Source organism: Streptomyces sp. NPDC058685, from assembly GCF_042714725.1.
Taxonomy (GTDB): domain Bacteria; phylum Actinomycetota; class Actinomycetes; order Streptomycetales; family Streptomycetaceae; genus Streptomyces.
On record NZ_JBHXSL010000025.1, the window covers coordinates 1 to 56,658 of the forward strand.

Here is a 56,658-nt window from a genome sequence, read left to right on the forward strand (position 1 = left end):
CCCCGGGTCCCCGGGGCGGGGCAGCGCCGTTTGCGCGTCCCGCGGCGGGGGTGCGGTAGGCCCGCCGGCCGGCCGGGCGCGGTGCCGCGGGGGGCCGGCCGCTGCGCGCCGGGGCTGCTACCGCTTCGCGGGAGGTCGCTGCTGGGCTGCCCGCGTGCCCCGCCCGATGCCGTGACCGGCCCTTGCCGCGCGGAACGCCGCCGGGGCCTTCGGACACCCGTGCATCCCCCTGTAGTGGGGCTCCCCGCTGTCGTGCCGTACCGAAGAAGGACCGCCCGCCGCCGTAAGGCAGGCCACCGCCGCTCTCGCACCGTCCGGCTCCCCGCTGTCGTGCCCTGCCGTAGGACGGACCGCCCGCTGTCACGCTGGAAACCGCGCCGGCGCCTCCGAGGGGTCGCCGCCGTGCCGCCCGGCCGCCCCGCCGCGACACCGCGTCCGCGCCCCTCCTCGGCCCTCCGCCCCACCGGGGCGTACGCCGCCCGCGCAAGGGGCCGTAACGTTGCCTGACGTGACCTCACTCGCCACCGGGTTCGCCCGCACCCAGCGCTGGCTCCGCGAGCACCCTCTGGCGTTCGACGGAGCGCTGGCCGCCGCGGTGCTGGTGTGCATGGTCGTCGGCTCGTTCGCCGACCCGAACGGGGAGCACGGGCCGAAGTTCGGCGGCCGCACCCCCGAGGTGCGCAGCGTGGTGCTCATGGTGCTGGTCTCCGCCGCACTGGTCTTCCGCCGCCGCAACTCCATGGGCGTCCTGATCTTCACCGCCGCGGTGTCCGTCGTCGAACTCGTCCTCGGGGACCCCGCGGCCCCCGTCGCGATGAGCGCCGTGATCGCCCTCTACACCGTCGCGTCCCGCACCGACCGCCCCACGACCTGGCGGGTCGGCCTGCTCACCATGGGGGTGCTCACCGGCTCGGCCATGCTGTTCGGCTCGACGCCCTGGTACACGCAGGAGAACGTCGGCATCTTCGCCTGGACCGGCATGGCGGCCGCCGCCGGTGACGCCGTGCGCAGCCGCCGCGCCTTCGTCGACGCCATACGGGAACGGGCCGAGCGCGCCGAGCGGACGCGCGAGGAGGAGGCCCGCCGCCGGGTCGCCGAGGAGCGGCTGCGGATCGCGCGCGACCTCCACGACGTGGTCGCGCACCACATCGCCCTGGTCAATGTGCAGGCCGGTGTCGCGGCGCATGTCATGGACAAGCGCCCCGACCAGGCCAGGGAAGCGCTCGCGCATGTGCGCGAGGCCAGCCGCTCGGCCCTCAACGAGCTGCGCGCCACCGTCGGCCTGCTGCGCCAGTCCGGCGACCCGGAGGCGCCCACCGAGCCCGCGCCGGGGCTCGATGTGCTGGACGAGCTGGTCACCACCTTCCGGCAGGCGGGCCTCCCGGTCGAGGTCGCCCGCGCCGACGACGGCGACCGGGCACCCGCGGCCGTCGACCTCGCCGCGTACCGGATCATCCAGGAGGCGCTGACCAATGTGCAGAAGCACGCGGGCCCGGACGCCAAGGCCGAGGTGAGCGTCATCCGTGTCGGCCCGACGCTGGAGGTCACGGTGCTGGACAACGGCAACGAGCCCGGCGGCCGCACGGACGGCGGCGGCCACGGTCTGCTCGGCATGCGCGAGCGGGTCACCGCACTCGGCGGTGCGCTCAGCGCGGGCCCCCGCTACGGCGGCGGATTCCGTGTCCAGGCGATACTGCCCTTCAAGGCCCGCACGGGGGAGGACACATGACGATCAGGGTGCTGCTGGCCGACGACCAGACCCTGCTGCGCAGCGCGTTCCGGGTGCTCGTGGACTCCGAGCCCGACATGCTGGTCGTCGGGGAGGCCGCCGACGGCGCCGAGGCGGTCACGCTCGCCCGGTCGGAGAAGGCCGATGTCGTCCTGATGGACATCCGGATGCCCGGCACGGACGGTCTCGCGGCGACCCGCATGATCAGCGCGGACCCGGGCCTGTCGCACGTACGGGTCGTCATGCTGACCACCTTCGAGGTGGACGAGTACGTCGTGCAGTCGCTGCGGGCCGGCGCCTCCGGCTTCCTCGGCAAGGGCGCCGAACCGGACGAACTGCTCAATGCCATCCGAATCGCCGCGGCCGGTGAGGCACTGCTCTCGCCCGTCGCGACCAAGGGCCTGATCGCCAAGTTCCTGGCGCAGGGCGGCCCTTCGGACGACGGCCCGGAGTCCGAGGCGTACTCGGAGCGGCTCACGGCCCTCACCGTGCGGGAGCGCGAGGTCCTCGTCCTGGTCGGCGGTGGCCACTCCAACGACGAGATCGCCACCCGTCTCGCCGTCAGCCCGCTGACCGTGAAAACGCACGTGAACCGGGCCATGGCCAAGCTCGGCGCCCGCGACCGCGCCCAGCTCGTCGTCATCGCCTACGAATCGGGCCTGGTCCGTCCAAGGGTGGAGTGAAGCGGATCGTCCGCGTACTCCAGCTGCGGTATGCGCGAGATAAGGAACGGGACCTGGGGCCTACGGGTGTGCCCTCCCGGATGGCTGATCGTATAAACGGGCAGTCGACCGTGCCCGCGAAGTCCTCCTGCCACGCACGCCACAGAAGAGAGACCCCATGTCCTGGCTGTCGAGATTCAGCCTGTCGCAACGGGCCCTGATCGGTCTGATGTCGATCGTCGCAATCGTCTTCGGGGCGATCGCCATCCCGCAGCTCAAGCAGCAGCTGCTGCCCTCCATCGAACTGCCGATGGTGTCGGTGCTCGCTCCGTACCAGGGCGCGTCCCCCGATGTGGTCGAGAAGCAGGTCGTCGAACCGCTCGAGAGCTCCATCAAGGCCGTCGACGGCATCAAGGGGATCACGTCCACGGCGAGCGAGGGCAACGCCGTGATCATGGCCAGCTTCGAGTACGGGGACGGCACCAAGCAGCTCGTCGCCGACGTCCAGCAGGCCGTGAACCGGGCGCGCACCCAGCTCCCGGACGATGTCGACCCGCAGGTCGTCGCCGGCTCCACGGACGACATCCCGACCGTCGTGCTCGCCGTCACCTCGCAGAAGGACCAGCAGGCACTCGCCGACCAGCTGGAGCGGACGGTCGTCCCGGCGATCGAGGACATCGAGGGCGTCGGCCAGGTCTCCATCGACGGCGTCCAGGACCTCCAGGTCTCCGTCACGCCCGACGACCGCAAGCTCGCGGCCGCGGGCCTCAACACGATGAGCCTCTCCGAGGCGCTCAAGGCGGGCGGAGCCACCCTGCCGGCCGGGTCGTTCAACGAGGACGGCAAGAGCCTCACGGTCCAGGCAGGCGGCGGTTACACCACGCTGAAGCAGATCGAGGACCTGCGGATCGCCCCGGCGCCGCCCGCCAAGGGCAAGCCGGTGCGCCTCGGCGACATCGCCACGGTGAAGCAGACCCCGGCCACGGCCGTCTCGCTGACCCGGACGAACGGCAAGCCCAGCCTCGCCGTCCTCGCCACGATGGACAACGACGGCAGCGCCGTCGCCATCTCCGACGCGGTCCAGGAGAAGCTGCCCGAGCTGCGCAAGGACCTCGGCAGCGGCGCCGAGCTCACGGTCGTCTCCGACCAGGGCCCCGCCGTCTCCAAGTCGATCTCGGGTCTGACCACCGAGGGCGCGCTCGGCCTCGTCTTCGCGGTCATCGTGATCCTGGTCTTCCTCGCCTCGCTGCGCTCGACCCTGGTCACCGCGGTGTCCATCCCGCTCTCGGTCGTCCTGGCGCTGATCGTGCTGTGGACCCGTGACCTGTCGCTGAACATGCTCACCCTCGGCGCGCTGACCATCGCGATCGGCCGCGTCGTCGACGACTCGATCGTGGTCCTGGAGAACATCAAGCGGCATCTCGGCTACGGCGAGGAGCGGCAGGCCGCGATCATCACGGCCGTCAAGGAGGTCGCCGGCGCGGTCACCTCCTCCACGCTGACCACCGTCGCCGTCTTCCTGCCGATCGGACTCGTCGGCGGCATGGTCGGCGAGCTGTTCGGCTCGTTCAGCCTCACCATCACGGCGGCCCTGCTCGCCTCCCTCCTGGTCTCCCTGACCGTCGTCCCCGTCCTGTCGTTCTGGTTCCTGCGCGCGCCGAAGGCCGTCCGGGGCATGGACCCGGACGAGGCGCGCCGGGTGGCCGAGGAGAAGGAGGAGCGCAGCCCGCTCCAGCGGATGTACGTGCCCGTGCTGCGCTTCGCGACCCGTCGCCGCATCACCAGCATCGTGCTCGCGGTCGTCATCCTCTTCGGCACCTTCGGCATGGCCGGGCTGCTCAAGACCAACTTCTTCGACCAGGGTGAGCAGGAGGTCATGTCGATCAAGCAGGAGCTGCCGGTCGGCACCGGCCTGGACGCGGCCGACGCGTCGGCGAAGAAGGTCGAGAAGGTCCTCGACGGCCTGGACGATATCAAGAACTACCAGGTCACCGTCGGTTCCTCCGGCTTCATGGCGGCCTTCGGCGGCGGCACGGGCGCCAACCAGGCCTCCTACCAGCTGACGCTCAAGGACGCGGCCTCGTACGAGAAGACCCGCGACCGCATCGACGCCGAGCTCGCGAAGCTGGACGGCATCGGTGACACCACGATCGCGGCGGGCGACGGCTTCGGCAGCCAGGACCTGAGCGTCGTGGTGAAGGCGGCCGACGCGGACGTCCTGAAGAAGGCATCCGAGGCGGTACGCAAGGAGGTCGCCGGACTCGACGACGTCACCGACGTCCAGAGCGACCTGGCGCAGAGCATCCCCCGTATCTCGGTGAAGGCCAACGGGAAGGCCGCGGACGCGGGCTTCAACGAGACCACGCTGGGTCTGGCCGTCGGCCAGGCGGTGCGCGGCACCGTCTCCGGCAAGGCGATCCTCGACGACACCGAGCGCGATGTCGTGATCACCTCGGCCAAGCCGGCCACCACCGTGGCGCAGCTGAAGAACCTGCCCCTCGGCGGGGTGAAGCTCGGGCAGATCGCGGACGTCCGCGTGGTGCCCGGACCGGTCTCCATGACCCGTATCGACGGGGCCAGGGCCGCGACGATCAGCGCGAAGCCGACCGGTGACAACACCGGTGCGGTGAGCGCCTCGCTCCAGAGCAAGCTGAACTCGCTGGACCTGCCGGAGGGCGCCACCGCCTCCATCGGCGGTGTGTCGGAGGACCAGGACGAGGCCTTCGCCGCGCTGGGCCTGGCGATGCTGGCCGCGATCGCGATCGTCTTCATGCTGCTGGTCGCCACCTTCCGGTCGCTGATCCAGCCACTGATCCTGCTGGTGTCCATCCCGTTCGCGGCGACCGGCGCGATCGGCCTGCTGATCCTGACCGGCACCCCGATGGGTGTCCCGGCGATGATCGGCATGCTGATGCTCATCGGCATCGTGGTCACCAACGCGATCGTGCTGATCGACCTGATCAACCAGTACCGGGCCCAGGGCCTGGGAGTGGTGGAGGCGGTCATCGAGGGTGGCAGGCACCGACTGCGCCCGATCCTGATGACCGCTCTGGCGACGATCTTCGCCCTGCTCCCGATGGCCCTCGGCATCACGGGCGAGGGCGGCTTCATCGCCAAGCCGCTCGCGGTCGTGGTGATCGGCGGCCTGGTCACCTCCACGCTGCTGACCCTGCTGCTCGTGCCGACGCTGTACGCGATGGTCGAGCTGCGCAAGGAGCGTCGCGCGGCGAAGAAGGCGGCGAAGCGCCTGAGGAAGTCGGGAGGGGAGCCCGCTCCCGGCGCCGAGGACGCCAAGGACGCCAAGGACGCCAAGGGCTCTGACGAGCCGGCTCCGGCGAACGCGTAGCACCTCACCACGGCCACCCGGTCCGGGCCCTCGCGGGGCCCGGGCCGGGTGGTTCGTTTGCGGGGGTCATGTCGGGTCGCGGTCGAGGTCGGGGCCGCGGCAGAGGTCGGCGGCAGGCGCGGGTGAGGGACGCGAGCGGGCCGGCCGTCACCCTCTCAGCGACTTGGGCAGCACGACGCACGGCCGGCCGTGCGCGACGTCCGGCCGGCGGTCGCACTCCTGCCAGCCGCGCGACTCCCAGAACCGCAGCGCCGGCTCGTTGGACTCCAGCACGGCCAGCCGCAGGCCCTCGCGGCCGTCGTCGGAGAACCGCTGCTCCGCCATGTCCGCGAGCGCGCCGCCGACGCCCCGGCGGTGCAGGTCCCCGTGGATCATCAGCAGGCCGATCCACGGCAGACCGTCCACCGGATGGCGGTCGAGCAGGCAGAGCATCCCGTTGAGCCGGCCCCGCGGGTCGCGGGCGAGCAGGATCTCGGCGCCCTCGGCAGCGGTCTCCGCCCGCAGATCGGCCTCGACCCGGCCTGCGGGGATGTTCCCGGCGTCGTACTCGCCGGCCGCCCTCCAGTACTCCGGGTTGCTCGCGTAGAGATCCACCACCTCGGTGATCTCCCGTGGCGAGAACCGCATGGGGGAAAGGAAGAGCGTGGACATGCGGGTCAGGGTATACAGACGCCACGATGGTCCTGCCGGCCTGCTGCCAGGCGCTGCGGACATGACCTAGGAGCTCCGCATGACGACGTATGTGCTCATCCCCGGTGCCGACGGCCGCGCCTGGTACTGGCACCGGGTCGTGCCGATGCTGCGCGAGCGGGGGCACGACGCCGTCGCCGTGGATCTGCCGAGCGGCCTCGACGCCGGTCTCGCCGAGCATGTCACCGCCGTCGTGAACGCGATCGGCGACCGTGACACCGGCGACGACGGGCCGGTCCTGGTCGCCCAGTCCCTCGCCGCCGTCATCGCACCCCTGGTCTGCGAGCGCATCCCCGTCCAGCAGCTCATCCTGGTCAACCCGATGATCCCGACCCCCGGTGAGACCGCGGGGGAGTGGTGGGACAACACCGGCCGGGACGAGGCCGCCCGTGCCTTCGCGGCGGAGGAGGGGCGCGACCCGGACGCCGGCTTCGACCTGATCGTCGACTTCTTCCACGACGTGCCCCAGGACGCCACCGACGAGGCGATGTCGGGCGAGGCGTCCGGCCCCTCGGAGGCGCTGTTCGCCGAACCCTGGCCGCTGCGGGCCTGGCCGGACGTCCCCACCCGCATCCTCCAGGGCCGCGACGACCGGTTCTTCCCGCTCGGGTTCCAGCTGCGGATCGCCGCGGAGCGCCTGCCGGGCGTACCCGTCGAGGACCTGCCGGGCGGCCACCTCGTCGCGCTGAGCCGCCCGGTGGAGCTGACCGAGCTGATCTGCAACGGCACGGAGGCGCCCCGGTCGCGGTGACCGGGGCGCCTCCTTCCCCCTCGGCGGCCGTCCTGCGGCAGGCCCACACCGAAGCCCGCGCCGCTCACGGCAGCGCGGAGTCCGCTCCGCCTACGGCAGCGCGAGCATCCGCTCCAGCGCCAGCTTCGCGAAGCTCTCCGTCTCCTTGTCGACCTGGATCCGGTTGACCAGATTGCCCTCGGCCAGCGACTCCAGCGTCCAGACCAGGTGCGGAAGGTCGATGCGGTTCATCGTCGAGCAGAAGCAGACCGTCTTGTCGAGGAAGACGATCTCCTTGTCAGGGTGCGCGTTCGCGACCCGGCGGACCAGGTTGAGCTCGGTGCCGATGGCCCACTTGGAACCGGCCGGAGCCGCCTCCAGCGTCTTGATGATGTACTCCGTCGAACCGACGTAGTCAGCGGCCGCCACGACCTCGTGCTTGCACTCGGGGTGCACCAGGACGTTGACGCCGGGTATCCGCGCGCGGACGTCCTCGACGGAGTCCAGCGAGAAGCGGCCGTGCACGGAGCAGTGCCCGCGCCACAGGATCATCTTGGCGTCCCGCAGCTGCTCGGCGGTCAGCCCGCCGTTCGGCTTGTGCGGGTTGTAGAGGACGCAGTCCTCCAGCGACATCCCCATGTCCCGTACGGCGGTGTTGCGGCCGAGGTGCTGGTCGGGGAGGAACAGCACCTTCTCCCCCTGCTCGAACGCCCAGTCCAGCGCCCGCTTGGCGTTGGACGAGGTGCAGATCGTGCCGCCGTGCTTGCCGGTGAAGGCCTTGATGTCCGCGGAGGAGTTCATGTACGAGACGGGCACGACCTGCTCGGCGATGCCGGCCTCGGTCAGCACGTCCCAGCACTCCGCGACCTGCTCCGCCGTCGCCATGTCGGCCATCGAGCAGCCGGCGGCCAGGTCGGGCAGGACGACCATCTGGTCGTCGGTGGTCAGGATGTCCGCGGACTCGGCCATGAAGTGCACACCGCAGAAGACGATGTACTCGGCCTCCGGCCGAGCCGCCGCGTCCTTGGCCAGCTTGAAGGAGTCGCCGGTGACGTCGGCGAACTGGATGACCTCGTCACGCTGGTAGTGGTGGCCGAGGACGAAGACCTTCTCGCCGAGCTTCTCCTTGGCCGCGCGGGCGCGCTCCACCAGGTCCGGGTCGGACGGGGAGGGCAGGTCACCCGGGCACTCCACACCGCGTTCGCTCCGGGGGTCGGCCTCTCGGCCGAGCAGCAGCAGGGCGAGCGGCGTCGGCTGGACGTCGAGCTCCGTACGGGCTTGGGCGGTGGTCACGACACGCACCCTTTCTTCTTGGGCGTTGAGCGCGGCGATGGCCGCTCCAGTGGAGCCTGGGGCTGGCACCGGAAGACCTTCTCGTCTGTTTGACGCTATCTATCATAACTGCTTCACGTCACTTTGACGATGCCGATAGCGTCGATGTGACGCACCCCCTCGCCCCGGACCCGTGCCCGCCCGCGCGCCGGTGTGCGAGCATGAAAGAGCAAGACACGTCCATCGGTCCGGAATGAATCCGCGGCCACGCCGGTTGCAATCGTCGGCAAGCAGTCTCCGTACTTCCCCTGCCTCGGCGGGGAGACCCCATCCCGGGAGTGATGAAGCAGATGTCCGTATCGGACGAGACCACCACCGTGAACGACGGCATCCTCCTTTCCGACGCCGCCGCGGCCAAGGTCAAGGCCCTGCTCGACCAGGAAGGCCGGGAGGACCTGGCGCTGCGCGTCGCGGTTCAGCCCGGTGGCTGCTCCGGCCTGCGGTACCAGCTGTTCTTCGACGAGCGTGCGCTCGACGGCGATGTCGTCAAGGACTTCGGCGGCGTCAAGGTCGTCACCGACCGGATGAGCGCCCCGTACCTGGGCGGCGCCTCGATCGACTTCGTCGACACCATCGAGAAGCAGGGCTTCACGATCGACAACCCGAACGCGACCGGCTCCTGCGCCTGCGGCGACTCCTTCAGCTAGGACCGGCGCGGCCCTGGGCGTGAGCCCTGGGAGCCAGGCCCGCTGAGCCATGCGAAAGGCGGCGACCCAGCCGGGTCGCCGCCTTCGTCATGCCCGCCCTGCCACGCTCACCACGTCCGCGAGGACGCGTGTCCGCGCCGGGGCGCTCACCGCCCCTGGAGCGGCACCGCCTTGCCCGTGTCCGCGTCCAGGACCTTCCGGTCGCCCAGTGGCTTGTCCAGCGTGACCTTCTCCGTCAGCTCCTTGGCGATCGCGATGCAGACCCGGTCCGGATTCGGCTTGGACTCGGTGATCCGCACCGTGACCTCGCCGCCCTTCTCGGCGGCTGTCGCCGCGTAGTCGCTGCACACCCCGCCCCAGAAGGTGACCGTCAGCGTCCGTCCGTCCACGGCGTACGACTGGACCCGGCGCTCGGACTGCGGAGCCGGTGTCTTCGGCGGCGCGGTCGGCTCGATGTCCTGCTGAGGCGGCTTCGCCGACGACGGCGGTGTGGCGGGCTTCAGATACTTCGGTGCCACCGCCGGCTGGGCGATCGTGAACGTCCTTGTGCCGCCGGCCGGTTCGACCGCGAACAGCCACGAAGGGACCAGCGCCTGCTGCCCGTCCACGTACTGCGCGGCCAGTCCGAACACCGCCTTGCCGATCGCCAGTTGCTGCGGCGCGGCAGGCTTCGCGCTCTTCGGCTCGCACGGGGCCGCCGGCTTCTGCTCACCCTCCACCGGTGCCGGAGTCGCGCACCCGCCGATACCGACCGTGCCGTCGCCGCGGGCGTCCTTGTTCAGCTGCTTCAGCGCGTCGTCGGCGGAGAGCACCGGGTAGGAGGCGCTCTTGGCAGGCTTCTTCAACTGCCCACCGCCGCCCACGACCTGGCCGTCCGCGCCGATCTGCACGCCCGTCGTCCAGCCGTAGGTGGGCAGTCCGCCGACCTTCGGGTCGGCGTTCACCACCCGGACCGCACCCATCAACTGGCGTGCGTCCAGGGCGGCATCGCTCTGACCGAGCGCCGCGAGGACGGGCCCGGCGGCCTTCTTCGCGGCCGCCTCGCTCACCGGCTTGCCGGCGGGGGTGGTCGCTCCCGTGCCGGCGTCGCCGCCGGACGGACAGGTCTTGCCCTTCAGGCAGTTGTCTCCGCGCGGCGCGGTGCCGAAGGCGGAGAAGGTCCAGGTGCCCGGCGCCTGCTTGTTGACCTCCAGCATCGCGCCGGAGCCGTCCTTGTCCGCGCCGATCTTCCAGGCCGGCCCGACGAGCCGGGGCGTGCCCGGGATGCCGAGCGCCTTCGCCAGCCGGGTCACCTCGTCGGCGGTGACCGCACCCCGCGCCCGGTGCACGGCCGCTTCGTCCGGGCCGTCCGGGAGCTTGCCCTCGGCCCGGTAGACGGTGCCGCCCGTGGGGTCGGGCTCACCCGGGGCGATTCCGGGGCCGGAGTCCCGGGGGGTGTCCAGCGAGAGCAACGGCGGTTTCGCGTCATTGCCGGACGCGCCGCTTCTGGCGTCCGCGCCGTCGTCGCCGCTGCCGAAGCCGGCCGTCGCGAAGTACGCACTGCCGCCACCCGCGATCAGTACCGCCGCCGCCACCGAGGCGACAGCGAGCGGGGAACGCCGGCGGCGTGAGCTGTCGTGAGTGTTCTCCGTGCTGCTCACCGCATCGCTCCTTGTCGTGTGTCCCCGGGATACGGGGGCACCGATGAGACGGAGCGGGGGCGCGCACGGTTCCCCGGAGCGCCCGGAGTTGACTCACACGCCCTCGACGGGCCGTGCGGTGAGTGCTCCGGACTCAGTCGCCGTATTCGGACATGGCGTCCAGGAGCCGCGCCGAGGACGCGGGTACCACGACACCATGGATACGTGACGGTGACACCGGAGCGGCCGCCTTGGCGGCCGGCACCACCCAGTGCGGAGCCATCCGTGCGCAGTCGCCGCGCAGCTGGGCCAGGGAGATCTCGGACTCGAGCGGCGCGCGGGAGGCGATGGACTTTGTCATATCCGCACCGTACGCATCGAGAGGTCCGCGAAAAAAGACCTACTATCGGGTAGTTTCTGCCCTTCAGCCCCGGCCTGACAACCGGTAGCGTGAAGCGTCATCCGCCCCCGCCCCTGGAGCGCATCGCCGTGCGAATCGCAGTCACCGGTTCCATCGCCACCGATCACCTCATGACCTTCCCCGGCCGTTTCGCGGACCAACTCGTCGCGGAGCAGCTGCACACGGTCTCCCTCTCCTTCCTGGTCGACAACCTCGATGTGCGCAGGGGCGGTGTCGGCGCGAACATCTGCTTCGGCATGGGCCAGCTGGGCACCAGGCCGATCCTGGTCGGAGCGGCCGGATCGGACTTCGACGAGTACCGCGCCTGGCTCGACCGCCATGGCGTGGACACCGGGTCCGTCAGGATCTCCGAGGTCCTGCACACCGCACGCTTCGTCTGCACCACCGATGCCGACCACAACCAGATCGGCTCCTTCTACACCGGCGCCATGAGCGAGGCCCGCCAGATCGAGCTGAAGTCGGTCGCGGACCGGGTCGGCGGCCTGGACCTGGTCCTGATCGGCGCGGACGACCCGGAGGCCATGCTCCGGCACACCGAGGAGTGCCGCTCGCGGCAGATCCCCTTCGCGGCCGACTTCTCGCAGCAGATCGCCCGGATGAACGGTGACGAGATCCGGATACTGCTCGACGGCGCCACCTACCTCTTCTCCAACGAGTACGAGAAGGGACTCATCGAGTCCAAGACCGGCTGGACCGACGAGGAGATCCTCGGCCGCGTCGGCCACCGGGTCACCACCCTCGGCGCGAACGGGGTGCGCATCGAGCGCGCCGGCCACGAGCCGATCGAGGTCGGCTGCGCCGAGGAGGAGGCCAAGGTCGACCCGACGGGCGTGGGCGACGCCTTCCGCGCGGGATTCCTCTCGGGCCTGACCTGGGGCGTGGGCCTGGAGCGCGCGGCGCAGGTCGGCTGCATGCTCGCGACGCTGGTGATCGAGACGCTGGGCACGCAGGAGTACACGCTGCGGCGGGCGCACTTCATGGACCGCTTCACCAAGGCGTACGGCCACGAGGCGGCGGCCGAGGTCCGCGGCCACCTGGGCTGAACCACCCCCCCGTACGTCAGTACGTCGAGCTCCCCCCGGACGGCGGTCCGGGGGGAGCGCCGTTTTTCCGGAACACCGGTTTCCGGAGCGCCCGCCGAAACAGGACCGCCCCGGCCCGGTCCGCTCGCCCGTCGGAACCCGGCCCCCACGCCGGCCCGGTCCGCTCGCCCGTCGGAACCCGGCCCCCACGCCGGCCCGGTCCGCTCGCCCGTCGGAACCCGGCCCCCACGCCGGCCCGGTCCGCTCGCCCGGCCCTCTCGCCGCCCTGGTCCGCTCGCCCGGCCCCCGCCCCGGCCCGGTCCGCTCGCCCGTCGGAACCCGCACCGCCCCGGCCCGGTCCGCTCGCCCGTCGGAACCCGCGCCGCCGCGCCCGAACGGCGAAGCCCGGGCAGAGCTCCGGCTCCCGCCCGGCCCCGGCCGCCGCCGAAGCGCCGCTACACCAGCCGCCGCACCACGTACGCCGCCCCGCGTTCCGCCGCTTCCTCGCCCACGTACTCCTGGTCCCGCATCACACACCACGCCGGGATGTCCAGGCGCGCGGCCTCGTCGTCCGACAGCACCGTCACCGTGCCGCCCAGGGGTACGTCGCCGATCACCTTCGCCAGCTCGATCACCGGGATCGGGCACCGCTTCCCGAGCGCGTCCACCACGAGGGACGCCCCCTTCCCGGTGCTCTCCGCGGCGGTCGGCGCGCCGAGCCGTTCCCGTACCGCCGACACCACCGACGGCAGCACCTCCAGAAACCGGTCCACGTCCTCCCCGGTCGTGCCGAGCGGCAGCGAGACCCGCACATTGCCCTCGCTCAGCACCCCCATCGCCCGCAGCACATGGCTCGGCGTCAGGGTGCTCGATGTGCACGAGGACCCCGAGGAGACCGAGAAGCCCTCCCGGTCCAGCTCGTGCAGCAGAGTCTCCCCGTCGACATAGAGACAGGAGAAGGTGACGAGGTGGGGCAGCCGGTGCACGGGATCGCCCACCACCTCGACATCCGGGACCAGTTCCGGCACCCGGGCGCGGATACGGTCCACCAGGGCCCGCAGCCGTACCGCCTCCTCCGCCGCCTCGGCGCGTACCGCCCGCAGCGAGGCGGCAGCCGCGACGATCGCGGGGAGGTTCTCGAAGCCCGCGGACCGGCCCGACTCCCGCTCGTCGGCGGGCTCCTGGGGAGCGAACCGGACGCCCTTGCGCACGACGAGCAGCCCGGCCCCCGCGGGACCACCCCACTTGTGCGCGCTGGCGGCGAGCAGCGACCAGTCCCCGTCGACCGGCCCCCACGCGAGCGACTGGGCGGCGTCCACCAGCAGCGGCACCCCGGCGGCCCGGCACACCTCGGCGACCCGGTCCACCGGCTGTTCCGTGCCCACCTCGTGGTTGGCGGACTGCAGACAGGCCAGCGCGGTGTCCTCGCGGAGCGCCGCCGCGTACGCCGCGGCGTCCACTCGGCCCGCCCGGTCCACCGGCACCTCGGTCGCCGTGTCGCCGGCCGCGTGCAGAACGGAGGAGTGCTCCACCGACGAGACCACCACATGCCGTCCGACACGCCGACGGCCCGCGAGCGCCCCGGAAACCCCGAGGTGAACCGCGCGCGTCCCCGAAGGAGTGAACACGAGCTCGTCCGGGCGGCACCCCACGGCCTCTGCCGCGGCCTCCCGCGCCGCGTCCAGCAGCAGTCTGGCCCGCCGCCCCTCGCGGTACAGCCGCGAGGGATCGGCCCACCCCTCGTCCAGGGAGGCCTGCAGGGCCTGGCGGGCAACCGGGTGCAGGGGGGCGGAGGAAGCGGCATCGAAGTAGGGCACGTCGCCACGCTAACCCCAGGCCCCGGAAGGAGCGTCAGATGGCCGCCGGAGGCAGGCATTCCGGACTCTTTCCATCCCTTCGGGGTGTCGGACGGCGCGTTGGGCACCCTCCCCGCGCGACCCCAAATAGCGTCCAGTAGGGTTTGGTCCGCATAAACATCCAAACCCCTGCCCGCGTCAGGGCCGGCGACCGACCAGCGAGACGGCCGCGGCATGCCGCGCGGGCCGAGACTCTCGGGAAGGCGCTACGTGAGTCCCAACGGCTCCGACCTCCCCCACGCCCTGGGGGGCGCGGGCGGTACCCCCATGTCGCGGCGCCCGATGCGGCGGAAGCTGACGCAGCTGCTGACTGCGGGCCTGATCCTGGCAACCGCCACCGGTTGCACATACAAGGATTTCCCCCGCCTTGGTATGCCCACCCCGGTCACGGAGGAGGCGCCGCGGATCCTGTCCCTCTGGCAGGGCTCGTGGGCGGCAGCGCTCGCCACGGGCGTCCTGGTGTGGGGCCTGATCGTGTGGAGTGTCATCTTCCACCGGCGCAGCCGCACCAAGGTGGAGGTTCCTCCGCAGACCCGGTACAACATGCCCATCGAGGCCCTGTACACGGTCGTTCCGCTCATCATCGTCTCGGTGCTCTTCTACTTCACCGCGCGTGATGAGTCCAAGCTTCTCTCCCTGGCCGACAAGCCGGCCCACACGGTCAACGTGGTCGGGTACCAGTGGAGCTGGGGCTTCAACTACATCGAGAACGTCCCGGGCTCCGAAGGCGACGCGAAGACGTCCGAGGACCTGCAGGCCATCCCCGACAGGTTCCGCGACGACTTCCCGGCCAACGCCGGCGGTGTCTACGACGCCGGTATCCCCGGTACGCGGAACCCGCAGACCGGCAACCCGGGTCCGACGCTGTGGCTGCCCATGGGCGAGAAGGTCCGGTTCGTCCTGACCTCTCGTGACGTGATCCACTCCTTCTGGGTGGTTCCCTTCCTGATGAAGCAGGACGTCATCCCCGGCCACACCAACTCCTTCGAGGTGACTCCGACCCAGGAGGGCACCTTCATGGGCAAGTGCGCCGAGCTCTGCGGCGTCGACCACTCCCGGATGCTCTTCAACGTCAAGGTGGTCTCTCCGGAGCGCTACCAGCAGCACCTGAAGGAGCTGGCGGAGAAGGGGCAGACCGGCTACATCCCGTCGGGCATTGAGCAGACGGACCCGGCCAGGAATGCGGAGAAGAACCAACTGTGAGCATCCTCAACGAACCCCAGGGTGCCGCCGCAGCAGCTGACGACTCGTACGAGAACGAGCTGCCGGTACGGCGCAAGCAGCCCGGCAATGTGGTGGTGAAGTGGCTGACCACCACCGACCACAAGACCATCGGCACGCTCTACCTGGTCACGTCGTTCGTCTTCTTCTGCATCGGCGGAGTGATGGCGCTCTTCATGCGCGCCGAGCTGGCCCGGCCGGGCACGCAGATCATGTCGAACGAGCAGTTCAACCAGGCGTTCACGATGCACGGCACGATCATGCTGCTGATGTTCGCGACGCCGCTGTTCGCCGGCTTCGCGAACTGGATCATGCCGTTGCAGATCGGCGCGCCCGACGTGGCGTTCCCGCGGCTGAACATGTTCGCGTACTGGCTGTACCTCTTCGGCTCGATCATCGCCGTCGCGGGCTTCATCACGCCGAACGGTGCGGCCGACTTCGGCTGGTTCGCCTACTCCCCGCTGTCGGACGCCGTCCGCTCGCCGGGTATCGGCGCCGACATGTGGATCATGGGTCTGGCCTTCTCCGGCTTCGGCACGATCCTCGGCTCGGTCAACTTCATCACCACGATCATCTGCATGCGCGCACCCGGCATGACGATGTTCCGGATGCCGATCTTCACCTGGAACGTGCTGCTGACCGGTGTGCTGGTCCTGCTCGCCTTCCCGGTGCTCGCCGCCGCGCTCTTCGCGCTGGAGGCGGACCGCAAGTTCGGCGCCCATGTCTTCGACGCGGCCAACGGCGGCGCGCTCCTGTGGCAACACCTCTTCTGGTTCTTCGGCCATCCAGAGGTGTACATCATCGCCCTGCCGTTCTTCGGGATCGTCTCCGAAGTGATCCCGGTCTTCAGCCGCAAGCCGATGTTCGGCTACATCGGTCTGATCGGTGCGACGATCGCGATCGCCGGTCTGTCGGTGACGGTCTGGGCGCACCACATGTACGTGACAGGCGGGGTACTCCTACCGTTCTTCTCGTTCATGACGTTCCTGATCGCGGTGCCCACCGGTGTGAAGTTCTTCAACTGGATCGGCACGATGTGGAAGGGCTCACTGTCCTTCGAGACGCCGATGCTGTGGACGATCGGCTTCCTGGTCACCTTCACCTTCGGTGGTCTGACCGGCGTCATCCTGGCCTCGCCGCCGATGGACTTCCACGTCTCCGACTCGTACTTCGTCGTGGCGCACTTCCACTACGTCGTCTTCGGCACCGTGGTGTTCGCGATGTTCGCCGGCTTCCACTTCTGGTGGCCGAAGTTCACCGGCAAGATGCTGGACGAGCGGCTCGGCAAGATGACCTTCTGGACGCTGTTCATCGGCTTCCACGGCACCTTCCTGGTGCAGCACTGGCTGGGCGCCGAGGGCATGCCGCGGCGGTACGCGGACTACCTCGCCGCCGACGGCTTCACCGCGCTGAACACCATCTCCACGATCAGCTCGTTCGTCCTGGGCCTCTCGGTCCTGCCGTTCTTCTACAACGTGTGGAAGACAGCGAAGTACGGCAAGAAGGTCGAGGTCGACGACCCGTGGGGCTACGGCCGTTCACTCGAATGGGCCACGTCCTGCCCGCCGCCCCGGCACAACTTCATCACCCTGCCGCGGATCCGTTCCGAATCCCCGGCCTTCGACCTCCACCACCCTGAGGTCGCGGCTCTCGAGACCCTCGAGAACGCCGGCCAGAAGGACACCAAGATGTTCGGCGGCAAGGAGGTCGGGAAGTGAAGATCCAGGGCAAGATGTTCCTGTGGCTGAGCTTCTTCATCCTCGCCGTCGCCATCCTGTACGGCGTGTGGTCGAAGGATCCGGCCGGTACGACCGCGCTCTTCCTGGCCTTCGGTCTGAGCATCATGATCGGCTTCTACCTGGCCTTCACGGCCCGGCGGGTCGACGCGATGGCGCAGGACAACAAGGAGGCCGACGTCGCGGACGAGGCCGGCGAGGTGGGGTTCTTCTCCCCGCACAGCTGGCAGCCGCTCTCGCTGGCCGTCGGTGGCGCGCTCGCCTTCCTCGCCGTCGCGATGGGCTGGTGGCTGCTGTACTTCTCAGCGCCGCTGATCCTCGTCGGACTCTTCGGCTGGGTGTTCGAGTACTACCGCGGTGAGAGCCAGAACCAGTAACACCGCGTCAGCAACGCACGGGCGGACCCGGATCCCCTTCACTCGCGAGGGGGACCCGGGTCCGCCCATTTGCAGCCTCTCGGCGCGCCGCTACCGACTGATGTTCATAACGTGTGCTTATGAGTCAGACGCCTCGGTTTCGCACCATTCTGAGCTGCACCTTGCTGGTCGTGTCCCTCGGGGCGGTAGCGACCGCGTGCGGCGAACCCGACACCCACCCGCTCTCCGCCACACCGTTCGACGCGGCGGAGCAGATATCCTTCAACACGCCCCACTCCAGTGGGAAGAAGGTCGACCCCGACAAGCCCCTCGAAGTCACCACCAAGGGTGACAGCGGCCGCATCACCGATGTGACCGTCATCGACAGTTCGGGGCACTTCCTCGCCGGCGAACTCTCCGCGGACGGCAGCCGCTGGCGCTCCACCGCCCCGCTCTCGGCCGGTGCGAAGTACACCGTCAAGGTCTCCACGGAGGACTCCGACGGCTCACCCGGCAGCCGCACCCTCACCTTCGAGACCGCCCCGGCCAAGCGCCTCCTGACGGTCGCGTTCGGCCCGAAGGCGGGCACGTACGGCGTCGGTCAGCCCATCACGGCCGACCTCAGCCTCCCCGTCAAGGACAAGGCCGCCCGGCAAGTCGTCGAACGTGCGCTCAAGGTCGACTCCCAGCCCTCGGTGGAGGGCGCCTGGCACTGGGTCGACGGCAAGAAGCTGCACTTCCGCCCGAAGGAGTACTGGCCCTCCGGAGCGACCGTGAGCGCCTCCAGCAACCTCCAGGGCGTCAAGGTCTCCAACAAGCTCTACGGAGGCTCCTCGAAGGGCCTGAAGCTCACCATCGGCGACCGGATCGAGGCCATCACCGACGCGGCCTCGCACCAGATGACGGTCCTGCGCAACGGAGAAGTGATCAACACCATTCCGGTGACCACGGGCAAGCCCGGCTTCTCCACCCGCAACGGCATCAAGGTCGTGCTCGCCAAGGAGTACTTCGTCCGGATGCGCGGCACCAGCATCGGCATCGCCGAGGGCAGTTCGGAGTCGTACGACCTGCCTGTGTACTACGCCACACGCGTCACCTGGAGCGGTGAGTACGTGCACGCCGCCCCGTGGTCCGTCGGATCGCAGGGCGCCGCGAACGTCAGCCACGGCTGCACGGGCATGTCGACCAGCAATGCCCAGTGGTTCTTCAATACCGTCCGCGAGGGCGACGTGGTGAAGGTCGTCAACAGTGCCGGAAACGAGATGGACCCGTTCGGCAACGGTTTCGGCGACTGGAACCTGGACTGGGACAAGTGGCGCACGGGCAGCGCCCTGGTGGCCGGTGGTGGCACCGGGGCCGTCACGAACCCCGTCGACACGGCACGACTGCGTCCCCAGGTCTGACCGGCACGCGGCAGGCTCGTCAGGCCTCCACGGCCAGCCTGCCGCGCAGCAGGGCCGCCAGTGCGTCCGCGAACTCCACCGGGTCCACCGGAAGGGTCACAGCGGCCTCCGCGCGGCTCCAGGTGGCCAGCCAGGCGTCCTGCGGGCGGCCGATCAGCAGCAGCACGGGCGGGCAGTCGAAGATCTCGTCCTTGATCTGCCGGCACACGCCCATACCGCCCGCGGGAACCGTCTCGCCGTCCAGCACGCAGACATCGACGCCGCCCTGGTCCAGCTGCTTCAGCACGGCGGGCAGCGTGGCGCACTCGATGAACTCGACCGGCGGAACGTCGGCCGCGGGCCTGCGTCCGGTCGCCAGCCGCACCTGCTCGCGGGTGTTGGCGTCGTCGCTGTAGACCAGCACGGTGGCGGTCGGCTGCATTCTTCCTCCGATTCGACGGCGGCTCGGCTCAGGAACCGATGGGCCGGATGCTACTCGTTCCCACACCCGGTCAACAGCCGTTCGGACACCGCTTCGATGGGCCGTTCGGGCTGGACGGGAGCCACTGACACACCGAACGGCACCCCCCGGAGTGAGGGCGGGATAAGCGACCGACATAATGTCGGTCGTGGCGACAGCAACGACAGTAGAAACCGGGCACGCGCACCCGTCGGTCAATCGACCGAACCTCACCAGCGTCGGAACCATCATCTGGCTGAGTTCCGAGCTGATGTTCTTCGCGGCCCTCTTCGCGATGTACTTCACCCTGCGATCGGTGACGGGGGCCGAGTTCTGGTCGGAGAAGGCTTCGACCCTGAACTTCCCGTTCTCGGCGACCAACACCACGATCCTGGTGCTCTCCTCCCTCACCTGTCAGCTCGGCGTCTTTGCCGCCGAGCGCGGTGACGTGAAGAAGCTCCGCTCCTGGTTCGTGATCACGTTCGTGATGGGTGCGATCTTCATCGGCGGCCAGGTGTTCGAGTACACCGAGCTGGTCAAGCACGAGGGCCTCTCGCTCTCGTCGGACCCGTACGGCTCGGTGTTCTACCTGACCACCGGCTTCCACGGTCTGCACGTGACGGGCGGACTCATTGCCTTCCTGCTGGTTCTCGGCAGAACGTACGCAGCCAGGAGGTTCACCCACGAGCAGGCAACCGCCGCCATCGTCGTGTCCTACTACTGGCACTTCGTCGATGTCGTCTGGATCGGCCTCTTCGCCACGATCTACATGATCAAGTAAACGGCGCAGGCACACGCTGCCTGAAGCAGACACAGTCCAGAAGCATCGACGCAGAAGATCCTGACACCGGGGTAATCCGTGAAAAAGCTCTCCGCACGACGACGCCATCCGCTGGCGGCGGTCGTCGTCCTACTCCTCGCGCTGGCGGCAACTGGGGGGCTGTACGCCGCGTTCGCACCCGCGGACAAGGCGCAGGCCGATGAAACCGCCCAGTCCCTCGCCATCGAGGAGGGCAAGAAGCTCTACACCGTCGGCTGCGCCAGCTGCCACGGTACCGGCGGTCAGGGCACCTCTGACGGCCCGAGCCTGGTCGGCGTGGGCTCCGCAGCCGTCGACTTCCAGGTCGGCACCGGCCGTATGCCGGCCCAGCAGCCGGGCGCCCAGGTGCCGAAGAAGAAGGTCATCTACTCGCAGGCCGAGATCGACCAGCTGGCGGCGTACATCGCCTCGCTCGGCGCCGGTCCGATCACGCCGACCGAGAAGCAGTACAACCCCGCTGGTGCCGATATCGCCAAGGGTGGCGACCTGTTCCGCACCAACTGCGCCCAGTGCCACAACTTCACGGGTGAGGGCGGTGCGCTGACCAACGGCAAGTACGCCCCGAGCCTGGAAGGCGTGAGCCCGAAGCACATCTACGAGGCCATGCAGACCGGCCCGCAGAACATGCCCTCCTTCCCCGACACCACGATGCCGGAGCAGGAGAAGCGGGACATCATCGCTTACATCAAGAGTGTGAACGGCGAGGAGTCCGAGAGCCCCGGCGGCCTCAACCTGGGTGGCCTCGGCCCCGTCAGTGAGGGACTGTTCGGCTGGATCTTCGGTCTGGGTGCGCTGATCGCAGTCGCCATCTGGGTCGCGGCCCACACCGCTAAGGCCAAGAAGTCATGAGTAGCCAAGAGAATCCAGAAGAGAACCTGCCCGCAGAGCAGGCCGCCGCGCACGGCGCGGGACATGAGGGCACCACCGTCGTCAAGCACGACGCGGACCCCTTCGCCGACCCCGGACTGCCGGCCCACAAGCCGCGTATCCAGGACATCGACGAGAGGGCCGCCAAGCGCTCCGAGCGCACGGTCGCCTTCCTGTTCCTGCTGTCGATGCTGGCAACGGTCGCGTTCATCGCGTCGTTCGTCATCTTCCCGGTCACCGAGATCGTCTACATCTGGCCGCTCGGCCACATCAGCGCGCTGAACTTCGCGCTGGGCATGACGCTCGGTGTCGCCCTCTTCTGCATCGGCGCGGGCGCGGTCCACTGGGCCCGCACCCTGATGTCGGACGTGGAGATGGTCGACGAGCGGCACCCCGTCGCCGCGACGCCCGAGGTCCGCGCCAAGGTCATGGCCGACTTCGCGGCGGGCGCCAAGGAGTCCGCGATCGGCCGGCGCAAGCTCATCCGCAACACGATGTTCGGTGCGCTGACGCTGCTGCCGCTCTCCGGTGTGGTGCTGCTGCGCGACCTGGGTCCGCTGCCCGAGAAGAAGCTGCGCTCGACGCTGTGGGCCAAGGGCAAGCAGCTCATCAACATGAACACCAATGAGCCGCTGCGTCCCGAGGACGTCGCCGTCGGTTCGCTGACCTTCGCCATGCCCGAGGGCCTGGAGGAGGACAGCCACGATTTCCAGAAGGAGATCGCGAAGGCGGCCCTGATGATCGTCCGCATCCAGCCGGAGGACATCAAGGACAAGCGCGAGCTCGAGTGGTCGCACGAGGGCATCGTGGCCTTCTCGAAGATCTGCACGCACGTCGGCTGCCCGATCAGCCTGTACGAGCAGCAGACGCACCACGTGCTCTGCCCGTGCCACCAGTCCACCTTCGACCTCGCCGACGGCGCCCGCGTCATCTTCGGTCCCGCCGGTCACGCCCTTCCGCAGCTGCGGATCGGCGTGAACGCCGAGGGCCACCTCGAGGCGCTCGGCGACTTCGACGAGCCTGTCGGTCCTGCCTTCTGGGAGCGCGGATGAGTACCAAAGCAGAGTCCAAGCGCAAGGCGCCGGCCGGCGAGAAGGTTGCCGACTGGGCGGACGGCCGGCTGGGGATCTACTCCCTGGCCAAGGCCAACATGCGCAAGATCTTCCCGGACCACTGGTCCTTCATGCTCGGTGAGATCTGCCTCTACAGCTTCATCATCATCATCCTCACGGGTGTGTATCTGACGCTGTTCTTCCACCCGTCGATGAACGAGGTGGAGTACCACGGCAGCTACATCCCGATGCAGGGTGTGCGGATGTCGGAGGCGTACGCCTCGACCCTGGACATCAGCTTCGACGTCCGCGGCGGTCTGCTGATCCGGCAGATCCACCACTGGGCGGCGCTGGTGTTCCTCGCCGGCATGCTGGTGCACATGATGCGCGTCTTCTTCACGGGCGCGTTCCGCAAGCCGCGCGAAGTCAACTGGATGTTCGGCTTCCTGCTGTTCGTCCTCGGCATGTTCACCGGCTTCACCGGTTACTCGCTGCCGGACGACCTGTTGTCGGGTACCGGTGTGCGGTTCATGCAGGGAGCGGTCCTGTCCGTGCCGGTCGTCGGCACGTACCTGTCGATGTTCCTGTTCGGCGGGGAGTTCCCCGGCGGCGACTTCGTGGCCAGGTTCTACTCGGTCCACATCCTGCTGCTGCCGGGCATCATGCTCGGTCTGCTGGTGGGCCACCTGATCCTGGTCTTCTACCACAAGCACACGCAGTTCGCGGGCCCCGGCCGGACGAACAACAACGTCGTGGGCATGCCGCTGCTGCCGGTCTACATGGCCAAGGCCGGAGGCTTCTTCTTCCTGGTCTTCGGTGTCATCTCGGTGATGGCCGCGGTCGCCTCGATCAACCCGATCTGGGCGCTCGGTCCCTACCGGCCGGACCAGGTCTCCACCGGCGCGCAGCCCGACTGGTACATGGGCTTCTCCGAGGGTCTGATCCGTGTGATGCCGGGCTGGGAGATCAACGCCTGGGGCCACACACTCGTCCTGGGTGTGTTCATCCCGCTGGTGATCTTCCCGCTGGTGCTGGTCGCGATCGCGGTCTACCCGTTCATCGAGTCCTGGGTCACCGGGGACAAGCGCGAGCACCACATCCTGGACCGCCCGCGCAACGCCCCGACCCGTACGGCCTTCGGTGTGGCGTGGCTGACCCTCTACTTCGTGCTGCTGATCGGTGGCGGCAACGACCTGTGGGCGACCCACTTCCATCTGTCGATCAACTCGATCACCTGGTTCGTCCGGATCTTCTTCTTCGCCGGACCGGTCATCGCCTTCATCGTCACGAAGCGGATCTGTCTGGGGCTTCAGCGCCGCGACCGGGACAAGGTGCTGCACGGACGCGAGTCCGGCATCATCAAGCGCCTGCCGCACGGTGAGTTCGTCGAGGTCCACGAGCCGCTCAGCCAGGGCGACCTGCACGCGCTCACCGCGCACGAGCAGTACAAGCCCGAGGAGCTCGGCCCGGAGACGGACGAGAACGGGGTCCGCCGCAAGGTCACCCCGGCCCAGCGGATGCGGGTCAAGCTCAGCAAGTCCTACTACGGCGAGGAAAGCCAGATCCCCAAGCCGACGCCCGAGGAGTTCAGGGAGATCAGCAGCGGCCACGGCCACCACTGACCGCCTGAAGCGAGTGCATTGCCGCCACAGCGCCGAAGACACCTCCCGGCAGTAGCAGGTGAAGGGCCCCGTCCAATCGTCGGACGGGGCCCTTCGCCGTCTCCGGGGCTGGATAGGGTGGACGCATTCCCCTTATCGGCTGTGGACCCAGGAGTGGACCATGAACGTTGTGACCCCGGTCGGCGGCGACAGCGTGGCGGCTCACTCCTGGCCGAGTGTGCTGAACGCTCTGCTCGACAACCGCGACCAGAGCGCCGACGCCACCGCCTGGGCGATGGACCGCATCCTCAGCGGTGAGGCGACGAACGCCCAGATCGCCGGGTTCGCGGTCGCGCTGCGGGCGAAGGGCGAGACGGTCGAGGAGATCTCCGGCCTGGTGCGCACGATGTACGCGCACGCGAACCTGATCGAGGTGCCCGGCCGCAGCGTCGACATCGTCGGCACGGGCGGCGACGGGGCCAAGACGGTGAACATCTCCACGATGTCGGCCATCGTCGTGGCCGGCACCGGAGCCAAGGTCGTCAAGCACGGAAACCGCGCGGCCTCGTCCGCGAGCGGCGCGTCCGACGTCCTGGAGAAGCTCGGCGTCAATCTCCAGCTCACCCCGCAGCGGGTGGCCGAGGTCGCGGAGGAGGCGGGCATCACCTTCTGCTTCGCGGTGAAGTTCCACCCCGCGCTGCGGCATGTGGCCGCGGCGCGCAAGGAACTGGGCATCCGCACCACGTTCAACTTCCTCGGCCCGCTGACCAATCCGGCGCAGGTCAGGGCGCAGGCCACCGGCGTCGCGGACGCGCGGATGGCGCCCATCATGGCCGGGGTGCTCGCCGAGCGCGGCTCGTCGGCGCTGGTCTTCCGCGGCGACGACGGCCTGGACGAACTGACGACGACCGCCACCTCACGGGTGTGGGTGGTCCGCGACGGTGAGGTGCGCGAGGAGGCGTTCGACCCGCGGGACATCGGCATCGACCTGGTGCCGGTGGAGGCGCTGCGCGGGGCCGACGCCTCGTACAACGCCGACGTGGCGAGACGGCTCCTCGGCGGGGAGACCGGGCCGGTGCGGGACGCCGTTCTGCTGAACTCGGCGGCCGCCCTGGTGGCGCTGGACCCGACGGACGGCACGCTGAACGAACAGCTGGCGGCCGGGGTCGCTCGGGCCGCCCAGGCCATCGACTCGGGCGCGGCGAACGACGCGCTCCAGCGCTGGGTGGCCGCCACCAACGACCAGGGCTGATCCGGCGGGGGCCGGCAGCACCGATCGATGCGTCGTGCGAGGGCGCGGTCCGGATGGTGGACCGCGCTCTTGCGGTGTCCGCGTCGTGTGGCAGGATGCTCTCCAAGGTCATGAGTGACAGCGATTACGGCCCCGGCCCGCTGTCCGGCAACCCTCCGTCCGTGGCGGGGTGCCCCGGGTGAAGACCAGGCCGCAGGCAGCGAGGTCTGTGGCAAGCGCGGACCCCTGCACACCCTGGGGTCCTGGTCCTCAAGGGAGCAGTCTCGTGAGCAAGCGAATGCGATAGGGCGTACAGCCCCTTCTTCAGCACACCCTCCGCACGGCGTCCGCCGTGTGTCGAGGTCCCCGCACCGCCGGGTTCTTGAAGCCGATTTCGCCTTTCCTGCCGGGAGATACCGCCATGTCCGCACGCCTGAACACCGCCACCGCTCCTGCCGTCACCGCCCCCTCCTCGGACGTGGCTCTCGCCGCTGCCGGGTCCGACCCCTGCTGTGCCGAGCCGCTGCCGGTCCTCGGCCGCGACGTGACCGTGCCGCTCGTGACCGGCGGTGAGGTCACCTACGCGGCCCTCGACTACGCGGCCAGCGCACCGGCTCTTCAGCGCGTGTGGGACGACGTGGCCGCGTACGCCCCCTACTACGGCAGCGTCCACCGCGGCGCCGGCTACCTCTCGCAGCTGTCCACCGACCTCTTCGAGAACAGCCGCGTCACGGTCGCCGACTTCCTCGGCTGCCGCGAGGGCGACCAGGTCGTCTTCACCCGGTCCACCACCGACTCGCTGAACCTGCTGGCGTCCGCGCTGCCGGCGGACTGCCGGGTCTTCGTCTTCGAGACCGAGCACCACGCCTCGCTGCTGCCCTGGGGCGATGCCCGGGTGACGTATCTGAACGCGCCGCGCACCCACGCCGAGGCGGTGCGGACGCTGGAGGAGGCGCTCGCCGGCCGCGACCCCATCGGCCCGGCGCTGGTCTGCGTGACCGGAGCGTCCAATGTGACGGGTGAACTGTGGCCCGTGAAGGAGCTCACGGAAGTGGCGCACGCCCACGGGGCGCGGATCGTTCTGGACGCGGCGCAGCTCGCCCCGCACCACGCCGTCTCGGTGCGTGACCTCGACGTCGACTGGGTGGCCTTCTCCGGGCACAAGCTGTACGCGCCGTTCGGCTCGGGCGTGCTCGCGGGCAGGGCGGACTGGCTGCAGACCGCGGAGCCGTACCTCGCCGGCGGCGGTGCGTCCCGCAAGGTGGCACGGCGTGCCGACGGCGGCGTGGACGTCGAGTGGCACACGGAGGCCGCGCGCCACGAGGCCGGCTCGCCCAACGTCATCGGCGTCTACTCCATCGCCTCGGCCTGCAAGGCGCTCACCGAGGCCGGCTTCGACAACCTCGTCGCCCGTGAGCAGCACCTGGTCGACAGGGTTCTGGAAGGCCTGGCCACGGTGCCGGAGGTCAAGGTGCTGTCGCTGTTCGGCGACGAATCCCCCTCGCCTTCCGCTGCGGGGACCCCGACACGGGTGGGCGTCATCTCCTTCGTGGTGGAGGGCTGGAACAGCTCGCACTTCGCTGCCGCCCTGTCGGCGGAGTACGGCATCGGCGTACGCGACGGACTGTTCTGCGCCCACCCGCTGGTCCGCACCTTGCTCGGCAGCGCCCCGCAGGACCCGGGGGAGTGCGGTGCCCCGGAGGCGCAGCCGGGCGAGGCGTCGCTCAATGCCATCCGGGTGAGCTTCGGCGCCGGGACGCCCGACGAGCACGTGGAGCGCTTCGTCGGCGCGGTGACGGAGCTGGTGCGCGAGGGTGCGAAGTGGCAGTACCGCACGGAGGACGGCCGCTGCGTGCCCGCCGTCTGATGGACCGTGCGAGAAGCCCGCGCCGGAAGGCGCGGGCTTCTTCATGCGTGGGGGCCGGGGCCCGTCCCCGGTCGCCTGGACCGACGGGCTCTAGGAGTCCAGACCGATCGCGAACGCCGCCTCCAGGTCGTGCTGCGAGTACGTACGGAACGCGACGTGCGTGTCCGTGCCCTCGACACCCTGGATCTTGCTGATGCGGCCGGGGATCACGTCCGCCAGGTCGTCGTGCTTCGCCACGCGGACCATGGCGATCAGATCGTAGGTGCCCGTGACGGAGAAGACCTCGCTGACGCTGTCCAGCGCCGCGATGGACTCGGCGATCTCGGGAATGCGGTCCACGCTGGTCTTGATGAGCACGATCGCAGTGATCACGGCTGGCTTTCTCCCTCGGTGGCCGCTGCTGGGGCCTTCACTCTAGCCGGACGCCGGAACCGCCCCCAGGCGTAGAGGAAGCCGGTGCCGAACCCCACCACGTGCGCCAGGTAGGCGACCCCCGGCCCGCCCTTGCCGGCCCCCGATGCCGCGAGCCACTGGAGGACGAACCAGAAGATCAGCACGATCCACGCGGGGAACCGCAGCGGCAGGAAGAAGAGGAAAGGGAAGAGACTGGTGACCCGGGCCTTCGGGAAGAGGAGAAGGAAGGCGCCGAGCACCCCCGAGATCGCCCCGGACGCTCCCACCAGGGTCTGCTCGGACTCGGCGTTGGCCGCCGCGTAGGCGAGCAGGGCGAAGGCGCCGGTGCCCAGGTAGAACAGGGCGAACTCCAGCGGCCCCATGCGCTCCTCCACCATCGCGCCGAAGACGTAGAGGAAGAGCATGTTGCCGAGCAGGTGCAGCCAGTTCCCGTGCACGAAGAGCGCGGTGAACGGGGTGAGCAGCGTGTCCGGGGAGCCGGTCATCAGCTGGGCCGGGATCACGCCCCATCGCTCGAAGTACACGCTCTGCGCCGCCAGCAACGCGTCACCCGTGCCGTACGACGGGTTCAGCCCCGAGACCGGGCTGATGAGGAAGACCGCGCAGCAGACGGCGATCAGGCCGTACGTCACCGAGGGCCCGGTCACCGCGCCCTGTACCGCCCTGCGCCAACCGATCATGGACAGAGCATGGCGTAGCGGGCCGGAACGGTACAGAGTGCCTCGCCGTGCCGCGGGGTACCCGCGAGGCCGTAGGGTTACAGGGAGTACATCCGCAGTTCGACGGCGCACCGCGGCACCCGCATCCGCACGACGAAACGAGGACGGAACGATGACGACGGTTCCCTCGCCGACGGACCAGACCCGCTGGCGCTGCACGCTCTGCGGGAACCTCACCCGCTTCGACGTGACGCGCTCGTCGAAGGTCGTGGAGTACGTCCATCTGGACCTGGCCGGAGAGCCGACCGTCGAAGAGCGTGACGTGGTCAGTGAGACCATCGAGTCGGTGCGCTGCCGCTGGTGCAACGCGGTGGACAAGATCGAACTGGTGGACAGGCCGGGCGCCGCCTCCTGAGGGAGTGGCTCGAACGGGTAGTGGGGTGACGGATCGTGGAGCAGCCTGACAGCGGCGCCGAACCGGCCGGTGCGGCCGGTGACGCCGCAGAGGCGCTCGACCGGCCGTTGCCGGAAGGTGTGCGGCGCCGGGTCGTGGCGCTGGTCTCGGACGCCTTCGGCGGCCTCACCGTCGCGGAACTGCCCGCCCAACTGCGGCAGTACGCCCGTTTCACCCCCTCCCGGCGGGCCAAGTTCGCCGGCAACGCGATGGCCGCCGCCCTGGAGAGCGACCCCGTCTTCCGGCAGCGCATCGCCGAACGGCTCACCCAGGCGCAGCCCGAACTGTGCGGGGCGCTGACGGCGGGATCGCCGCCCGCGGCGGCCGATCCACTCGACGTGGCGGCCGCCGCCTACGTTCTGCGGCCCACCGGATGGGTGAAACTCGTCGCCGCCGCCGGCGAGGAGGCGCAGCGCGCCGACGCCGAGCGTGCGGACGAGGCCGGCCGGCGCGAACTGGAGCGGCTGCGCGAGGAACTGGTCGAGGCGCGCGGTCTGACCAAGAGCGAGACCGAACGGCTGCGCACCGAGCTGGAGACGGTCCGCAAGGAATCCGAATCGCTTCGCCGCAAGCTGCGCAGCGCTCAGAGCGACGTGAAGCGCGGTGAGGCAGCGCTGCGCCGCGTGAACGCCGAGATCGACACCATCAGGTCCGAGGCCGCGGCCCAGGTCTCGGCTGCCGAGAGCGAGAGCAGGCGCCTCAAGGCCCGTCTCGGCGAGGCGGAGGCGGCGGTCGAGGCCGGACGCCGTGCCGCCCGCGAGGGGCGCTCCGTCGAGGACATGCGGCTGCGGCTGCTGCTGGACACCGTGCTGGAGTCCGCGCAGGGGCTGCGCCGCGAACTGGCCCTGCCGCCCGCGTCCGTGCATCCCGCGGACACGGTCGACGCGGTCGAGCCCGGACGGATGTCGCCCAAGGACATCGCGGCCCGGGCCCTGTCGGAGACCGACCCCGCGCTGCTCGACCAACTGCTCGCGCTGCCGCAGGCGCATCTCGTCGTCGACGGCTACAACGTCACCAAGACCGGCTATCCGACGATGCCGCTGGAGAAGCAGCGGCTGCGGCTGCTCGGCGGACTCTCCATGCTCGCGGCGCAGACCGGGGCCGAGATCACCTGTGTCTTCGACGGAGCCGAGCTGGCCGCCCCGGTGCTGCTGGCACCGCCGCGAGGCGTGCGGGTGCTGTTCTCCAAGCCCGGTGTGACGGCCGACGAGCTGATCCGCCAGCTGGTGCGCGCGGAGCCGCCCGGCCGGCCCGTCGTGGTGGTCTCCACCGACCGGGAGGTCGCCGACGGTGTGGCGAAGGCGGGGGCCAGACCGGTCGCGTCCGTTTTGCTGCTGAAGCGGCTTTCGCGCGTCTGAGCAACTCGCGTACCCATTGCGCCGATTCGCTCCAGTCTCGGTGGAACGTTGCGTCAAGTGGCAATCACAACGCGTGTGATGTGAGTAAAGAATGCTCACCGCGCCAAACATTTTTCCCGACAGGATTTGAAGTGATCACAAGAAGGTCACTAAGGTCAGGCCTCGAACCTTCGCGCGGTTGATCACCCATCCGGGGTGACAGCGAAGGAACCGCCACTTCTGTGCACTTCAGCTTTTTCCGGGGGAGCTGTGTGCGTGGAGCCGGGGTTGACCCCCCCCACTGCCCGGTAGGCGGCTGAGGAAGAAGGAGCTCGCCCGCGTGGCGTCCCACCGTCGTCCCAAGCAGCCGAGCCGCACCCGCGTGACCGTGCTCACCGCGACCGCGGCAGCGGCCGTCGCCCTCACTTCCCAGGCCGCCCAGGCTGATCCGAAGCCGAGCAAGAGCGACGTCAAGGAAAAGGTCGACAAGCTCTACGAGGAGGCCGAGAAGGCCACCGAGAAGTACAACGGCGCCAAGGAGCAGCAGGACAAGCTCCAGAAGCAGGTCGACGCCATCCAGGACAAGGTCGCCCGCGGTCAGGACGAGCTCAACACCCTGCGGGACGGCCTCGGTTCGGTGGCCAGCGCCCAGTACCGCTCCGGCGGCATCGACCCGGCCGTGCAGCTCTTCCTCTCCTCCGACCCGGACAGCTACCTCGACAAGGCCTCCGCGCTGGACCAGCTCGGCGCCAAGCAGACCGAGGCGCTCACCGAGATCCAGACCAAGCAGCGCACCCTCGCGCAGCAGCGCAAGGAAGCCCAGAGCAAGCTCGGCGACCTGGCGGACACCCGCAAGCAGCTCGGCACGAAGAAGAAGGAAGTCCAGTCCAAGCTCGCGTCCGCGCAGAAGCTGCTGAACTCCCTGAGCGCGCAGGAGCGTGCCTCCCTCGCCGCCGACGAGACCCGCGCCGACCGCGCGAGCGAGCGTGTGAACCTCGGTGCCGCGGTGCCCGCCTCGCAGCGCGCGTCCGCCGCGTTCGCCGCCGCCCAGAGCAAGATCGGTACGCCGTACGTCTACGGCGCCTCCGGCCCCAACTCCTTCGACTGCTCCGGCCTCACCTCCTGGGCGTTCGCCCAGGCCGGTGTCGGCATACCGCGCACCTCGCAGTCGCAGGCCAACGCCGGCACCCGTATCTACTCCCAGAGCGCCCTCAAGCAGGGCGACCTGGTGATCTTCTACGGCGACCTGCACCACGTCGGCTTCTACGCGGGCAACGGCCAGGTGCTGCACGCGCCGCGCAGCGGAGCCAATGTGCGCTACGAGTCCATCAACAACATGCCCTTCCAGTTCGGCGTGCGCATCTGACGCCCAATCGGGCGATTTCCCGCACCTCCTGCTGACGCTGCGCCCCGCCGGTGACCTGTGGTCTCCGGCGGGGCGTCACTGTCTGTGCACGATACGGTCGTTGGCCGCCGCGTGATCGCCCGGCTACTGTCTGCCGCGCACCATCCCTCGTGCACCTCGTCCAGCGGAAGGGAGCGCGGTTCGTGGCGTCCCATCGACGGCCCTCACAGCCCGGTCTCACTCACAGCGCCCGGGTCACCGTTCTGTCCGCCGCGGCGGCAACGGCCGCTGCGGCGCTCGGGGCCGCACCTGCGGCCGTCGCCGATCCCGGCGACGGGCCGGACTCCTCGCGCGCCACGGTCGACCGGCTCTTCGAGGAGGCCGAGAAGGCCACCGAGCAGTTCAACAAGGCCGGTGAGAAGGCCGACCGGCTGCGCGAGGACGTGAGCCACGCGCAGGACAGCGTCGCCCGGGGCCAGGAGCGCATCAACCGGATGCGTGGCGCGCTCGGTTCGGTCGCGGGGGCGCAGTACCGCTCCGGCGGCATGGACCCGGCGCTCGAACTGCTCCTCTCCGGGAACCCCGACACCTATCTGGAGAAGGCCGCGACGCTGGACCGCATCAGCGAGCGTCAGGCCACCGCCCTGCGGGATCTCCAGCAGGCCCAGCGAAGACTCGGCCAGGAGCGTGCGGAAGCCGCTCGCGACCTCGTCGAACTGGAGCGCAGCCAGGCGGCCGTCGCTCGTCACAAGCGCACCGTCGAACGCAAGCTGGGAGAGGCCCGGCGCCTGCTCAACTCGCTGTCCTCCGAGGACCGCGCCGACTTCGACCGCGCCTCCCGCTCGGGACGCGGCACACTGCCCGAGCTCTCTGGCCTCGCCCCCTCCTCGGCCCGGGCCGCCGCCGCGGTGATGGCCGCCCGCAACGCGGTGGGCCGCCCGTACGTCTGGGGCGCCAACGGGCCCTCGGGATTCGACTGTTCGGGGCTCACCCAGTGGTCGTACGCCCAGGCCGGCGTCGGACTGCCGCGCACCTCGCAGGCGCAGCGCTACGCCGGCCGACAGGTCTCGCTCTCCGAGGCCCGTCCCGGGGACCTGGTGGCGTACCGCAGCGACGCCAGCCACATCGCGATGTACATGGGCAACGGGCAGGTGGTGCACGCGCCCTATCCCGGCGCCCCGGTGCGCTACGACCCGGTCGGTATGATGCCCGTCTCGTCGGTGACGCGCGTCTGAACCACGGTCGGCCGTCGGGGCTCCGGTCCAGCACCCGACCCCCCGGTCCGGTGTCCGACCCCCCGGTCCGGTGTCCGACCCCCGGTCCGGTGTCCTGGGCCGCTCCGGCGGTGGCAGCTCCGAGGGCCGGCAGGGTCCGTATCCGGGCACAGGCCGCGTCCTGACCCGTCCGCTTCCGCTCCGCGTTCCGTACGATCGACAGGGTGGCAGGTCACGGGCGCATCGGGCGCCGGGCGATACGAATGGCGGCGGGGCTCGGCCTCGCCGTCGCTCTGTCGGCCTCCGGTTGCGCTGATCCGGGGGCGTCCGACAGCACGGTCCACGAGATCCGGCGCACCCTCGACGGCCGCGCCGCCGCCGTCCTCGGGCACGACGAGAACGCCTATCTCGGTGCGCTGGCCTCCGACGCGAGCGCCCTGCGGGCCGACGAGCTCCGGCAGTTCCGCAACATGGCGGACATCCCCTTCGAGTCTTGGGAGTACCGGCTGGGGGACGTGCGCCGCGACGGCTCCACCGCGGTCGCCGACGCCGAACTCCGCTACCGCATCGCCGGATACGACACCGCGCCCGTCACCGCCGCCCGCACCTTCGAGTTCGTCCGGCGCGACGGCCGCTGGTATCTGAAGGCCGACCGTCCCGCCGGGAAGAGCGCCCAGCAGCTCTGGCAGCAGGGCGACGTCCGTGTCGTACGCGGCAGCCGCAGCCTGGTGCTCGCCGTCGACCGGGACACCGTCCGGCAGAAGGCGCTCGCGGCGACCGCCGACCGTGCGGTGCCGGCCGTCGCGGGAGCCTGGCCGTCCCCCTGGGCCCGGCGCGTCGTCGTCCTCGTGCCGTCCTCGCTGGAGGCCATGGGCGAGCTCCTGGGCGCCCCCGCGGCCGGATACCGCGGCATCGCGGCCGTCACCACGGGCGAGACCGGGTCCTCCGGCAAGGCCCCCGCGGACCGGGTGATCGTCAACCCCGAGGCGTACGGAGTGCTCGGCGACTTCGGGCAGAGCGTCGTGCTCACCCACGAGACGACGCACGTGGCGACGCGCGCGTACACCTCGCAGGCCACTCCGATGTGGCTCTCCGAGGGCTTCGCCGACTGGGTCGCCTACCGCGGCACCGCCCGCACGGACGGACAGACCGCGCCCGAACTCCGGCGGGCGGTCCTCGGCGGCGAGACCCCGGCAGCCCTGCCGGACGACAAGGACTTCGCCTTCGGCGGGGACGCGGATGCGCTGGCGCGGGCGTACGAGGGCGGCTGGATGGCGTGCGAGCTGATCGCCGAGAGATGGGGCGAGACGAAGCTGACCGCCTTCTACCGGGCGGTGGGGAAGCAGAAGCATCGGGCGAGCGCGGTCGAGAAGGCGATGCGGGACGTGCTGGGGACCTCGCCCGAGGAGTTCACGGTGACGTGGCGGGGGTATCTGCGGGAGCGCCTGGGCTGACGACGGGCCCCCGCGGCCGGCTCAGGAGGAGAGCACTCCCGGGCTGACGACGGGCCCCGCGGCCGGCTCAGGAGGAGAGCAGCTCCTTGTCGGGCGCGGGTCGCAGCGGCAGGCTTCCCCGGCTGCCGGGCTCGTGGACCGTGTGCCGCCACAGCCGTACGCAGGCGGTCACGGTCGCCGCGACCAGCAGACCGTTGCGCACCGCCAGCAGCAGCACGCCCAGCGGGTCGCTCTCCACCACGTGCGCGAAGTAGACCGGGAACTCCAGCACCGTCATCGCGCACGCGGCCAGCACCAGCCATGCGGGCAGGGCCATGCGGCAGGCCCGGAGGGTCAGGCAGACCGCCGCCAGCCCCACCAGCCAGATCATGTACTGCGGGCTGATCACCCGGCTGGTGGTGGTGAACAGCAGCACGGCCGCGAACGCGGCGTCGCACACGGTGGAGGGGCCGAACTCCCGTGCCCGCAGCCGCCACAGCACCAGCCAGCCGAGCGCCCCGACGCCGAGGACCATCGCGAGCGTGGACACGAGCGGGACCCAGGGGCCGAGGAACTCCACGGACCCGTAGTTCAGCGCCACCCTGCCGTCCCAGCCGATGTGCCGCGCCCCGTGGAAGACGAGCGCACCCAGCGACTCGATCTCGGTGCCCCGGTCGCGCTGGGAGGTGAGAAAGCCCAGGGCGCCGGGCATGGCGGCGACGAAGAGCAGAGTGAGGCCGGTCGCGACGACCGCCGCGGCGGCCCAGGCACGACGGGTCGCACGGCCCCGCGGCAGCCCCAGCAGCAGCAGGACCGGCCAGACCTTGAGCATGGCGCCCAGTCCCGCGAGCACCCCGAGCATGCGGGGCCGGCGGGCTCCCGCGACGAGCGCGGCCACGGCGACGGCGGTGACCATCAGGTCGTAGCGCGCGTAGGCCGTCGGTCCGAGGAGCGCCACTCCGCCGATCCACATCCAGGCACCCCGCCGGGTCGCGCCCGGCCGTACTCCGGCGTGGAGCAGCAGGGCGAGGACGAATGCGTCGCAGAGGGCGGCGAGGACGAAGAAGGCGGAGGCATAGCCGAGGAGGGGCACCACGGCGGGGGAGAGGATCGCGAGCGCCGCGGCGGGCGGGTACTGCCAGGTGACGTCGCCCGGCGGGAAGGTGCCGGTGCTGAGCGTCTCGTACCAGCCCTGGTAGATCACCGAGACGTCGGTGGTGACGTCGGGGCCGGGGAACGTGACCACTTTGAAGACGCACAGCAGCAGCGCCGTCCTGGTGAGGATCCACACCGTGAGGGGGAGCCGGGTGCACACCGTGAGGGGGAGCCGGGTGCACACCGTGAGGGGGAGCCGGGTGCCGGCCGCGTCCGCCATGAGCATCTCGTCCCTGTTCGTACGGAAATGAGAGATGTTCATGATGCCGGGCGGGACCGTGCCGGAGCGACGAGGCAGGGCCGTTCGGTACTGTCGGCGGACGATGCACAAGACCTTGATCGTGACCAACGACTTCCCGCCCCGGCCCGGCGGTATCCAGGCATTCCTGCACAACATGGCGCTGCGGCTGGACCCCGAACAGCTGGTCGTCTACGCCTCCACCTGGAAGCGCGGGCAGGAGGGCGCGGAGGCGACCGCGGCCTTCGACGCGGAGCAGCCCTTCACCGTCGTGCGGGACCGTACGACCATGCTGCTGCCGACCCCGAGGGTCACCCGGCGGGCGGTCGGGCTCCTGCGGGAGCACGGCTGCGAGTCCGTGTGGTTCGGGGCGGCGGCGCCGCTCGGGCTGATGGGTCCCGCCCTGCGCAGGGCAGGCGCGAAGCGGCTGGTGGCCACCACGCACGGTCACGAGGCCGGCTGGGCCCAGCTCCCCGCGTCCCGGCAACTGCTGCGGCGGATCGGTGAGGGCACCGACACCCTCACATATCTGGGCGAGTACACGCGCTCACGCATCGCCGCCGCGCTCACGCCCGAGGCGGCGGGCCGCATGGTCCAACTGCCGCCGGGCGTCGACGAGAAGACCTTCCATTCGGGCTCCGGCGGCGAAGCGGTCCGCGAACGGCTCGGGCTCACCGACCGGCCCGTGGTCGTCTGTGTCTCCCGGCTGGTGCCCCGCAAGGGCCAGGACACCCTGATCCTGGCGATGCCCGCGATCCTGTCGAAGGTGCCGGACGCGGTGCTGCTGATCGTGGGAGGCGGCCCGTACGAGAAGGACCTGCGCAAGCTCGCGCAGGACACCGGGGTCGCGGGATCGGTCCGCTTCACCGGCGCGGTGCCCTGGGCCGAACTGCCCGCCCACTACGGCGCGGGCGACGTCTTCGCGATGCCGTGCCGTACCCGCCGGGGCGGACTGGACGTCGAGGGCCTCGGCATCGTGTACCTGGAGGCGTCGGCGACGGGCCTGCCGGTGGTGGCGGGCCACTCCGGCGGCGCGCCGGACGCGGTACTCGACGGCGAAACCGGCTGGGTGGTCCGCGGCGGCTCGGCGGAGGACGCGGCCGACCGGATCGTGGCACTGCTGGAGGACCCGGAACTGCGGACGCGCATGGGAGAGCGGGGCAGGCAGTGGGTCGAGGAGAAGTGGCGCTGGGACCTGCTGGCGGAGAAGCTCAGAACGCTGCTGTGAGCGGGGTGAGTCGGCGGGGCGTGTCCGCGGTGACGCGATGCCCGGCCGGGGGCTTCTTTGCCGACGCGGCGCCCGGCAGAACTCGTACCCACTGACGCGACGTCCCCGCAGGCCACGGCCTGCGGGGACGGAAGTTCGGCTGTCCGGGCTGCCGGATCGCCCGGGGTCGGGGGCTTCCGCCCCCGTACCGCCTCAGCCGCGGTAGATCGCCTCGATCTCGTCCGCGAAGTCCTTCGCCACCACATTCCGCTTCAGCTTCAGCGACGGCGTGATGTGGCCCGCCTCCTCCGTGAACTGGGCGTTCAGGATGCGGAACTTGCGTACCGACTCCGCCTTGGAGACCGCCGCGTTGCCCTCGTCCACCGCCTGCTGGATCTCCGCCAGCAGTTCCGCGTCGTCGCGCAGCGAGGCGGCCGTCGAGCCCGCCGGCTTGCCGTGGTCCGAGACCCAGCGGCCCAGGAACTCCTCGTCGATCGTGACCAGCGCGCCCACGAAGGGACGGCCGTCGCCGACCACCATGCACTCCGCGACCAGCGCGTGCGCGCGGATGCGGTCCTCGATCACCGCGGGAGCGACGTTCTTGCCGCCGGCGGTGACCAGGATCTCCTTCTTGCGGCCGGTGATCGCGAGGTAGCCGTCCTCGTCGAGCGTGCCGATGTCACCCGTGTGGAACCAGCCGTCGGCCAGCGCCTCCGCCGTCGCCGACTCGTTCTGCCAGTAGCCCTGGAAGAGATGCTCGCCGTGCAGCAGCACCTCGCCGTCGTCCGCGATCCGCACCACCGAGCCCGGCAGCGGCTGTCCGACCGTGCCGATCTTCTGCCGGTCCCACGGGTTGAACGCCGTCGCCGCGCACGACTCGGTGAGGCCGTAGCCCTCCAGCACGGTGAAGCCGATGCCGCGGAAGAAGTGCCCGAGCCGCTCGCCGAGGGGGGCGCCCCCGGAGACCGCGTACTCGCCGCGGCCGCCCAGCACCGCCCGCAGCTTGCTGAAGACGAGCCGGTCGAAGACCTTGTGCTTGAACTTCAGCCCGATCGACGGGCCTTCGGAGGTGCCGAGCGCACGGCTGTAGGAGATCGCCGTCTGCGCCGCCTTGTCGAAGATCTTGCCCTTGCCGTCGGCCTGGGCCTTCGCGCGGGCCGAGTTGTAGACCTTCTCGAAGACGCGCGGCACACCGAGGATGAGCGTCGGCCGGAAGGAGGCCAGCTCGTCGGTGAGGTTCTTGATGTCCGGGACGCAGCCGAGCTTGATCGGTGCCATCACGGCCGCGACCTCGACCATGCGCCCGAAGACGTGCGCGGCGGGGAGGAACAGCAGCACGGAGCTCTCGCCCGTGCGGAACAGCGGCTTGAGGCGCTCCACGAGGTTGCCGCACTCGGCGAAGAAGCTGCGGTGGGTGAGCACACAGCCCTTCGGGCGGCCGGTGGTGCCCGAGGTGTAGACGATCGTCGCGGGGTCGTCCGCCTTGGCGCGCGCGCTGCTCGCGTCGACGGCCTCGTCGGAGATCCCGGCGCCCTCGGCGATCAGCGCGTCGACCGCGCCGGCCTCGATCTGCCAGACGTCGCGCAGGCCCGGCAGCCGGTCCCGTACGGACTCGACGGCGGCCGCGTGGGCCTCGCCCTCGACGATCACCGCGACCGCGCCCGAGTCACCGAGGATCCACTGGACCTGCTCGGCCGAACTCGTCTCGTACACCGGCACGGTGACCGCGCCCGCGCTCCAGATGGCGAAGTCCATCTGCACCCACTCGTAGCGGGTGCGGGACATCAGGGCGACCCGGTCGCCGGGCCGGACGCCCGCGGCGATCAGGCCCTTGGCGGCGGCGCGCACCTCGTGGAGGAACTGACGGGCGGTGACGTCCGCCCAGGCTCCCGCCACCTTTCTGCCCATCACCGCGACATCCGGATGCTGAGAGGCATTGCGGCGGATCAGATCCGTCAGGTTGCCGTCCGAAGGGACCTCGTACAGGGCCGGAAGGCTGAACTCGCGCAAGACTGCTGCTCCTCATCGGGCGCCGGCGCCACGGCTCTGTGTGATGCACCGGCTGCGGTCCAAGATCGGGCAGGTGCTCATGGGGGGTGAGCACGACTGGACTGCCCGGACGTTACCCACCAGTACTCGGTTCCGGATAGGGGGTCCCGGCCAGATGTTCCCTGCGTCACACGTGTATGGCAGTGCTTCGCGCAGAGTATTCCACCCCCGCCGGCGGTCGGAAGAAGGGCTGGTCCCGCCCCCTCTACCCAGCCACGGCGGCGGCGTCCTAGGGTGATCGGCATGCGAGGCATGCGAGTCAATGTGGTCAGTGACGTGCACGGCAATGCTGCGGATCTCGCCACCGCGGGTGACGGCGCAGATGCCCTGATCTGCCTCGGCGACCTCGTCCTCTTCCTCGACTACGCCGACCACTCGCGCGGCATCTTCCCGGACCTCTTCGGCGCCGAGAACGCCCACCGGCTCGTCGAACTGCGCACGGCCCGGCGCTTCGACGAGGCCCGTGACCTGGGGCGAAGCCTGTGGGCGGAGCTCGCCACCGACCGCGAGAGCGCCATCGAGTCGGCCGTACGACGCCAGTACGCCGAGCTGTTCGCCGCCTTTCCCCACCCGACGTACGCCACCTACGGCAATGTCGATATGCCGACCCTCTGGCCGGAGTACGCGCACCCGGGCGTCTCCGTCCTGGACGGCGAACGCGTCGAGATCGGTGGCCTCGTCTTCGGGTTCGTCGGCGGCGGACTGCGCACGCCCATGCGCACGCCCTACGAGATCTCCGACGAGGAGTACGCGGCGAAGGTCGAGGCGCTCGGCGAGGTCGACGTCCTGTGCTCGCACATTCCGCCCGAGGTCCCCGAGCTGACCTACGACACGGTCGCCCGCCGCTTCGAGCGCGGCAGCCGCGCTCTGCTGGACGCGATCCACCGCACCCGGCCGCGCTACTCGCTGTTCGGTCACGTGCATCAGCCCCTCGTCCGGCGGATGCGCGTCGGCGCGACCGAGTGCGTGAACGTCGGGCACTTCGCCTCGACGGGCCGTCCCTGGACGCTGGAGTGGTGAGCACGGGCCGTGAAGTGCCCGGTGCGGCCCCGGAGGAGCGAGCGCGGTGCACGGGCTGCTGAGCACGGCCCCGGAAGACCGGGTACCGGCCGGCGATCGGTGAGCCGGGCCCTGGGATTCCCACCTGCCGAGGCGCGATAGCCTGCACACCACACCACCCCCGGTCCGTACCCGCACTCCGAGGAGCCGCAGCGATGGCGGAACACACCAGCTCGAGCATCACGATCGAGGCGGCGCCGGCCGATGTGATGGGGGTGATCTCGGACTTCGCCCGCTATCCCGAGTGGACCGGCGAGGTGAAGGAGGCGGAAGTCCTCGCCACCGACGGCAAGGGCCGCGCCGAGCAGGTCCGTCTGGTGCTGGACGCCGGTGCGATCAAGGACGACCACACGCTCGCGTACACCTGGAACGGCGACAACCAGGTCAGCTGGACGCTGGTGAAGTCCCAGATGCTGCGCGCCATCGACGGCTCGTACACGCTCGCCCCCGTCGGCGGCGGCGACCGCACCGAGGTCACCTACCAGCTGACCGTCGACGTCAAGATCCCCATGCTCGGCATGATCAAGCGCAAGGCCGAGAAGGTCATCATCGACCGCGCCCTGGCCGGTCTGAAGAAGCGCGTCGAGAGCGGACGCAAGGCCTGATGCGCACGGTCCTCGTCACCGGCCTCGGCGGCGCGGGCCGTACGACCGTCGCCGCGGCGACCGCCCACGCGGCGGCGAAGCGCGGCGAGCGCGTGCTCTTCCTCTCCACCGGCCCCGGCGACGTGCTCGGCACCCCGGTCACCGGCAGCCCCGATGCGCCCGAGAAGATCACGGACGGCCTCTGGGCTGCCCGTGTCGACACCGGCGCCGACTTCCGGGCGGAATTCCTCTCGCTCCAGGAGCGCAGCGCCTCCGCGCTCGACCTGCTCGGCGCCGCACGGCTCGAAGAGGCGGAGCTCACCGAACTCCCCGGCAGCGAGCAGTTCGCCCTCCTGCGGGCGCTGACCGTCGCCGCCTCCGGCGACTGGGACACGGCCGTCGTCGACCTGCCGCCGCTGCGCGAGACGATCGCGCTGCTCGCCCTGCCCGAGCAGCTGCGCCGCTATCTGCGCCGGCTGCTGCCGCAGGAACGCCAGGCCGCCCGCGCCCTGCGCCCGGTCCTCGCCCAGCTCGCGGGTGTCCCGATGCCCGCTCAGTGGCTGTACGCGACAGCCGCGCGCTGGGACGCCGAACTGGCCCTCGTCCAGAGCGTGATCGAGTCCGGTGAGACCGCTCTGCGCGTGGTCGCCGAACCGGGACCCGCGGCCGCCACCGCCCTGCGGACCGCCCGCAGCGGACTCGCCCTGCACGGTCTGCGGGTCGAGGCCCTGCTGGCCAACCGCGTCCTGCCCCGGCACTCCGCCGACACCTGGCTCGCCTCCCTCGCGGCCCAGCAGGAGAAGTGCCTGCACGAGTGGTCCGAGGACTGGCTGCCCGGCACAGCGCTCCTCGAAGTTCCCCATGTGGGCCGCGACCCCCGCGGCCTCGACGACCTCGCCCTGCTGGGCGACCTCTGGCTGCCGGGCGGCGACGGACCGCGGGACGGCGACGGCGCGGACCGCGGCAGCCCACGGCAGCGGATCGAGGACCGCCGTGCCGACGACGGCATCCTCGTCTGGACCCTGGAGTTGCCGGGCGCCGTCAAGGGAGACGTCGGCCTGGTCCGCCGCGGGGACGAACTGCTGCTCACGGTCGGACCGTTCCGCAGGATCCTGCCGCTGCCGTCCGCCCTGCGCCGCTGCACCGTGGCGGGCGCGGCCCTCGCGGACGGTGCGCTGAGGGTCCGCTTCGCGCCGGACCCGCAGCTGTGGCCGCTCGGGCACTGAACGGGCCACGGCCGTTCGGGTACCGTCGAGCGTACGAGAGCCCACATCCGGTCAGCCGGTTCATGCCCTGTGCAGGAGTACGCCATGAGTGATGCCACCGAGCGTCCCGCAGTCGATGCCGACGCCGACGCCTGGGCCGACGCGTGTGCGGAGGACCTCGAGGCGGAGAAGGCCCGCCGTCGCGCCCAGTACGGTCAGCCCACCGGGTCCGCCTCCGAGGAACTGCGCCGCCTCCTGGACGTCGTCGCCGACAAGGTGGCCGGGTTCCAGAGCTCGCTGCCCGGCATGGCCGCGCAGAGCGCCGTGCAGCAGCTGGTCGACCAGGCGAAGGCCGCGGTCGAGCCGGTGATCGAGCGCAACCCCCAGATCTTCGACCACCTGGCCGCCGCCGGCGGTGAGCTGCTGGCCGCCTACCGGTCCGCGGTCGAGGGTCACGAACGGCGCTGGACCCAGGATCCGCGCACCCCCAAGGACGCCGAGGACCCGCGTGACGACGGGCCCGGACCGAGCGAGCACATCGACCTGGACTGACCGGTCGGGCGCCCGCCCTCGGGTACGGTTGCCGTAGCGGGGCTCGACCGAAAACTGAGGGACACATGGGACTCACCATCGGCGTCGACATCGGCGGCACCAAGATCGCGGCGGGCGTGGTCGACGAAGAGGGCACCATTCTCGAGACGCACAAGGTGCCCACCCCGTCGACCCCCGAAGGCATCGTCGACGCGATCTCCTCCGCCGTCGCCGGAGCCGGCAAGGGGCACGACATCGAGGCCGTCGGCATCGGCGCCGCCGGATACGTCGACGACAAGCGAGCCACGGTCCTCTTCGCGCCCAACATCCACTGGCGGCACGAGCCGCTGAAGGACAAGGTCGAGCAGCGCGTCGGCATGCCCGTGGTCGTCGAGAACGACGCGAACGCCGCGGCCTGGGGCGAGTACCGCTTCGGCGCCGGCCAGGGCCACGAGGACGTCATCTGCATCACCCTCGGCACCGGTCTCGGCGGCGGCATCATCATCGGCAACAAGCTGCGCCGCGGACGCTTCGGTGTGGCCGCGGAATTCGGGCACATCAGGGTGGTGCCGGACGGTCTGCTGTGCGGCTGCGGCAGCCAGGGCTGCTGGGAGCAGTACGCCTCCGGCCGTGCGCTCGTCCGGTACGCCAAGCAGCGTGCCAACGCCACACCGGAGAACGCGGAGATCCTCCTCGGCCTCGGCGACGGCACCATCGACGGCATCGAGGGCAAGCACATCAGCGCCGCCGCACGGCAGGGTGACGCCGTCGCGGTCGACTCCTTCCGCGAACTGGCCCGTTGGGCGGGCGCCGGCCTGGCCGACCTGGCCTCGCTGTTCGACCCCTCGGCGTTCATCGTCGGCGGTGGCGTCTCGGACGAGGGTGAGCTGGTCCTGGACCCGATCCGCAAGTCGTTCCGCCGCTGGCTCATCGGCGGCCAGTGGCGTCCGCACGCCCAGGTCCTCGCCGCCCAACTGGGCGGAAAGGCCGGCCTGGTGGGCGCGGCGGACCTGGCCCGACAGGGCTAGAACCGCCCCTTCCGCACCGCTGCTGATCGCGGGACGGGCCGGAGCGTCCGGCCGGTCCCGCGACAGCCGCGCACAGCTCGCGGCGGAGCCCGGGAACACCCCCCGCACCGTCGTATCGTGCTGGCATGGCGATCACCGCACTGCCCAACTCCCGCACCGAACCCGACGGGTCGGCCGTGATCCGGGTGCTCAGCTACAACATCCGCTCCCTGCGGGACGACGAGGAAGCGCTCGCCCGGGTGATCCGGGCGTGCGAACCCGACCTCGTGTTCGTCCAGGAGGCGCCGCGCTTCTTCCGCTGGCGCAAGCACGCCGCGCGGCTCGCGGCCAAGACCGATCTCGTGGTGCTCGGCGGCGGCGCGACCGCCGCGGGCCCGCTGCTGATGTGCTCACTGCGCGCGACCGTGGAGCGCACGGAGGACGTGCTGCTTCCGCTGACGCCCGGACTGCACCGGCGCGGTTTCGCCACCGCGGTCGTACGGTTCGCCGGCGCCCGCGTCGGTCTGCTCAGCTGCCATCTGAGCCTGCAGACGGACGAGCGGCTGGCCCAGACCGGGATGCTGCTGGAGCGGCTCGCCGCCATGGACGTGCCGTACACGATCACGGCCGGTGACATCAACGAGCGGCCCACCGGGCGGAGCTTCACCCGGCTCGCCCGCGAGCTCCAGGACGCCTGGGCGGTCGCACCCTGGGGCGGTGAGTACACCTCGACACCGGACCGTCCGCACCAGCGGATCGACGCGATCTTCGCCAGTGCGGGGATCGAGGTGCTGGGCTGCGGTGTGCCGCTGGACCTGCCGGGAGTCACCACGGCCGACCTGAGCGCGGCCACCGATCATCTGCCGGTGCTGGCCGCGCTCAGAATCCCGACGGCGGGTCCCGCCTGACGGACGGGACGGGCCTCGCGATCCGCGACGGCCCCGTACCGCTCAGACCACCGCTCCGCGGCCCGGGTCGTCCTCGTCCTCGTCGTCGCCGTGCGCCATGCGGGCCACCAGGGTGGCGAAGCCGCCCAGGAAGCCGCCCACGCAGATCGTCGTCAGCCACCAGGTCATGTCCCACTGGAGCAGCACCGCGACCAGCATCAGCAGCGGTCCGCCGACCACCGCGAGCCAGGCGAACTTGGCGGTGACGTCCGCCTCCGGCAGCGGCGGCGGCTCCGGGGGCACGAAGTGACCCTCGTCGCTCTCGTCGAGGTCGTCCTCCTTGGCCTCGGCGAGACCGTAGTCCCGAGGGCCGCCGACGCCGGGCGCGAAGGTGACCGAGCTGCCCAGCACCGGCTGGTCCGCGTCCGGGTCGGGATCGGGCTCCCGCTCGGCCTTCGCGGTCTTCGGCGTCTCGTTCACCTCGCTCTCCAGGAGAGCGAGGTCGTCGACGGACTTGAAGGGCTTGGCGCCCGGCGGGTCCACCGGCTCGTCGCCGTACCCCGCCACGATGGCGGCCCAGGCCGCTTCCTCGTCGATCGGCTGCGGCTCGCGGTCCGCGTCGTGCTGCTCAGCCACCGGTGGTGCTCCCTTTCTTCCCGACACTCGGAGCGAGCCGGCCGATGAACGCGTAACTCTCCTCGAAAATCCGCTCCGCATCGTGGTCCAACGTCGCCACGTGGTAGCTCTGTTCCAGCAGGATCTCCTGAACATCGGTCGAGGAGACCCGGCTGAGGATCCTGGCCGAGTCCATCGGCGGCACCACATGGTCCTGCGGGCTGTGCAGCAGCACCATCGGCTGCGTCACCTGCGGCAGCTCACCGTCGACCAGCCGGAAGAACTGGCGCAGGGAGTGCGCCGCGTGCAGTGGCACCCGGTCGTACCCGACCTCGTCCATGCCTTCCTTGGCGATGTCGTTCGTCAGCCCCTTCGTCGTGCGCACCAGGTGGCGGGCCACCGGCAGGGCGTACGCGGAGAGGCCGTGCACCTTGTTCGCCGGGTTCACCACGACGACACCGCTGATCGCGTCACCGTGCTTGGCGGCGAGCCGCAGGGTGAGCGCACCGCCCATGGAGAGCCCCATGACGAAGACATGGCTGCACCGTCCGGCGAGCTCACGCAGCTCGCGGTCCACCTCCGCGTACCAGTCCTGCCAGCCGGTGAGCTGCATGTCCTGCCAGCGGGTGCCGTGCCCGGGGAGCAGCGGCAGCGACACGGTCAGTCCGCGCTCCGCCAGAAACTCGGCCCAGGGGCGCAGCGACTGGGGGGAGCCGGTGAATCCGTGACAGAGAAGAACGCCGACCTCTCCGCCCTCGTGGCGGTACGGCTCGGCTCCGGGAAGCACCGGCACCGGGGTCTCCTGTTCTGTGCATGAAGCTCGAAGGGTGTACCTCACCGTACGCGACCGGACCGACACCGACCAGGCCCGTAAGCCCGCCGACGCGGGGATCCCCGGCCTGCGTCGGGTTAAGGTCTGTTCGACAGCAACAGGAGGAATTCGAGTTGATCTACGGTGCCATGAAGTTCTCCATCGGAGGGTCGCTGAAGCTTGCCTTCCGGCCCTGGGTGGAGGGCCTCGAGAACATTCCCGTCGACGGCCCGGCGATCCTCGCGAGCAACCATCTGTCCTTCTCGGACTCCTTCTTCCTGCCGACGATGCTCGACCGCAAGGTCACCTTCATCGCCAAGGCCGAGTACTTCACCTCGCCCGGTGTCAAGGGCAAGCTGACCGCCGCCTTCTTCAAGGGTGTCGGCCAGCTCCCGGTCGACCGCTCGGGCGCGCGGGGCGCCGGTGAGGCGGCGATCAAGGCCGGTCTCGACGTCCTGGAGGCCGGTGGCCTGTTCGGCATCTACCCGGAGGGCACCCGCTCCCCGGACGGCAGGCTCTACCGCGGCAAACCGGGCGGTCTCGCCCGGGTGGCGCTCGCCAGCGGTGCACCGGTCATCCCGGTGGCCATGATCGACACCGAGAAGATCCAGCCGCCCGGCAAGGTGGTCCCGAAGCTGATGCGCCCGGGGATCAGGATCGGCGAACCGCTCGACTTCAGCCGTTACCGCGGCATGGAGAGCGACCGCTTCATCCTGCGCTCGCTGACCGACGAGGTCATGTACGAGATCATGAAGCTGTCCGGCCAGGAGTACGTCGACATCTACGCCACCGCCGCCAAGCGGCAGATCGCCGACGCGGAGAAGGCGGCGAAGGCGGCGGCGAAGGCGAAGGCCGAGCAGCAGGCGGAGACGACGGACCGGTCGGCGGCCTAGTGCCGCTCCCGGCAATGCTTGCCCTGTCGGGCAGACATTGCCGGCCGAGGCACTGGCGGGCGTCGTCCGGACCGGGGTGGGGGACATGGTCAAGCGCGAACGGGTCGTACGGATGTCGGTGGAGCTGCCGCTGTGGCGTGCGCTCGCCGGCTATCGCGTACTGACGATGATCTATGCGGTACTGCTGCTCGTCTTCATACCCGACAAGTTCGAGCGCCCGTGGGTGGCGATCGTGTTCCTGGCGGTGATGGGCGTCTGGACGCTGGCCACGCTGCCCCAGGTCTCCAGCGCGGCCCGCTGCACCAAACCCTTCCTCGTCGCCGACCTCGCCGTCGCGCTCACCGGCATCCTGCTGACACCGCTCGCCGACACCCACGCGCAGCAGATCGACGGCCCCACCCTGCCGTCGATATGGACGGCAGGCTCCGTCCTCGCCTTCGCCATCAAGGGCGGCTGGCGATGGGCCGCCGTCGCGTCCTCCTTCGTCGCGGTCGCCAACATCATCGAGCGGGGCGAACCGAGCCGGGACACCTTCCACAACGTCCTGCTGGTCTGGATCGCCTCCATCGCGATCGGTTACGTCGTCGAGGTCGCCCGGGCCTCGGAACGCACGCTCGCCCGCGCGCTGGAGATCGAGGCCGCGACACGGGAACGCGAGCGTCTCGCCCGCGACATCCACGACAGCGTGCTTCAGGTGCTGGCCATGGTGCAGCGCCGCGGCGCCGCCATCGGCGGTGAGGCCGCGGACCTCGGACGGATGGCGGGGGAGCAGGAAGTCGCCCTGCGGACGCTGGTCTCCAGCGGTCTGGTGCCCGCGACCCGCGCCTCCGAGGACGCCTCGCTCGGCGCCGTGGTGCGCACCGTCGAGGACGACGAACCGGACGGCACGCCCGACGAGTACGATCTGCGCTCGCTGCTCGCCCGGCACGCGGGATCGCGGGTCACGCTCTCCGAGCCGGGCGCTCCGGTGCTGCTGCCGGCCGCCTCCGCCACCGAACTAGCCGCCGCTGTCGGTGCCGCCCTGGACAATGTCCGTCAGCACGCCGGTCAGGACGCCCGGACCTGGATCCTCGTCGAGGACTGGCCGGACGAGGTCGTCGTGACGGTCCGGGACGACGGCCCGGGCATTCCGGAGGGCCGTCTCGCCCAGGCGGAGGGTGAGGGCCGGCTCGGAGTCGCCCTCTCCATCCGCGGGCGGCTGCGGGACCTGGGCGGCACGGCCGAACTGATCTCGGTCCCGGGCCAGGGCACAGAAGTCGAACTGAAGATTCCACGGGGGAAGGCACGCTCATGACGGACCAGCAGACGGACCAGCAGACGATCAAGGTGATGGTCGTCGACGACCACCCGATGTGGCGGGACGCGGTCGCGCGCGATCTGACCGCCGCGGGATTCGAGGTGGTGGCGACGGCCGGCGACGGCCCCCAGGCGGTCCGCCGGGCCCACGCGGCCGGTCCCGACGTCCTCGTCCTCGACCTCAACCTTCCCGGTATGCCGGGTGTCCAGGTGTGCAAGGAGCTCGTCGGCTCCCGCCCCGGGCTGCGGGTCCTGGTGCTGTCGGCGAGCGGGGAGCACGCGGACGTCCTGGAGGCGGTGAAGTCCGGCGCGACCGGCTATCTCCTCAAGTCGGCCAGTACCGAAGAGCTCACCGACGCGGTGCGGCGTACGGCCGTCGGCGACCCGGTCTTCACGCCGGGCCTCGCGGGCCTCGTGCTCGGCGAGTACCGTCGGCTCGCCTCCGAACCCGTTCCCGCTTCCGGCGGCGACGAGCCCAAGGCGCCTCAACTGACCGACCGCGAGACCGAGGTGCTGCGCCTGGTCGCCAAGGGGCTGTCGTACAAGCAGATCGCCGAGCGGCTCGTCATCTCCCACCGCACCGTGCAGAACCATGTGCAGAACACGCTCGGCAAGCTTCAACTGCACAACCGCGTCGAATTGGTGCGGTACGCGATCGAGCGGGGACTCGACGACGCCTGAGGCGGACGTACCGCCGCCGGGGCGACCCTCGTACGAGTGAAACCGGACAGGCGGTGCGGCTCAAACACCGCATCCCGTACAGGAATTGACCTTCCCTCCCATCCCGCAGTGACCTGGATCACCATTAGCGTGACGGTCCTAGGGCTCATCAGGCGAAGGGAAGTTTTCCATGCGCGTCGGAGTACTGACCGGGGGCGGCGACTGCCCCGGCCTCAATGCGGTCATCCGTGGCATCGTCCGCAAGGGCGTTCAGGAATACGCGTACGAGTTCGTGGGCTACCGAGACGGATGGCGCGGGCCGCTGGAAGGTGACACGGTCCCGCTCGCCATCCCGGCCGTGCGCGGCATCCTGCCCCGGGGCGGCACCATTCTCGGCTCTTCCCGCACCAATCCCCTCAAGGCGGAGAACGGCATCCGCCGTATCAAGGAGAACCTCGCCAAGGCGGAGGTCGACGCATTGATCGCGATCGGCGGCGAGGACACCCTCGGCGTGGCCGCCCGGCTGCACGACGAGTACGGCATCAAGTGCGTCGGCGTACCCAAGACCATCGACAACGACCTGTCCGCCACCGACTACACCTTCGGTTTCGACACCGCCGTCGGCATCGCGACCGAGGCGATCGACCGGCTCCACACCACTGCCGAGTCGCACATGCGGGTCCTGGTCGTCGAGGTGATGGGCCGGCACGCCGGCTGGATCGCCCTGCACTCGGGCCTGGCGGGCGGGGCCAACGTCATCCTCATCCCGGAACAGCGCTTCGACGTCGACCAGGTCTGCACCTGGGTGACCTCGCGTTTCAAGGCCAGTTACGCCCCGATCGTCGTGGTCGCCGAAGGCGCCATGCCGAAGGACGGCGACGCGGTCCTCAAGGACGGTTCGCTCGACTCCTTCGGGCATGTCCGGCTCTCCGGCGTCGGCGAATGGCTGGCCAAGGAGATCGAGAGGCGCACCGGCAAGGAGGCCCGCACCACGGTCCTCGGCCATGTCCAGCGCGGTGGCACCCCGAGCGCCTTCGACCGCTGGCTGGCCACCCGCTTCGGACTGCACGCCATCGAGGCCGTGCGCGACGGTGACTTCGGCAAGATGGTCGCGCTCCAGGGCACGGACATCGTGCGGGTGCCGATCGCCGAGGCCACCGCCAAGCTGAAGACGGTCGACCCCAAGCTCTACGAGGAGGTCGGCGTCTTCTTCGGCTGACGGTCCGGCCCCAACCTCGATCACCCGCGCAGACCGGCACGGCTGGGCTGTGGGCCGTATATTCGCGATATCCGGCCCATAGCTCATATGTCACGCGTTCCGGGAGAATCCGTGGAGATCCTTGCCTTCGGTGTGCAGGCCGACGAGAGGCCGCTGCTGGAAAGGGCCTTCGCGGGACACCACGACATCCACTGCCTCGACGTCTTCCTCACCGAGGACACCGCGCCCATCGCGGCCGGCCACGAGGCGATCTCCACCAGCGTCAACGCGATCCTCGACGCCCGTGTGCTCCGGCTGCTGGCGGCGGGCGGCACCTCGATGATCGCTCAGCGCTCCACCGGCTTCAACAACATCGACCTCGATGTGGCCGAGGAGCTCGGCCTCACCGTCGCCCGGGTCTCCTCCTACTCGCCGTACTCCGTCGCGGAGTTCGCCTGGACGCTGGCCATGGCCGTCAACCGGCGGATCGTGCGGGCCTCGGGCCGCACCCGCGAATTCGACTTCCGCCTCGACGGGTTGATGGGCCGCGATCTGCGCGGCCGTACGGCCGGGGTGCTCGGCACCGGCAAGATCGGCGAGGCGTTCACCAGGATCGCCCACGGCTTCGGCATGCACCTCCTCGGCTGGGACATCGCCGAGAACCCCGCGTGCGTCGAGCTCGGCATGCGGTACGTCGACAAGGACGAACTGCTGGCCGCGTCCGATCTGATCAGCCTCCATCTGCCGCTGCTGCCCGCGACACAGCACCTCATCGGCCGGGACGCGCTGCGGGCGATGAAGGACGACGCGATCCTGGTCAACTCCAGCCGCGGCGGTCTCGTCGACACGGACGCCCTCGTCACGGAGCTGCGCAAAGGCCGGTTCACGGGCGTGGGCCTGGACGTGTACGAGGCGGAGGCCGGGCTCTTCTTCCTCGACAAGTCCCTGGAGCCGCTCCAGGACGACACCCTGGCGCGGCTGGTCACCTTCCCGAACGTGCTGGTCACCTCGCACCAGGCGTACTACACCGAGGACGCGGTCGGCCAGATCGTCGACGCGACGGTGCGCAACGTCGACGACTACGCGGCGGGGCGGCACAGCGAGAACGTCCTGGTCCCCGCCGCGCCTCCCGGTACTGCCTAGACCGGCTGCTCCACCCGGCCGGGCGCGCCGAAGGTCAGATGCAGGGGGTCGAGCGCTCCCAGGAAGTCCGCGGCGTCGAAGAGTTCCCCCGCGGCCGCCACCCCGGTCCGGTCGACCCGGCCGTCCATGATCCGCGTCGCGGCCTCGACGACGAGGGGCGCGCTCACCGCGTAGATGTCCCGGCCGGACGCCGTCGCTCGGCGGGCGGCGCCGCCCCTGCGCGCCACCACGTCGACGACGAAGGTCTGTGCCGAGCGCCCGTCGGAGTCCACGGCCGTGGGCGGCGGCGTCGCCGGGTCGCTCAGATCGCGCAGGGGCGCCTCGTTGATGCAGACCCGGATCTCCGGGACGCGCAGATGGCGGGAGATGGTGACCTGGTCGGCAGTGGAGAGCTCGACGACCCGCTGGACACCCATGGGTTCCGGGAACCGCCAGGAGTACGAGCGGGGCGGGTCCTCGGGCGCGGTGAGGCGGCCACCGGTGAAGGCCAGCTTCCGCCCGGCGTTGCTCCGCGCGGTCCTGCGTGTCCCCTCCGTCGGCTGCCAGCTGTCGAGCGCGATCGCGACCGTGATCTCGTCGGCGTCCGGCCAGTCGCCGATCGCCGCACCGGCCAGCAGGTCGCCCAGCCCGCCGTAGAACGCCATCGCCGGGAGGACCACCACCCCCGCCTCGCGGGCCCGCCGGTCCCGCAGCCGGAACGCCTCCAGGATCGCGGCCTGTTCCGCGGCCACGTCCAGGTACGGGATGCCCGCGCGCAGGGCCGCGTCGATGACGGGCAGCAGCGTGACGGCGAACGGACCCGCGCAGTTGATGACCGCGTCCGCGCCTGCCAGCGCGCGATCCAGCGACGCCGGCTCGTCGAGGGCCACGACCCGGGTCACGGTCCCCGGACGGCCCGTGGCTGCGGCGTCCAGCCTGGCGGAGTCCCGGCCGACGAGGAGAGGGGTGAGGCCGCGTCGGCGCAGTTCCGCGACGACGAAGGCAGCGGTGTGTCCATAGGCTCCGACGACCGCGACCGTCCGGTGATGTGTGTTCATGCGGCCATGCTCACGGGCCCGGACGCCGACCACGAGTGGCCGAAACGACGAGATGCGTACACTTTCGGACATGAGATCCGTGGTGCTGGCGCTCTACGACGGGGCCATGCTGTTCGAGGCCGCCGCTGCCTGCGAGGTGTTCGGCGTCGACCGCGAACTCACCGATTCCTGGTACGACTTCCGTGTCTGCGGGCCCGCCCAGGCGTGGCTGGGCAGCTGGCTGAGGCTCGACACGCCCCACGACTACGACGCCCTCGCGGAGGCGGACACCGTCATCGTCCCCGCGTGCGGCGACGTCGAGGCCGACCCGCCGGCCGACCTCGTGGACGCCGTGCGTGCGGCCCATGAGCGCGGGGCCCGACTGGTGTCCCTGTGCACCGGGGCGTTCGTGCTCGCCGCCGCCGGCGTGCTGGACGGCCGCCGCGCCACCACGCACTGGGAGCACACCGCAGCGCTCGCGGCCCGCTATCCCCGTGTCGAGGTCGACCCGGACGTCCTCTACATCGACGACCGGACCGTGCTGACCTCGGCCGGCAAGGCCGCCGGCATGGATCTGTGCCTGCACATCGTCACCGCCGACCACGGCGCCGCGGTCGCCAACGCCCTGGCACGCCGGCTGGTGGTCCCGGCCCGCCGGGCAGGCGGTCAGGCGCAGTTCGCGGCGGTGCCGGCGATCGCCGACACCGGCCACGCGTTCGCGGACCTGCTGCACTGGGTGAGCGAGCGGCTGGACGAGCCGTTGACCGTGCCCGACCTGGCCCGACAGGTGAACATGAGCACCCGGAACCTCACCCGTCGCTTCACCGCGGCCACGGGCACCACTCCCTTGCGCTGGCTGCACACCCAGCGCATCCACCGGGCCCAGGAACTCCTGGAGACCACCGACGACAGCATCGAACTCATCGCCGCCCGTACGGGGATGGGCACCGCGGCCACCCTGCGCCGGCACTTCCACCGTGCCCTCGGGGTACCGCCGGACATCTACCGGCGCACCTTCCGCACCCACGGCACGGCCACCCCGGCGACCTGACTCCCGTCCTCCCCGGACGGCACTAGCCCACCAGTACGCCCGCGATCATCGTCGCCGTCAGCGCCGCGCCGTCCATCGTGAGCACCGACTCCGGATGGAACTGAAGGCCCGCGAAGCCCGGCCCGCGCATCGCGTGCACATCGCCGCTCACCTCGTCCCGGCTCAGCTCTACACGGTGCATCGCCAGCTCGGCCGCGGTCCGCTCGTCGCACCGCGCGGTGAAGCTGTTGTAGAAGCCCACCGTCTCCTCCCGCCCGAAGAAGTCGATCCGCTCCTGCGCCCCCTGGTGCGGCGCGTCCTTCCTGACGATCTCCAGGCCCAGTTCCGCGGCCATCAGCTCATGGCCCAGACACACGCCCAGCAGGCCGTGGCGGTGATCGCGCAGCAGATCGGCGGTGAGCGACCGCAGGAAGCGCATCTTCGGATCGGTGGCGTTCGCCGGATCGCCGGGACCGGGTCCGAGCACCACCGGCCCCGGGTGACGCAGTGCCGTCTCCCGGAGGCCGGGCTCGTCGTACCGGCGCACCGTCACGGTGAGACCCGTCGAGCGCAGCAGATGCGCCAGCATCGCGGTGAAGGTGTCCTCCCCGTCGATCACCAGCGCGTCGCCGGTCAGATCGGCGCTGCGCTCCTGCATCCGCAGCCAGAACGGCGCGAGGTCGGCCCGGCGGGCGTCCAGCGCGGCGCGCACCCGGGGGTCGTCGGCGAGCCGGGGACGCTCGGCGTCCTCCCGGGGCCGCCCCGGTCGTACCCCCAGCGCGGCCAGTACACCGGCCGCCTTCGCATGGGTCTCGGCGACCTCGCCCTCCGGGTCGGAGTGCCGCACCAGGGTCGCCCCCACCGGCACCCGCAGGGCTCCCCGGGCGTCGATGTCGGCCGTGCGGATCAGGATGGGGGAGTCGAGGGTCTGCGCTCCGCCCGCGTCCGTGCCGATCAGGGCGAGCGCGCCGGCGTAGTAGCCGCGGCCGCCCACCTCGTGCCGCTCGATGACCCGGCACGCGTTCTGTACGGGGGACCCGGTGACGGTCGCCGCGAACATCGTCTCCCGCAGCACCTCCCGCACGTCGAGCGAGGACCGACCGCGCAACTCGTACTCGGTGTGCGCGAGATGGGCCATCTCCTTGAGCCGCGGACCGACGACCACGCCGCCCATGTCCCCGACCGTGCACATCATCTTCAGCTCCTCGTCCACGACCATCGAGAGCTCCTCGCGCTCCTTGCGGTCGTCCAGGAACCGGAGCAGTCCCTCCGGGGTCGGGCCCTCGGGGGGATAGCGGAAGGTGCCGCTGATCGGATTCATCACGACCGTCCCGCCGCTCATCCGCACATGCACCTCGGGGCTGGCGCCGACGAGCGTGCGCTCTCCGGTGTGCACCACGAAGGTCCAGTACGCCCCGCGCTCGGCGGCCAGCAGCCGCCGGAACAGGGCGAGCGCGTCGGCCCGGCCGAAGCCCGGGATGCTGCCCGTGTAGGTACGGCGGATGACGAAGTTCGCTCCCTCGCCGCTGCCGATCTCCTCCTCGACGACCCGCCGGACGATGTCCGCGTACGCCCTGTCGTCCACGTCGAAGGCACCCCCCTCCACCCGGACCGGGTGCGCGGGAAGTCTCTCCAGCGCCTCGGAGAGCGGCATCTCCGTGTACTCGTCGGCGACCAGCACACTCAGCGGCGTGCCGTCGTCGCGCACGTCGAAGCCGCGCTCCCGGATCTGCCGGAACGGCACGAGGGCGAGCGAGGGACGGTCGGTGACGGGGATGTCGGCGAGCGCCCGCGCCTCGTGCACCGAGCCGGTCAGTACCTCGACGGTGTCGTGGTCGCGGCCGGGGGTGCGCCTGCGGAGCAGGGCGAAGGGAGGGCAGTCGTCGTCCAGCAGTCGGGCGAGGGGCATCCGGTGTTCCTTCCGAGTGGGAGGAACGGCCGATTCCCGGAAACACCGAAGGCCGCCCCTCGGGCGGCCTTCGCGATTCCTACTCGCACGCGATCAGTCAGTGGGCCGCCGGATGTGCGGTCCACCACCAGTTCTGGATCGAGTGCGTCAGCATGTCCGGAACCCTACCGCATGAGAATTGCTGGACTTCTCGTCTCATTTGCTGGGCGGACGGAAACGGCCCGGCGGCAACCCCGTACTGTGGTCGGTGTGACCGTGAACGCCAAAAACACCCCCGCCGGTGGCAACACCTGGCGAGACCTGCCCGCGGCGCAGCAGCCCGAGTACCCCGATGCCGAGGCTCTGCGCGATGTGATCGCGGACCTCGAGTCGTATCCGCCGCTCGTCTTCGCGGGCGAGTGCGACCAGCTGCGTGCCCGGATGGGAGCCGTCGCCAAGGGCGAGGCGTTCCTGCTCCAGGGCGGCGACTGCGCCGAGGCCTTCGACGCCGTGTCCGCCGACCACATCCGCAACAAGCTGAAGACGCTCCTCCAGATGGGAGCGGTGCTGACCTACGCGGCCTCCGTGCCGGTGGTGAAGGTCGGCCGTATCGCCGGCCAGTACTCCAAGCCGCGCTCCAAGCCGACCGAGACCCGCGACGGCGTGACGCTCCCCACCTACCGGGGCGACTCCGTCAACGGCTTCGAGTTCACCGAAGCGGCCCGTATCCCGGACCCCGAGCGCCTGAAGCGGATGTACAACGCGTCCGCGGCGACGCTGAACCTGGTGCGCGCCTTCACCACCGGTGGTTACGCGGATCTGCGCCAGGTGCACGCCTGGAACCAGGACTTCGTGAAGTCGTCCCCGTCGGGTCAGCGCTACGAGCAGCTCGCGCGGGAGATCGACAACGCGCTGAACTTCATGGAGGCCTGTGGCACCGACCCGGCGGAGTTCCGCACGGTCGAGTTCTACTCCTCCCACGAGGCGCTGCTGCTCGACTACGAGGGCGCGCTGACCCGTACCGACTCGCGGACCGGCCGGCTCTACAACACCTCCGGCCACATGGTCTGGATCGGTGAGCGCACCCGGCAGCTGGACGGCGCGCACGTCGAGTTCGCCTCGCGCATCCGCAACCCCATCGGTGTGAAGCTCGGCCCGACGACCACGGTCGACGACGCCCTGCAGTACATCGACAAGCTCGACCCGGAGCGCGACCCCGGCCGGCTGACCTTCGTCGTCCGCATGGGCGCCGACAAGGTCCGCGACAAGCTCCCCGAGCTGGTCGAGAAGGTCACCGCGTCCGGTGCGACGGTGGCCTGGGTGACCGACCCGATGCACGGCAACACCTTCGAGGCGGCGTCCGGCCACAAGACCCGGCGTTTCGATGACGTGCTCGACGAGGTCAAGGGCTTCTTCGAGGTCCACAAGGCCCTGGGCACGCACCCGGGCGGTATCCACGTCGAGCTCACCGGTGACGACGTCACCGAGTGCGTGGGCGGCGGCGACGAGATCTTCGTCGACGATCTGCACCAGCGCTACGAGACGGCCTGCGACCCGCGACTGAACCGCAGCCAGTCCCTGGACCTGGCGTTCCTGGTGGCGGAGATGTACCGCGACCAGTGATCTTGTGAGTACGGCTGTGGGGCGCGGATCGATGTGATCCGCGCCCCACACCGCTTTTCCAGGCTGGCCACGACGGGTAAGGTTAGGTTAGCCTCACCGAGCAATCGGAGGCAGACGACCGACCGGCCTGGAGGTGAACCGCGTGTACGTATGCTCATGCTTCGGCGTCACCGAGAAGCAGGTCAAGGAGCACGCGGACGCGGGTGCCTGCACCCCCCGTCAGATCGCCTCCGCCTCCAAGGCGGGCACCGACTGCGGCTCGTGCGTGCGGACGATCCAGTCGATCCTCGGCAGGGGCACGTGCCCGCGGCGTGAGCTGCTGGAGCAGGGCAAGCCCGCTCTCACGGCCGGCCTCGCGGAGCTGGACGAAGCCGCCTAGCCCTTCCGCCCTTCACGCTCACCTGGGGCGCGGAGACCCGACAGGGTCCTGGACCGCCGCACCCGGCGCGCGACCGCCGCCCCCGGCGTACGTCAGCTGTCGGGCTGCTCGATCAGCTGCGCGATGTAGAGGGGCTCACCGAGCTTCTCGATCAGGTCCAGCTGGGTGTCGAGATAGTCGATGTGGTGCTCCTCGTCCTCGAGGATCGACTCGAAGATGTTCGCGGACGTGACATCACCCTTGGCGCGCATGATGTCGATACCGCGCCGGAGACGGTCGATCGCCTCCACCTCGACCTGCCGGTCCGCCTGGAACATCTCGGTGACGGTCTGGCCGATGCGTACGTGGAACAGGCGTTGGTAGTTCGGAAGTCCGTCGAGGAAGAGAATCCGGTCGGTGAGCACTTCCGCGTGCTTCATCTCGTCGAACGACTCCGACCGGGTGTACTTGGCAAGCTTCGTCCAGCCGAAGTTCTCCTGCATCTTCGCGTGCAGGAAGTACTGGTTGATCGCGGTCAATTCGGCGGTCAGCTGCTCGTTGAGGAACTCGATGACCTCGGGGTCGCCCTGCATCGCAGAGGCTCCTTCCGCGCTTGGTACCGGGGCAAGTGGGCGCATCCTTCCATCGCGTCCGTCAGCCCGTCCAGTAAGTGCCTCCTTAGTAGGAGTTGCCCGAATCGGG

The 56,658-nt window shown here is 70.4% G+C and carries 52 protein-coding genes and 1 riboswitch; of the genes, 36 read left to right on the forward strand and 16 right to left on the reverse strand.

The genetic code is table 11. From position 1 onward, the window contains the following. Positions 1 to 508 precede the first annotated feature (508 nt). From ACFWU3_RS20630 to ACFWU3_RS20640, 3 genes are all read left to right on the forward strand, one after another. Positions 509 to 1,729: a sensor histidine kinase gene (locus ACFWU3_RS20630; RefSeq protein ID WP_384439344.1), complete on the forward strand. Its 1,221-nt coding sequence runs from the start codon at positions 509 to 511 to the stop codon at positions 1,727 to 1,729. Further along, positions 1,726 to 2,412 (forward strand): response regulator, encoded by a 687-nt coding sequence (locus ACFWU3_RS20635; RefSeq protein ID WP_384439347.1) that lies wholly within the window; start codon positions 1,726 to 1,728, stop codon positions 2,410 to 2,412. The genes ACFWU3_RS20630 and ACFWU3_RS20635 overlap by 4 nt, the downstream gene beginning before the upstream one ends. 157 nt (positions 2,413 to 2,569) lie before the next feature. Next, positions 2,570 to 5,737: an efflux RND transporter permease subunit gene (locus tag ACFWU3_RS20640; protein ID WP_384439350.1), complete on the forward strand. Its 3,168-nt coding sequence runs from the start codon at positions 2,570 to 2,572 to the stop codon at positions 5,735 to 5,737. A 147-nt stretch (positions 5,738 to 5,884) separates the two neighbouring features. On the opposite strand, the gene ACFWU3_RS20645 is transcribed toward ACFWU3_RS20640, so the two are convergent. Next, a complete protein-coding gene (locus ACFWU3_RS20645; RefSeq protein ID WP_384439353.1) occupies positions 5,885 to 6,388 on the reverse strand; it encodes a GNAT family N-acetyltransferase in 504 nt (167 codons plus the stop codon). A 79-nt stretch (positions 6,389 to 6,467) separates the two neighbouring features. Here ACFWU3_RS20645 and ACFWU3_RS20650 point away from each other — a divergent pair, with 79 nt between their 5' ends. Further along, the gene (locus ACFWU3_RS20650) at positions 6,468 to 7,178 is read left to right on the forward strand and encodes an alpha/beta fold hydrolase (protein ID WP_384439356.1); all 711 of its coding nucleotides are present in this window, start codon (positions 6,468 to 6,470) and stop codon (positions 7,176 to 7,178) included. Between the two features lie 90 nt (positions 7,179 to 7,268). On the opposite strand, the gene nadA is transcribed toward ACFWU3_RS20650, so the two are convergent. After that, positions 7,269 to 8,450, reverse strand: a complete 1,182-nt coding sequence (gene nadA, locus ACFWU3_RS20655; protein WP_313946796.1) for a quinolinate synthase NadA — start codon at positions 8,448 to 8,450, stop codon at positions 7,269 to 7,271. A gap of 329 nt (positions 8,451 to 8,779) precedes the next feature. Between nadA and ACFWU3_RS20660 the strand changes: the two genes are divergently transcribed. After that, on the forward strand, positions 8,780 to 9,136 hold the full coding sequence (locus ACFWU3_RS20660) for an iron-sulfur cluster assembly accessory protein (protein WP_384439360.1): 357 nt from the start codon (positions 8,780 to 8,782) through the stop codon (positions 9,134 to 9,136). A gap of 146 nt (positions 9,137 to 9,282) precedes the next feature. On the opposite strand, the gene ACFWU3_RS20665 is transcribed toward ACFWU3_RS20660, so the two are convergent. Together ACFWU3_RS20665 and ACFWU3_RS20670 are read right to left on the reverse strand one after the other, a co-directional pair. Beyond that, positions 9,283 to 10,776 carry a hypothetical protein gene (locus tag ACFWU3_RS20665; protein WP_384439363.1) on the reverse strand — a complete coding sequence of 498 codons (1,494 nt, stop codon included), beginning with the start codon at positions 10,774 to 10,776 and terminating at the stop codon, positions 9,283 to 9,285. A 133-nt stretch (positions 10,777 to 10,909) separates the two neighbouring features. Further along, positions 10,910 to 11,116: a hypothetical protein gene (locus tag ACFWU3_RS20670; protein WP_384439366.1), complete on the reverse strand. Its 207-nt coding sequence runs from the start codon at positions 11,114 to 11,116 to the stop codon at positions 10,910 to 10,912. 128 nt (positions 11,117 to 11,244) lie between these two features. On the opposite strand from ACFWU3_RS20670, the gene ACFWU3_RS20675 reads away from it, so the two are divergent. Continuing rightward, positions 11,245 to 12,219, forward strand: a complete 975-nt coding sequence (locus ACFWU3_RS20675) for a carbohydrate kinase family protein (RefSeq protein WP_384439370.1) — start codon at positions 11,245 to 11,247, stop codon at positions 12,217 to 12,219. 434 nt (positions 12,220 to 12,653) lie between these two features. Here the strand turns inward: ACFWU3_RS20675 and ACFWU3_RS20680 are convergent, their stop codons facing one another. Beyond that, positions 12,654 to 14,015, reverse strand: coding sequence for a cysteine desulfurase/sulfurtransferase TusA family protein (locus ACFWU3_RS20680; RefSeq protein WP_384439373.1), 1,362 nt, complete (start codon positions 14,013 to 14,015; stop codon positions 12,654 to 12,656). A gap of 249 nt (positions 14,016 to 14,264) precedes the next feature. Here ACFWU3_RS20680 and coxB point away from each other — a divergent pair, with 249 nt between their 5' ends. The 4 genes from coxB (at position 14,265) to ACFWU3_RS20700 (ending at position 18,770) form a co-directional block, all read left to right on the forward strand. After that, positions 14,265 to 15,257 carry a cytochrome c oxidase subunit II gene (gene coxB, locus ACFWU3_RS20685; protein WP_384439376.1) on the forward strand — a complete coding sequence of 331 codons (993 nt, stop codon included), beginning with the start codon at positions 14,265 to 14,267 and terminating at the stop codon, positions 15,255 to 15,257. Beyond that, a complete protein-coding gene (ctaD, locus tag ACFWU3_RS20690) occupies positions 15,254 to 16,993 on the forward strand; it encodes a cytochrome c oxidase subunit I (RefSeq protein ID WP_313946802.1) in 1,740 nt (579 codons plus the stop codon). The genes coxB and ctaD overlap by 4 nt, the downstream gene beginning before the upstream one ends. Further along, positions 16,990 to 17,388, forward strand: a complete 399-nt coding sequence (locus ACFWU3_RS20695) for a cytochrome c oxidase subunit 4 (RefSeq protein WP_313946803.1) — start codon at positions 16,990 to 16,992, stop codon at positions 17,386 to 17,388. Before ctaD ends, ACFWU3_RS20695 begins: the two co-directional genes overlap by 4 nt. 119 nt (positions 17,389 to 17,507) lie before the next feature. Continuing rightward, complete coding sequence (locus ACFWU3_RS20700) at positions 17,508 to 18,770, forward strand: Ig-like domain-containing protein (protein ID WP_384439380.1); 1,263 nt, start codon at positions 17,508 to 17,510, stop codon at positions 18,768 to 18,770. A 19-nt stretch (positions 18,771 to 18,789) separates the two neighbouring features. On the opposite strand, the gene ACFWU3_RS20705 is transcribed toward ACFWU3_RS20700, so the two are convergent. Then, entirely contained in the window at positions 18,790 to 19,191 is a 402-nt protein-coding gene (locus ACFWU3_RS20705; RefSeq protein ID WP_384439383.1) for a hypothetical protein, read from the reverse strand. Positions 19,192 to 19,369: 178 nt separating this feature from the next. On the opposite strand from ACFWU3_RS20705, the gene ACFWU3_RS20710 reads away from it, so the two are divergent. From ACFWU3_RS20710 to ACFWU3_RS20735, 6 genes are all read left to right on the forward strand, one after another. Next, positions 19,370 to 19,990, forward strand: a complete 621-nt coding sequence (locus ACFWU3_RS20710) for a heme-copper oxidase subunit III (protein WP_313946806.1) — start codon at positions 19,370 to 19,372, stop codon at positions 19,988 to 19,990. Between the two features lie 78 nt (positions 19,991 to 20,068). After that, positions 20,069 to 20,878, forward strand: coding sequence for a c-type cytochrome (locus ACFWU3_RS20715; RefSeq protein ID WP_384439386.1), 810 nt, complete (start codon positions 20,069 to 20,071; stop codon positions 20,876 to 20,878). Next, the gene (locus ACFWU3_RS20720; protein WP_384439389.1) at positions 20,875 to 21,948 is read left to right on the forward strand and encodes a Rieske 2Fe-2S domain-containing protein; all 1,074 of its coding nucleotides are present in this window, start codon (positions 20,875 to 20,877) and stop codon (positions 21,946 to 21,948) included. The genes ACFWU3_RS20715 and ACFWU3_RS20720 overlap by 4 nt, the downstream gene beginning before the upstream one ends. After that, positions 21,945 to 23,570, forward strand: coding sequence for a cytochrome bc complex cytochrome b subunit (locus ACFWU3_RS20725; protein WP_384439392.1), 1,626 nt, complete (start codon positions 21,945 to 21,947; stop codon positions 23,568 to 23,570). The genes ACFWU3_RS20720 and ACFWU3_RS20725 overlap by 4 nt, the downstream gene beginning before the upstream one ends. 160 nt (positions 23,571 to 23,730) lie before the next feature. Continuing rightward, the gene (gene trpD / locus ACFWU3_RS20730; RefSeq protein ID WP_384439395.1) at positions 23,731 to 24,801 is read left to right on the forward strand and encodes an anthranilate phosphoribosyltransferase; all 1,071 of its coding nucleotides are present in this window, start codon (positions 23,731 to 23,733) and stop codon (positions 24,799 to 24,801) included. A 106-nt stretch (positions 24,802 to 24,907) separates the two neighbouring features. Further along, a riboswitch (SAM riboswitch) is annotated at positions 24,908 to 25,025 on the forward strand. 176 nt (positions 25,026 to 25,201) lie between these two features. Further along, entirely contained in the window at positions 25,202 to 26,647 is a 1,446-nt protein-coding gene (locus ACFWU3_RS20735) for an aminotransferase class V-fold PLP-dependent enzyme (RefSeq protein ID WP_384439398.1), read from the forward strand. A gap of 90 nt (positions 26,648 to 26,737) precedes the next feature. Here the strand turns inward: ACFWU3_RS20735 and ACFWU3_RS20740 are convergent, their stop codons facing one another. Further along, entirely contained in the window at positions 26,738 to 27,019 is a 282-nt protein-coding gene (locus tag ACFWU3_RS20740) for an Lrp/AsnC family transcriptional regulator (RefSeq protein WP_307663983.1), read from the reverse strand. Then, complete coding sequence (locus ACFWU3_RS20745; protein ID WP_384439401.1) at positions 27,016 to 27,741, reverse strand: rhomboid family intramembrane serine protease; 726 nt, start codon at positions 27,739 to 27,741, stop codon at positions 27,016 to 27,018. The genes ACFWU3_RS20740 and ACFWU3_RS20745 overlap by 4 nt, the downstream gene beginning before the upstream one ends. Positions 27,742 to 27,892: 151 nt before the next feature. On the opposite strand from ACFWU3_RS20745, the gene ACFWU3_RS20750 reads away from it, so the two are divergent. From ACFWU3_RS20750 to ACFWU3_RS20770, 5 genes are all read left to right on the forward strand, one after another. After that, on the forward strand, positions 27,893 to 28,135 hold the full coding sequence (locus ACFWU3_RS20750) for a hypothetical protein (protein WP_313946813.1): 243 nt from the start codon (positions 27,893 to 27,895) through the stop codon (positions 28,133 to 28,135). 35 nt (positions 28,136 to 28,170) lie between these two features. Further along, complete coding sequence (locus ACFWU3_RS20755; RefSeq protein WP_384439405.1) at positions 28,171 to 29,532, forward strand: NYN domain-containing protein; 1,362 nt, start codon at positions 28,171 to 28,173, stop codon at positions 29,530 to 29,532. Between the two features lie 319 nt (positions 29,533 to 29,851). After that, on the forward strand, positions 29,852 to 30,877 hold the full coding sequence (locus ACFWU3_RS20760) for an NlpC/P60 family protein (protein ID WP_313946815.1): 1,026 nt from the start codon (positions 29,852 to 29,854) through the stop codon (positions 30,875 to 30,877). Between the two features lie 182 nt (positions 30,878 to 31,059). Further along, positions 31,060 to 32,091: an NlpC/P60 family protein gene (locus ACFWU3_RS20765; RefSeq protein ID WP_384439408.1), complete on the forward strand. Its 1,032-nt coding sequence runs from the start codon at positions 31,060 to 31,062 to the stop codon at positions 32,089 to 32,091. Between the two features lie 242 nt (positions 32,092 to 32,333). Next, positions 32,334 to 33,524 carry a hypothetical protein gene (locus ACFWU3_RS20770; protein ID WP_384439555.1) on the forward strand — a complete coding sequence of 397 codons (1,191 nt, stop codon included), beginning with the start codon at positions 32,334 to 32,336 and terminating at the stop codon, positions 33,522 to 33,524. 67 nt (positions 33,525 to 33,591) lie between these two features. Here ACFWU3_RS20770 and ACFWU3_RS20775 read toward each other — a convergent pair whose 3' ends face one another. Further along, entirely contained in the window at positions 33,592 to 34,920 is a 1,329-nt protein-coding gene (locus tag ACFWU3_RS20775) for a glycosyltransferase 87 family protein (RefSeq protein ID WP_384439411.1), read from the reverse strand. Between the two features lie 61 nt (positions 34,921 to 34,981). Here ACFWU3_RS20775 and ACFWU3_RS20780 point away from each other — a divergent pair, with 61 nt between their 5' ends. Continuing rightward, on the forward strand, positions 34,982 to 36,124 hold the full coding sequence (locus tag ACFWU3_RS20780) for a glycosyltransferase family 4 protein (protein ID WP_384439414.1): 1,143 nt from the start codon (positions 34,982 to 34,984) through the stop codon (positions 36,122 to 36,124). Between the two features lie 192 nt (positions 36,125 to 36,316). Here the strand turns inward: ACFWU3_RS20780 and ACFWU3_RS20785 are convergent, their stop codons facing one another. Beyond that, complete coding sequence (locus ACFWU3_RS20785) at positions 36,317 to 38,113, reverse strand: AMP-dependent synthetase/ligase (RefSeq protein WP_384439417.1); 1,797 nt, start codon at positions 38,111 to 38,113, stop codon at positions 36,317 to 36,319. A gap of 291 nt (positions 38,114 to 38,404) precedes the next feature. Here ACFWU3_RS20785 and ACFWU3_RS20790 point away from each other — a divergent pair, with 291 nt between their 5' ends. The 6 genes from ACFWU3_RS20790 (at position 38,405) to ACFWU3_RS20815 (ending at position 43,446) form a co-directional block, all read left to right on the forward strand. Continuing rightward, positions 38,405 to 39,172 (forward strand): metallophosphoesterase, encoded by a 768-nt coding sequence (locus tag ACFWU3_RS20790; RefSeq protein ID WP_384439558.1) that lies wholly within the window; start codon positions 38,405 to 38,407, stop codon positions 39,170 to 39,172. A gap of 194 nt (positions 39,173 to 39,366) precedes the next feature. After that, on the forward strand, positions 39,367 to 39,816 hold the full coding sequence (locus tag ACFWU3_RS20795) for an SRPBCC family protein (protein ID WP_383236919.1): 450 nt from the start codon (positions 39,367 to 39,369) through the stop codon (positions 39,814 to 39,816). Further along, on the forward strand, positions 39,816 to 41,021 hold the full coding sequence (locus ACFWU3_RS20800; RefSeq protein WP_384439420.1) for an ArsA family ATPase: 1,206 nt from the start codon (positions 39,816 to 39,818) through the stop codon (positions 41,019 to 41,021). The genes ACFWU3_RS20795 and ACFWU3_RS20800 overlap by 1 nt, the downstream gene beginning before the upstream one ends. Before the next feature lie 84 nt (positions 41,022 to 41,105). Then, the gene (locus ACFWU3_RS20805; RefSeq protein WP_384439422.1) at positions 41,106 to 41,552 is read left to right on the forward strand and encodes a DUF5304 domain-containing protein; all 447 of its coding nucleotides are present in this window, start codon (positions 41,106 to 41,108) and stop codon (positions 41,550 to 41,552) included. A gap of 65 nt (positions 41,553 to 41,617) precedes the next feature. Then, positions 41,618 to 42,559 carry an ROK family glucokinase gene (locus ACFWU3_RS20810; protein ID WP_384439425.1) on the forward strand — a complete coding sequence of 314 codons (942 nt, stop codon included), beginning with the start codon at positions 41,618 to 41,620 and terminating at the stop codon, positions 42,557 to 42,559. 125 nt (positions 42,560 to 42,684) lie between these two features. Continuing rightward, complete coding sequence (locus ACFWU3_RS20815) at positions 42,685 to 43,446, forward strand: endonuclease/exonuclease/phosphatase family protein (protein WP_384439428.1); 762 nt, start codon at positions 42,685 to 42,687, stop codon at positions 43,444 to 43,446. A 42-nt stretch (positions 43,447 to 43,488) separates the two neighbouring features. Here ACFWU3_RS20815 and ACFWU3_RS20820 read toward each other — a convergent pair whose 3' ends face one another. Both ACFWU3_RS20820 and ACFWU3_RS20825 read right to left on the reverse strand, forming a co-directional pair. After that, on the reverse strand, positions 43,489 to 44,061 hold the full coding sequence (locus tag ACFWU3_RS20820; protein ID WP_384439431.1) for a hypothetical protein: 573 nt from the start codon (positions 44,059 to 44,061) through the stop codon (positions 43,489 to 43,491). Then, on the reverse strand, positions 44,054 to 44,833 hold the full coding sequence (locus tag ACFWU3_RS20825; protein WP_384439434.1) for an alpha/beta hydrolase: 780 nt from the start codon (positions 44,831 to 44,833) through the stop codon (positions 44,054 to 44,056). Before ACFWU3_RS20825 ends, ACFWU3_RS20820 begins: the two co-directional genes overlap by 8 nt. A gap of 152 nt (positions 44,834 to 44,985) precedes the next feature. Between ACFWU3_RS20825 and ACFWU3_RS20830 the strand changes: the two genes are divergently transcribed. The 5 genes from ACFWU3_RS20830 to ACFWU3_RS20850 all read left to right on the forward strand — a co-directional run bounded on the left by ACFWU3_RS20830 (position 44,986) and on the right by ACFWU3_RS20850 (position 50,041). Next, positions 44,986 to 45,744, forward strand: coding sequence for a lysophospholipid acyltransferase family protein (locus ACFWU3_RS20830; protein ID WP_340472639.1), 759 nt, complete (start codon positions 44,986 to 44,988; stop codon positions 45,742 to 45,744). A gap of 85 nt (positions 45,745 to 45,829) precedes the next feature. Then, positions 45,830 to 47,038 carry a MacS family sensor histidine kinase gene (gene macS / locus ACFWU3_RS20835; protein ID WP_384439438.1) on the forward strand — a complete coding sequence of 403 codons (1,209 nt, stop codon included), beginning with the start codon at positions 45,830 to 45,832 and terminating at the stop codon, positions 47,036 to 47,038. Continuing rightward, positions 47,035 to 47,721 (forward strand): response regulator transcription factor, encoded by a 687-nt coding sequence (locus ACFWU3_RS20840; RefSeq protein WP_340472637.1) that lies wholly within the window; start codon positions 47,035 to 47,037, stop codon positions 47,719 to 47,721. Before macS ends, ACFWU3_RS20840 begins: the two co-directional genes overlap by 4 nt. Positions 47,722 to 47,890: 169 nt before the next feature. After that, positions 47,891 to 48,919 carry a 6-phosphofructokinase gene (locus ACFWU3_RS20845; RefSeq protein WP_313946829.1) on the forward strand — a complete coding sequence of 343 codons (1,029 nt, stop codon included), beginning with the start codon at positions 47,891 to 47,893 and terminating at the stop codon, positions 48,917 to 48,919. Positions 48,920 to 49,030: 111 nt separating this feature from the next. Continuing rightward, on the forward strand, positions 49,031 to 50,041 hold the full coding sequence (locus ACFWU3_RS20850) for a 2-hydroxyacid dehydrogenase (protein ID WP_384439441.1): 1,011 nt from the start codon (positions 49,031 to 49,033) through the stop codon (positions 50,039 to 50,041). On the opposite strand, the gene ACFWU3_RS20855 is transcribed toward ACFWU3_RS20850, so the two are convergent. Next, the gene (locus ACFWU3_RS20855) at positions 50,038 to 51,078 is read right to left on the reverse strand and encodes a saccharopine dehydrogenase family protein (RefSeq protein WP_384439444.1); all 1,041 of its coding nucleotides are present in this window, start codon (positions 51,076 to 51,078) and stop codon (positions 50,038 to 50,040) included. The two genes, ACFWU3_RS20850 and ACFWU3_RS20855, sit on opposite strands and share 4 nt — an antisense overlap. A gap of 70 nt (positions 51,079 to 51,148) precedes the next feature. On the opposite strand from ACFWU3_RS20855, the gene ACFWU3_RS20860 reads away from it, so the two are divergent. Then, positions 51,149 to 52,108: a GlxA family transcriptional regulator gene (locus tag ACFWU3_RS20860; RefSeq protein WP_384439447.1), complete on the forward strand. Its 960-nt coding sequence runs from the start codon at positions 51,149 to 51,151 to the stop codon at positions 52,106 to 52,108. Between the two features lie 22 nt (positions 52,109 to 52,130). Here ACFWU3_RS20860 and ACFWU3_RS20865 read toward each other — a convergent pair whose 3' ends face one another. Further along, positions 52,131 to 53,996, reverse strand: coding sequence for an anthranilate synthase family protein (locus ACFWU3_RS20865; RefSeq protein WP_384439450.1), 1,866 nt, complete (start codon positions 53,994 to 53,996; stop codon positions 52,131 to 52,133). Positions 53,997 to 54,093: 97 nt separating this feature from the next. Next, positions 54,094 to 54,195, reverse strand: a complete 102-nt coding sequence (locus tag ACFWU3_RS20870) for a trp operon leader peptide (RefSeq protein WP_384439452.1) — start codon at positions 54,193 to 54,195, stop codon at positions 54,094 to 54,096. A 50-nt stretch (positions 54,196 to 54,245) separates the two neighbouring features. Here ACFWU3_RS20870 and ACFWU3_RS20875 point away from each other — a divergent pair, with 50 nt between their 5' ends. After that, complete coding sequence (locus ACFWU3_RS20875; protein ID WP_384439455.1) at positions 54,246 to 55,598, forward strand: class II 3-deoxy-7-phosphoheptulonate synthase; 1,353 nt, start codon at positions 54,246 to 54,248, stop codon at positions 55,596 to 55,598. 133 nt (positions 55,599 to 55,731) lie between these two features. Continuing rightward, complete coding sequence (locus ACFWU3_RS20880) at positions 55,732 to 55,977, forward strand: (2Fe-2S)-binding protein (protein ID WP_313946835.1); 246 nt, start codon at positions 55,732 to 55,734, stop codon at positions 55,975 to 55,977. Positions 55,978 to 56,069: 92 nt separating this feature from the next. Here ACFWU3_RS20880 and bfr read toward each other — a convergent pair whose 3' ends face one another. Then, entirely contained in the window at positions 56,070 to 56,549 is a 480-nt protein-coding gene (gene bfr / locus ACFWU3_RS20885; RefSeq protein WP_313946836.1) for a bacterioferritin, read from the reverse strand. Positions 56,550 to 56,658: the final 109 nt, after the last annotated feature.

Coding starts and splice junctions, on each gene's coding strand:
- ACFWU3_RS20865 (WP_384439450.1), bottom strand. CDS start 53,996: ATGCCCCTCGCCCGACTGCTGGACGACGACTGCCCTCCCTTCGCCCTG.
- ACFWU3_RS20635 (WP_384439347.1), top strand. CDS start 1,726: ATGACGATCAGGGTGCTGCTGGCCGACGACCAGACCCTGCTGCGCAGC.
- ACFWU3_RS20770 (WP_384439555.1), top strand. CDS start 32,334: ATGGCGGCGGGGCTCGGCCTCGCCGTCGCTCTGTCGGCCTCCGGTTGC.
- ACFWU3_RS20660 (WP_384439360.1), top strand. CDS start 8,780: ATGTCCGTATCGGACGAGACCACCACCGTGAACGACGGCATCCTCCTT.
- ACFWU3_RS20800 (WP_384439420.1), top strand. CDS start 39,816: ATGCGCACGGTCCTCGTCACCGGCCTCGGCGGCGCGGGCCGTACGACC.
- ACFWU3_RS20775 (WP_384439411.1), bottom strand. CDS start 34,920: ATGAACATCTCTCATTTCCGTACGAACAGGGACGAGATGCTCATGGCG.
- ACFWU3_RS20645 (WP_384439353.1), bottom strand. CDS start 6,388: ATGTCCACGCTCTTCCTTTCCCCCATGCGGTTCTCGCCACGGGAGATC.
- ACFWU3_RS20795 (WP_383236919.1), top strand. CDS start 39,367: ATGGCGGAACACACCAGCTCGAGCATCACGATCGAGGCGGCGCCGGCC.
- ACFWU3_RS20805 (WP_384439422.1), top strand. CDS start 41,106: ATGAGTGATGCCACCGAGCGTCCCGCAGTCGATGCCGACGCCGACGCC.
- ACFWU3_RS20670 (WP_384439366.1), bottom strand. CDS start 11,116: ATGACAAAGTCCATCGCCTCCCGCGCGCCGCTCGAGTCCGAGATCTCC.
- ACFWU3_RS20860 (WP_384439447.1), top strand. CDS start 51,149: ATGAGATCCGTGGTGCTGGCGCTCTACGACGGGGCCATGCTGTTCGAG.
- ACFWU3_RS20750 (WP_313946813.1), top strand. CDS start 27,893: ATGACGACGGTTCCCTCGCCGACGGACCAGACCCGCTGGCGCTGCACG.
- macS (WP_384439438.1), top strand. CDS start 45,830: ATGGTCAAGCGCGAACGGGTCGTACGGATGTCGGTGGAGCTGCCGCTG.
- ACFWU3_RS20845 (WP_313946829.1), top strand. CDS start 47,891: ATGCGCGTCGGAGTACTGACCGGGGGCGGCGACTGCCCCGGCCTCAAT.
- ACFWU3_RS20790 (WP_384439558.1), top strand. CDS start 38,405: ATGCGAGTCAATGTGGTCAGTGACGTGCACGGCAATGCTGCGGATCTC.
- ACFWU3_RS20640 (WP_384439350.1), top strand. CDS start 2,570: ATGTCCTGGCTGTCGAGATTCAGCCTGTCGCAACGGGCCCTGATCGGT.
- ACFWU3_RS20870 (WP_384439452.1), bottom strand. CDS start 54,195: ATGAGACGAGAAGTCCAGCAATTCTCATGCGGTAGGGTTCCGGACATG.
- trpD (WP_384439395.1), top strand. CDS start 23,731: ATGAACGTTGTGACCCCGGTCGGCGGCGACAGCGTGGCGGCTCACTCC.
- ACFWU3_RS20700 (WP_384439380.1), top strand. CDS start 17,508: ATGAGTCAGACGCCTCGGTTTCGCACCATTCTGAGCTGCACCTTGCTG.
- ACFWU3_RS20710 (WP_313946806.1), top strand. CDS start 19,370: ATGTCGGTCGTGGCGACAGCAACGACAGTAGAAACCGGGCACGCGCAC.
- ACFWU3_RS20810 (WP_384439425.1), top strand. CDS start 41,618: ATGGGACTCACCATCGGCGTCGACATCGGCGGCACCAAGATCGCGGCG.
- ACFWU3_RS20735 (WP_384439398.1), top strand. CDS start 25,202: ATGTCCGCACGCCTGAACACCGCCACCGCTCCTGCCGTCACCGCCCCC.
- ACFWU3_RS20780 (WP_384439414.1), top strand. CDS start 34,982: ATGCACAAGACCTTGATCGTGACCAACGACTTCCCGCCCCGGCCCGGC.
- ACFWU3_RS20705 (WP_384439383.1), bottom strand. CDS start 19,191: ATGCAGCCGACCGCCACCGTGCTGGTCTACAGCGACGACGCCAACACC.
- bfr (WP_313946836.1), bottom strand. CDS start 56,549: ATGCAGGGCGACCCCGAGGTCATCGAGTTCCTCAACGAGCAGCTGACC.
- ACFWU3_RS20725 (WP_384439392.1), top strand. CDS start 21,945: ATGAGTACCAAAGCAGAGTCCAAGCGCAAGGCGCCGGCCGGCGAGAAG.
- ACFWU3_RS20840 (WP_340472637.1), top strand. CDS start 47,035: ATGACGGACCAGCAGACGGACCAGCAGACGATCAAGGTGATGGTCGTC.
- ACFWU3_RS20650 (WP_384439356.1), top strand. CDS start 6,468: ATGACGACGTATGTGCTCATCCCCGGTGCCGACGGCCGCGCCTGGTAC.
- ACFWU3_RS20745 (WP_384439401.1), bottom strand. CDS start 27,741: ATGATCGGTTGGCGCAGGGCGGTACAGGGCGCGGTGACCGGGCCCTCG.
- ACFWU3_RS20855 (WP_384439444.1), bottom strand. CDS start 51,078: ATGAACACACATCACCGGACGGTCGCGGTCGTCGGAGCCTATGGACAC.
- ACFWU3_RS20815 (WP_384439428.1), top strand. CDS start 42,685: ATGGCGATCACCGCACTGCCCAACTCCCGCACCGAACCCGACGGGTCG.
- ACFWU3_RS20720 (WP_384439389.1), top strand. CDS start 20,875: ATGAGTAGCCAAGAGAATCCAGAAGAGAACCTGCCCGCAGAGCAGGCC.